Source organism: Haloactinopolyspora alba (genome assembly GCF_003014555.1).
Taxonomy (GTDB): domain Bacteria; phylum Actinomycetota; class Actinomycetes; order Jiangellales; family Jiangellaceae; genus Haloactinopolyspora; species Haloactinopolyspora alba.
In genome coordinates this window covers 230687-288357 of sequence record NZ_PYGE01000003.1, presented here as the reverse complement: position 1 = coordinate 288357, position 57671 = coordinate 230687, and the positions used below count along the sequence as shown (strand labels likewise).

At 71.3% G+C, this 57671-nt stretch carries 50 protein-coding genes (2 of these 50 running past the window's edge); 35 read left to right on the top strand and 15 right to left on the bottom strand.

Translation table 11 applies throughout. From position 1 onward, the window contains the following. Positions 1-293: the 3' end of a uroporphyrinogen decarboxylase/cobalamine-independent methonine synthase family protein gene (locus CLV30_RS06110; protein WP_106536407.1), read on the top strand. The gene continues 712 nt to the left of window position 1, outside the view; the window shows 293 of its 1005 coding nt (coding positions 713-1005); its start codon lies beyond the left edge, outside the window; the stop codon is at positions 291-293. A gap of 148 nt (positions 294-441) precedes the next feature. Here CLV30_RS06110 and CLV30_RS06105 read toward each other — a convergent pair whose 3' ends face one another. Then, on the bottom strand, positions 442-3177 hold the full coding sequence (locus CLV30_RS06105) for an ATP-binding protein (protein ID WP_106536299.1): 2736 nt from the start codon (positions 3175-3177) through the stop codon (positions 442-444). Between the two features lie 151 nt (positions 3178-3328). Here CLV30_RS06105 and CLV30_RS06100 point away from each other — a divergent pair, with 151 nt between their 5' ends. The 6 genes from CLV30_RS06100 (at position 3329) to CLV30_RS06075 (ending at position 12791) form a co-directional block, all read left to right on the top strand. Continuing rightward, entirely contained in the window at positions 3329-4354 is a 1026-nt protein-coding gene (locus tag CLV30_RS06100; protein WP_106536298.1) for an SDR family NAD(P)-dependent oxidoreductase, read from the top strand. 55 nt (positions 4355-4409) lie between these two features. Further along, positions 4410-5924 carry an aldehyde dehydrogenase family protein gene (locus tag CLV30_RS06095; protein WP_106536406.1) on the top strand — a complete coding sequence of 505 codons (1515 nt, stop codon included), beginning with the start codon at positions 4410-4412 and terminating at the stop codon, positions 5922-5924. A 65-nt stretch (positions 5925-5989) separates the two neighbouring features. Next, positions 5990-7270 (top strand): multidrug effflux MFS transporter, encoded by a 1281-nt coding sequence (locus CLV30_RS06090; RefSeq protein WP_106536297.1) that lies wholly within the window; start codon positions 5990-5992, stop codon positions 7268-7270. Between the two features lie 80 nt (positions 7271-7350). After that, positions 7351-8319, top strand: a complete 969-nt coding sequence (locus CLV30_RS06085) for an alpha/beta hydrolase family protein (RefSeq protein WP_106536296.1) — start codon at positions 7351-7353, stop codon at positions 8317-8319. 9 nt (positions 8320-8328) lie between these two features. Next, on the top strand, positions 8329-10650 hold the full coding sequence (ligA, locus tag CLV30_RS06080; RefSeq protein ID WP_420841982.1) for an NAD-dependent DNA ligase LigA: 2322 nt from the start codon (positions 8329-8331) through the stop codon (positions 10648-10650). Beyond that, complete coding sequence (locus tag CLV30_RS06075; RefSeq protein ID WP_106536294.1) at positions 10647-12791, top strand: RecQ family ATP-dependent DNA helicase; 2145 nt, start codon at positions 10647-10649, stop codon at positions 12789-12791. The genes ligA and CLV30_RS06075 overlap by 4 nt, the downstream gene beginning before the upstream one ends. Here the strand turns inward: CLV30_RS06075 and CLV30_RS06070 are convergent. The 3 genes from CLV30_RS06070 to CLV30_RS06060 all read right to left on the bottom strand — a co-directional run bounded on the left by CLV30_RS06070 (position 12735) and on the right by CLV30_RS06060 (position 15355). Beyond that, a complete protein-coding gene (locus CLV30_RS06070; protein WP_129710954.1) occupies positions 12735-13445 on the bottom strand; it encodes an ACT domain-containing protein in 711 nt (236 codons plus the stop codon). The genes CLV30_RS06075 and CLV30_RS06070 overlap by 57 nt on opposite strands. Positions 13446-13512: 67 nt before the next feature. Continuing rightward, positions 13513-14160 carry a response regulator transcription factor gene (locus tag CLV30_RS06065; protein ID WP_106536405.1) on the bottom strand — a complete coding sequence of 216 codons (648 nt, stop codon included), beginning with the start codon at positions 14158-14160 and terminating at the stop codon, positions 13513-13515. A 121-nt stretch (positions 14161-14281) separates the two neighbouring features. Further along, the gene (locus tag CLV30_RS06060; RefSeq protein ID WP_129710955.1) at positions 14282-15355 is read right to left on the bottom strand and encodes a type IV toxin-antitoxin system AbiEi family antitoxin domain-containing protein; all 1074 of its coding nucleotides are present in this window, start codon (positions 15353-15355) and stop codon (positions 14282-14284) included. Positions 15356-15666: 311 nt separating this feature from the next. Between CLV30_RS06060 and CLV30_RS06055 the strand changes: the two genes are divergently transcribed. Then, positions 15667-17568, top strand: a complete 1902-nt coding sequence (locus tag CLV30_RS06055; RefSeq protein ID WP_106536291.1) for a laminin G domain-containing metallophosphoesterase family protein — start codon at positions 15667-15669, stop codon at positions 17566-17568. A gap of 97 nt (positions 17569-17665) precedes the next feature. Here the strand turns inward: CLV30_RS06055 and CLV30_RS06050 are convergent, their stop codons facing one another. Beyond that, on the bottom strand, positions 17666-19108 hold the full coding sequence (locus CLV30_RS06050; protein ID WP_240723252.1) for an MFS transporter: 1443 nt from the start codon (positions 19106-19108) through the stop codon (positions 17666-17668). A gap of 178 nt (positions 19109-19286) precedes the next feature. Between CLV30_RS06050 and CLV30_RS06045 the strand changes: the two genes are divergently transcribed. Continuing rightward, a complete protein-coding gene (locus tag CLV30_RS06045) occupies positions 19287-19844 on the top strand; it encodes a TetR/AcrR family transcriptional regulator (protein WP_106536290.1) in 558 nt (185 codons plus the stop codon). A 28-nt stretch (positions 19845-19872) separates the two neighbouring features. Here the strand turns inward: CLV30_RS06045 and CLV30_RS06040 are convergent, their stop codons facing one another. Next, positions 19873-21087, bottom strand: a complete 1215-nt coding sequence (locus CLV30_RS06040; RefSeq protein ID WP_106536289.1) for a sensor histidine kinase — start codon at positions 21085-21087, stop codon at positions 19873-19875. A 44-nt stretch (positions 21088-21131) separates the two neighbouring features. Further along, entirely contained in the window at positions 21132-22421 is a 1290-nt protein-coding gene (locus CLV30_RS06035) for a sensor histidine kinase (RefSeq protein WP_170119632.1), read from the bottom strand. A 293-nt stretch (positions 22422-22714) separates the two neighbouring features. On the opposite strand from CLV30_RS06035, the gene gatC reads away from it, so the two are divergent. The 8 genes from gatC (at position 22715) to CLV30_RS05995 (ending at position 29938) form a co-directional block, all read left to right on the top strand. Next, positions 22715-23014 carry an Asp-tRNA(Asn)/Glu-tRNA(Gln) amidotransferase subunit GatC gene (gene gatC, locus CLV30_RS06030; protein WP_106536287.1) on the top strand — a complete coding sequence of 100 codons (300 nt, stop codon included), beginning with the start codon at positions 22715-22717 and terminating at the stop codon, positions 23012-23014. Continuing rightward, entirely contained in the window at positions 23011-24552 is a 1542-nt protein-coding gene (gatA, locus tag CLV30_RS06025; protein ID WP_211300015.1) for an Asp-tRNA(Asn)/Glu-tRNA(Gln) amidotransferase subunit GatA, read from the top strand. Before gatC ends, gatA begins: the two co-directional genes overlap by 4 nt. After that, entirely contained in the window at positions 24549-24770 is a 222-nt protein-coding gene (locus CLV30_RS06020; RefSeq protein WP_106536286.1) for a hypothetical protein, read from the top strand. The genes gatA and CLV30_RS06020 overlap by 4 nt, the downstream gene beginning before the upstream one ends. Further along, positions 24767-26305: an Asp-tRNA(Asn)/Glu-tRNA(Gln) amidotransferase subunit GatB gene (gene gatB / locus CLV30_RS06015; protein ID WP_106536285.1), complete on the top strand. Its 1539-nt coding sequence runs from the start codon at positions 24767-24769 to the stop codon at positions 26303-26305. Before CLV30_RS06020 ends, gatB begins: the two co-directional genes overlap by 4 nt. Before the next feature lie 46 nt (positions 26306-26351). Beyond that, the gene (locus tag CLV30_RS06010; protein WP_106536284.1) at positions 26352-27092 is read left to right on the top strand and encodes a M50 family metallopeptidase; all 741 of its coding nucleotides are present in this window, start codon (positions 26352-26354) and stop codon (positions 27090-27092) included. A 43-nt stretch (positions 27093-27135) separates the two neighbouring features. Continuing rightward, positions 27136-28248, top strand: coding sequence for an FAD-dependent oxidoreductase (locus CLV30_RS06005; RefSeq protein ID WP_106536283.1), 1113 nt, complete (start codon positions 27136-27138; stop codon positions 28246-28248). Between the two features lie 83 nt (positions 28249-28331). After that, positions 28332-28736, top strand: coding sequence for a MerR family transcriptional regulator (locus tag CLV30_RS06000; protein WP_240723223.1), 405 nt, complete (start codon positions 28332-28334; stop codon positions 28734-28736). Next, complete coding sequence (locus tag CLV30_RS05995) at positions 28736-29938, top strand: MFS transporter (protein ID WP_165358517.1); 1203 nt, start codon at positions 28736-28738, stop codon at positions 29936-29938. Before CLV30_RS06000 ends, CLV30_RS05995 begins: the two co-directional genes overlap by 1 nt. A 25-nt stretch (positions 29939-29963) precedes the next feature. Here the strand turns inward: CLV30_RS05995 and CLV30_RS05990 are convergent, their stop codons facing one another. The 4 genes from CLV30_RS05990 to CLV30_RS05975 form a co-directional block, all read right to left on the bottom strand. Further along, positions 29964-30503: an ATP/GTP-binding protein gene (locus CLV30_RS05990; RefSeq protein ID WP_129710920.1), complete on the bottom strand. Its 540-nt coding sequence runs from the start codon at positions 30501-30503 to the stop codon at positions 29964-29966. Between the two features lie 446 nt (positions 30504-30949). Beyond that, positions 30950-31612, bottom strand: coding sequence for a hypothetical protein (locus CLV30_RS25895; RefSeq protein WP_129710921.1), 663 nt, complete (start codon positions 31610-31612; stop codon positions 30950-30952). A 219-nt stretch (positions 31613-31831) separates the two neighbouring features. Next, positions 31832-32629: a DUF4097 family beta strand repeat-containing protein gene (locus CLV30_RS05980; RefSeq protein WP_106536279.1), complete on the bottom strand. Its 798-nt coding sequence runs from the start codon at positions 32627-32629 to the stop codon at positions 31832-31834. A gap of 120 nt (positions 32630-32749) precedes the next feature. Beyond that, positions 32750-33928 carry a PQQ-dependent sugar dehydrogenase gene (locus CLV30_RS05975; RefSeq protein WP_205740633.1) on the bottom strand — a complete coding sequence of 393 codons (1179 nt, stop codon included), beginning with the start codon at positions 33926-33928 and terminating at the stop codon, positions 32750-32752. A gap of 40 nt (positions 33929-33968) precedes the next feature. Between CLV30_RS05975 and CLV30_RS05970 the strand changes: the two genes are divergently transcribed. The 3 genes from CLV30_RS05970 (at position 33969) to CLV30_RS05960 (ending at position 36731) form a co-directional block, all read left to right on the top strand. Next, entirely contained in the window at positions 33969-34943 is a 975-nt protein-coding gene (locus CLV30_RS05970; RefSeq protein WP_106536277.1) for a 2-hydroxyacid dehydrogenase, read from the top strand. Positions 34944-35171: 228 nt separating this feature from the next. Beyond that, entirely contained in the window at positions 35172-36263 is a 1092-nt protein-coding gene (locus CLV30_RS05965; RefSeq protein ID WP_106536276.1) for a WD40/YVTN/BNR-like repeat-containing protein, read from the top strand. Positions 36264-36407: 144 nt separating this feature from the next. After that, positions 36408-36731, top strand: a complete 324-nt coding sequence (locus CLV30_RS05960; RefSeq protein WP_106536275.1) for a cupin domain-containing protein — start codon at positions 36408-36410, stop codon at positions 36729-36731. Here CLV30_RS05960 and CLV30_RS05955 read toward each other — a convergent pair. Beyond that, positions 36712-37644 carry a hypothetical protein gene (locus CLV30_RS05955; RefSeq protein ID WP_205740634.1) on the bottom strand — a complete coding sequence of 311 codons (933 nt, stop codon included), beginning with the start codon at positions 37642-37644 and terminating at the stop codon, positions 36712-36714. The genes CLV30_RS05960 and CLV30_RS05955 overlap by 20 nt on opposite strands. Positions 37645-37991: 347 nt before the next feature. Between CLV30_RS05955 and ilvD the strand changes: the two genes are divergently transcribed. Continuing rightward, positions 37992-39683 carry a dihydroxy-acid dehydratase gene (gene ilvD / locus CLV30_RS05950; protein WP_106536400.1) on the top strand — a complete coding sequence of 564 codons (1692 nt, stop codon included), beginning with the start codon at positions 37992-37994 and terminating at the stop codon, positions 39681-39683. Positions 39684-39768: 85 nt separating this feature from the next. Further along, positions 39769-40326 carry a pyridoxamine 5'-phosphate oxidase family protein gene (locus CLV30_RS05945; RefSeq protein WP_106536274.1) on the top strand — a complete coding sequence of 186 codons (558 nt, stop codon included), beginning with the start codon at positions 39769-39771 and terminating at the stop codon, positions 40324-40326. An 18-nt stretch (positions 40327-40344) separates the two neighbouring features. Here the strand turns inward: CLV30_RS05945 and CLV30_RS25890 are convergent, their stop codons facing one another. Further along, on the bottom strand, positions 40345-40767 hold the full coding sequence (locus CLV30_RS25890; RefSeq protein ID WP_129710922.1) for a hypothetical protein: 423 nt from the start codon (positions 40765-40767) through the stop codon (positions 40345-40347). A gap of 772 nt (positions 40768-41539) precedes the next feature. Between CLV30_RS25890 and CLV30_RS05935 the strand changes: the two genes are divergently transcribed. The 6 genes from CLV30_RS05935 to CLV30_RS05910 all read left to right on the top strand — a co-directional run bounded on the left by CLV30_RS05935 (position 41540) and on the right by CLV30_RS05910 (position 47074). Beyond that, on the top strand, positions 41540-43309 hold the full coding sequence (locus CLV30_RS05935; RefSeq protein WP_106536272.1) for an acetolactate synthase large subunit: 1770 nt from the start codon (positions 41540-41542) through the stop codon (positions 43307-43309). Positions 43310-43401: 92 nt separating this feature from the next. Beyond that, positions 43402-43935 carry an acetolactate synthase small subunit gene (gene ilvN / locus CLV30_RS05930; RefSeq protein ID WP_106536271.1) on the top strand — a complete coding sequence of 178 codons (534 nt, stop codon included), beginning with the start codon at positions 43402-43404 and terminating at the stop codon, positions 43933-43935. A gap of 65 nt (positions 43936-44000) precedes the next feature. After that, on the top strand, positions 44001-45026 hold the full coding sequence (gene ilvC / locus CLV30_RS05925) for a ketol-acid reductoisomerase (protein WP_106536270.1): 1026 nt from the start codon (positions 44001-44003) through the stop codon (positions 45024-45026). Positions 45027-45065: 39 nt separating this feature from the next. Beyond that, positions 45066-45875, top strand: coding sequence for a helix-turn-helix domain-containing protein (locus CLV30_RS05920; protein WP_106536269.1), 810 nt, complete (start codon positions 45066-45068; stop codon positions 45873-45875). A gap of 59 nt (positions 45876-45934) precedes the next feature. Further along, on the top strand, positions 45935-46357 hold the full coding sequence (locus tag CLV30_RS05915) for a VOC family protein (protein ID WP_106536399.1): 423 nt from the start codon (positions 45935-45937) through the stop codon (positions 46355-46357). Positions 46358-46435: 78 nt separating this feature from the next. After that, a complete protein-coding gene (locus tag CLV30_RS05910) occupies positions 46436-47074 on the top strand; it encodes a LysE family translocator (protein WP_205740635.1) in 639 nt (212 codons plus the stop codon). Positions 47075-47098: 24 nt separating this feature from the next. Here CLV30_RS05910 and CLV30_RS05905 read toward each other — a convergent pair whose 3' ends face one another. Together CLV30_RS05905 and CLV30_RS05900 are read right to left on the bottom strand one after the other, a co-directional pair. Next, positions 47099-48997, bottom strand: a complete 1899-nt coding sequence (locus CLV30_RS05905; protein WP_106536397.1) for a chorismate-binding protein — start codon at positions 48995-48997, stop codon at positions 47099-47101. A gap of 210 nt (positions 48998-49207) precedes the next feature. Continuing rightward, positions 49208-50083 (bottom strand): aldolase, encoded by an 876-nt coding sequence (locus tag CLV30_RS05900; protein WP_420841977.1) that lies wholly within the window; start codon positions 50081-50083, stop codon positions 49208-49210. A gap of 101 nt (positions 50084-50184) precedes the next feature. Here CLV30_RS05900 and CLV30_RS05895 point away from each other — a divergent pair, with 101 nt between their 5' ends. From CLV30_RS05895 to CLV30_RS05865, 7 genes are all read left to right on the top strand, one after another. Next, a complete protein-coding gene (locus tag CLV30_RS05895) occupies positions 50185-50991 on the top strand; it encodes a DeoR/GlpR family DNA-binding transcription regulator (protein WP_106536268.1) in 807 nt (268 codons plus the stop codon). Positions 50992-51084: 93 nt separating this feature from the next. Further along, positions 51085-52275 carry a mandelate racemase/muconate lactonizing enzyme family protein gene (locus CLV30_RS05890; protein ID WP_106536267.1) on the top strand — a complete coding sequence of 397 codons (1191 nt, stop codon included), beginning with the start codon at positions 51085-51087 and terminating at the stop codon, positions 52273-52275. Positions 52276-52277: 2 nt separating this feature from the next. After that, the gene (locus tag CLV30_RS05885) at positions 52278-53762 is read left to right on the top strand and encodes an aldehyde dehydrogenase family protein (protein WP_129710923.1); all 1485 of its coding nucleotides are present in this window, start codon (positions 52278-52280) and stop codon (positions 53760-53762) included. Next, the gene (locus CLV30_RS05880) at positions 53762-54931 is read left to right on the top strand and encodes a 6-phosphofructokinase (protein WP_106536265.1); all 1170 of its coding nucleotides are present in this window, start codon (positions 53762-53764) and stop codon (positions 54929-54931) included. Before CLV30_RS05885 ends, CLV30_RS05880 begins: the two co-directional genes overlap by 1 nt. After that, a complete protein-coding gene (locus CLV30_RS05875) occupies positions 54928-56223 on the top strand; it encodes an ABC transporter substrate-binding protein (protein WP_165358518.1) in 1296 nt (431 codons plus the stop codon). The genes CLV30_RS05880 and CLV30_RS05875 overlap by 4 nt, the downstream gene beginning before the upstream one ends. A 5-nt stretch (positions 56224-56228) precedes the next feature. Continuing rightward, positions 56229-57182 carry a carbohydrate ABC transporter permease gene (locus tag CLV30_RS05870; protein WP_129710925.1) on the top strand — a complete coding sequence of 318 codons (954 nt, stop codon included), beginning with the start codon at positions 56229-56231 and terminating at the stop codon, positions 57180-57182. After that, on the top strand, positions 57172-57671 hold the 5' portion of the coding sequence (locus tag CLV30_RS05865) for a carbohydrate ABC transporter permease (RefSeq protein ID WP_129710926.1). It continues 340 nt past the right edge of the window; only the first 500 of its 840 coding nucleotides appear in the window; its start codon is at positions 57172-57174; its stop codon lies beyond the right edge, outside the window. Before CLV30_RS05870 ends, CLV30_RS05865 begins: the two co-directional genes overlap by 11 nt.

Genomic DNA, 57671 nt, shown 5'->3' with positions numbered 1-57671 from the left:
TGCTCGGTGGCCCCGTGCTGGACGAGCTCGCCGCCGCCGTGGACGAGGGTCTGGCCGTGTGGCCGGGCGTGGTTCCGTCGACGCGACCCGCGACACCGCCGACCGAACGGGAGCTGGCACAGCGCATCGTCGGCCTGTGGCGCCGGCTCGACCAGGACCCGGCGATGACGGCGGCGCGCACCGTCGTGACGCCGGCGTGTGGCCTGGCCCGCGCGGACGCCGGGTGGGCGCGCGAGGCGTATGCGCTGGCGTCGTCGACGGCTCGAGCCTTCGCCGACATGGCGGTGGGCTGAGCCCAACCGCGTCGGGTCAGTCGGCCAGGCCGTCCAGAAAGGCCGTGATCAGGGCCTCGTTCCGAGCTCGCTCGAGGAGCGGCCGTCCGTCACCGGCAGTGCCAGAGCGGAATGGCGCTCCGGTGGCGGCGAGAGAACAGGTGGCCGATCAAGCGAGGTGCAGGTCGCGGAGCTGTCGGCGTGAAGTGACGCCGAGCTTGCGGAAGACGCTGCGAAGGTGGGCGTCGATGGTGCGCGGGCTGAGGAAGAGCTGGGCACCGGCCTCCTTGGAGGTGGCGCCGGTGGCGACCAGCCGCGCGATACGAAGCTCCTGGACGGTGAGGGCGTCGGAGGGCTGGGCGGAGCGCATGCGGGGCTGATCGCCGGTGGCTCGCAGCTCGTCGGCGGCACGGGCCGCGAACCCCTCCGCGCCCATGGCGGACAGCAGCTCGTGGGCGGTCCGGAGCTGTTCACGCGCGTCGCGGCGCCGGCCTTCGCGGCGCAACCACTCGCCGTAGAGCAGCCGGGTGCGGGCGAGATGCGCTGTCGTCCCTGCGCGGCTGAGGTCCTCGACCGACTCGCGGAACAGCGCCTCGGCGTCCGGTCCGTCCGTGGTCAGCGCTCGTGAGCGCGCATGCAGTCCGCGTGCCCACGGTGCACCCGTGGCGCGTGCCTGGACACCGAGGTCCTCCACGGCGGAGGCGACCCGCTCTGGTCGGCTCGCGCGGACGGCCGCCTCGACGAGCTCCGGCAGCGCCATCGCCGCGTGCACCATCTCGCCGGAGTCCCGTACCCGCTCGGCGGCCTCCAAGGCCGTGTCGTGGTCGTCCAGGCCGTTGTGCAGCACAGCGAGCGCGTAGTCGGCGATGGTGATCGCCGTGCCCTCGCCTCGCCGGGTCGCGTCGTCGACGCTCGTGCGGTGCAACTCGGTGGCCTCGGCGTGGTCCCCCCGCCAGGCCGCCAGCAAGAGCCTGCCGTGTGGGATCGGTGCGCTGCGCGTCGCCCCGGCGATCGTGTCGGACTCGTCGATGAGCTCGGCGACGCGGCTCAGTTCGCCGTCCTGCACCAGCACCGTCGCGAGGAAGTTGAGCGCGAACGGCAGCGTCGTCAGCGCGCCCCTCTCACGGGCGTGCCGTACGAAGTCCGTGCCGAGAGCACGGGCTGCGGCGGCGTCCCACAGGCCCAGGGCGGTATGGCAGAACAGCCACTGCCGGCCGAACCCGTCCTCGTCGGCGGGTGCTGGCGTGTCGCCGCAGGACTCGACCGCCCGGCGCAGAGCGGGCACGCTCTGCGGGTATCCCGCCACGAAGTGCGTCACCAGACCGTCGAGCAGAAGGTCCAGCGGTCGGGGTGGCGTGGCGGGCGGGGGCGCTGTCCGTGCTGCCTCGGCGACCTCCGTCACCCCTCCGCCCTGGCCGAACCTGCCGACGAGCATTGCCGCCTCGATGGCGTGCAGCGCGGTCTCGCGGGACAGCGCGGCGTCGAAGGGGCCGAGCAACTTCGCCGCGTCCAGCAACTTCCCCGGCACGTCGCTGCCGCGGGTCGTGTGGAACGCGACCTGTGCCCGCAGGAGCTCCGCCCGGGCGCGGCCGGCCTCGTCGAGGGTTCCGCGCGTGGCGGCGGCGAGCAGCTGCACGGCGGCGTCGGACGCGCCGGCCTGGTGCTTGGCGTAGGCCGCGTCCAGGGTGCGGCGCGCCCGGGTGGCGGGGTCAGGGCTCAGCGCGGCCGACCGCTCCAGGAACAGTGCCGCCGCCGCAGGGCCGCCTCGCGCTCTGGCCCGGCCCGCGGCGAGCTGCAGTTCGGCGGCGATCGCCTCGTCGGTGCCGAGCACCGCCTGGGCCTGGTGCCAGGTGTGGCGGTCGGGGTCGGTCCGCGCGTCGATCGAGGCGGCGATCGCGCCGTGAGCCCGGCGGCGATCGGCGGCGGCCGCCGCTCCGTAGACGGCCGAGCGCGCCAACGGGTGCGGGAACTGCACGCGCGTCCCCAACTCCAGCAGCCCGGCGGCCTGCGCGGGCTCCGCGTCGTCCACGCCGAGACCGAGGTGGTCGCAGGCGCGTCGGAAGAACTCCACGTCACCGAAGGGCTCTGCCGCCGCTACGAGCAACATCAGCTGCGTCGGCTCGGGCAGCACGGCGATACGCCGCCGGAAGCTCTCCTCGATGCCCTCCGGTACGGTCACGGCGTCCGGCAGGCCGAACCCGCCGGCCAGTTCCGTCGGCCCGGCGTGCTGGGCCAGCTCGAGCAGAGCCAGTGGGTTCCCCCGCGCCTCGGCGACGATGCGGTCGCGTACGCCGGCGTCGAGCGGTTCGTGGACCGCCGCGGTCAGGACGGAGCGAGCATCGTCGTCGGGCAGGCCGCCGACGTCCAGGACCGGCAGGTCGGCGAGCAGCGCTCCGGTTTCGCTGTCACGTGCCGGGTCGCGTAGCCCGAACACGAGCGCCAGGGGGTCCGCGTGCACCCGGCGCGCCACGAACGCCAGCATCTGCAGCGACACCGTGTCGAGCCACTGGGCGTCGTCCACCACGCACAGAAGCGGGCGCTCGTCCGCCGCCTCGGCCAGCAGGCCGAGGGTGGCGAGCCCGACGAGGAACGGATCGGGCCGATCGCCGCTGCGGCGGCCCAGCCCCACAGCGAGGGCGCTCTGCTGCGGTTCGGGCAGGGCGCCGAGGTGCTCCAGGACCGGGGCGCAGAGCTGATGCAGTCCCGCGAACGCGAACCCGGACTCCGCCTCGACGCCCACCGCGTGCACCACGCGGAACCCGGACGCGGCGTCGCGTGCGTGGCGTAGCAGCGCCGTCTTGCCGATGCCGGCCTCGCCGCGCACGACGAGCACGCCACTGCGGCCGGCCTGCGCGTGCGCGAGCAGGCGGTCCACTGCCTCGCGCTCGGCATGGCGGCCTCTCATCGCTCGACAGCCTAGTGCGACGCCGGTCGAGTAGGCGATCGCCGCCGCACGACTAGGCGACGATCGCCGATGCCGACGCGTGCCCGGCCGGACGAACCTGATGCCTACCGGGCGGCCATGCCCGGGAAGCGCACAGGAAGGAACGCCAGGCATGTCCACACCCACTGTTCGGCGACAGCAGCCCATCGGAACCGGATTCACCGCCGCGTCCACCGTCGATGACGTCCTGGAGGGCCTCGACCTGTCCGGAACGAACGTCGTGATCACCGGCGGGCACGTCGGTCTCGGTCTCGAGATGACGCGCGCGCTCAGCGGGGCGGGTGCCGCGGTCACGATCGGTGCCCGCAACCCGGACCGTGCCGCCGTCGCCGTGGAAGGTATCGAGCGCGTCGAGGTGGAGCGGCTGGACCTGATCGATCCCGCGTCGGTCGACGAGTTCGTGGCCCGTTACCTCGAGACGGAGCGTCGGCTGCACGTCCTGATCAACAACGCCGGCGTCATGGGCGGTCCGCTGGTGCGCGACGCCCGCGGGTACGAGTCGCACCTCGCGACCAACCATCTGGGCCACTTCCAGCTCACCAACGGCCTGCTGGCCGCGTTGCGCGCCGCTCACGGCGCCCGGGTCGTCACCATGACGTCGGGGGCGCATCGCCTCGCCGACATCCGGTGGGACGACCCGAACTTCACCACGACCGACTACGACGGTCATGTCGCCTACGGCCAGTCGAAGACCGCCAACGTGCTGTTCGCGGTCGAGCTGGACCGGCGGTGCTCCGGTGACGGGATCCGGGGCTATGTCGTGCACCCGGGCATCATCATGGGCACGAACCTGGGGCCGGCGCGCGGCGCGGGTGAGGCGCCGGAGCTCTCGCTGCCCGAAGAGGTGCTGCGCGACAGCGGCATCATCGATGAGGCCGGCAATCCGGTCATCGCGCCGGAACACGGGCTGAAGACGCCTGCGCAGGGGGCCAGCACCGCGGTGTTCGCGGCGACCAGCCCGTTGCTCGCCGGCATCGGCGGCGTCTACCTCAAGGACAACGACATCTCGCCGGTCGACCCCACACCGCCGACCGCCGAGTTCGACGGTCCTCCGCCCACCGACGTCGCACCGCACGCCATCGACCCGGACTCCGCGCGGCGGCTCTGGGACCTCAGCGAGCAGCTGCTCGACGCCTGACCCGCCGCGGCACACGACGTCCGCCGGAAACGGCACACCAGGAGGAGTGATCGACATGTCCACGTCCACCACGATCGGAACCACACCGCCGGTCGCCGAGGAGGCGCGGAGGACCGTCCCCGACTTCGTCCGCGCCGGTGACCACCTCATGTGGATCGACGGCCGCCAGACCCCCGGCTCGTCGGGGGAGACGCTGGCGACCATCGACCCCACCACCGAGGAGAAGCTGGCCGGCATCGGCCGCGGCACCGCCGACGACGTCGACACGGCCGTCCGGGCCGCCCAGCGGGCGTTCACCGACCCGTCCTGGTCCGGCATCGACCCGGACCGCCGCGGCCGGATCCTCACCCAGGTCGCCGACGTCTTCGACGAGCACGGCGACGAACTGGCGAACATCGAGTCGCGCACCATGGGCATGCCCCACCGCATGACGCGGCACATGATGGGCGCGGTCGCCCAGACCTACCGGCACTTCGCCGGCTGGCCGACCAGGCTCAACGGGCACACCGTCGCGCTCGGACCGGACCGGCTGGGGTACACCCGCAAGGAGCCGCTCGGCGTCGTCGGGTGCATCTGGGGCTGGAACGGCCCCATGCCGCAACTCGCGCTGAAGCTGGCCCCGGCGCTGGCGGCGGGCAACACCGCGGTGCTCAAGCCGCCGGAGTGGGCGTCGCTGACGACTCTGCGCTTCGCCGAGCTCCTGCACCAGGAGACGGACCTACCCGCAGGCGTCGTCAACGTCGTCACCGGGTCGGGCAGCGTGGTGGGGGAGGCGCTGGTCCGCCACCCCGGCGTGGCCAAGATCGCCTTCACCGGGTCGACCCGGGTGGGCAGGCACGTGCACGAGGTGGCCAGCGCCGACCTCAAGCGGCTCACCCTGGAGCTGGGCGGCAAGTCGCCCGTCGTCGTGTTCGCCGACGCCGACCTGGAAGCGACCGCGCGCGGCGTCGCGATCGCGCTCCTGGGCGGCAGCGGGCAGGCCTGCACCGCCGGGACCCGCATCCTCGTCCAGGAGAGCGTCCGCGAGGAGTTCGCCGAGCGGTTGTCCGCCGCCGTCGCGGCGTTCACGGTCGGTGACCCGTTCGACCCGGCCACGATGATGGGGCCGCTGGCCACCCGGCAGCACTTCGACCACGTGACCGGCTACCTCGACGTCGCCGCCCAGGAAGGGGCGCACACCCGCACCGGCGGCTCGCGGTACGGCGACCGCGGGTTCTTCGTCGAGCCCACCCTGCTGGACGAGGTCACCCCGGACATGCGGGTGGTGCGGGAGGAGATCTTCGGCCCGGTCGGCGCGTTGATGAGCTTCACCGACACCGCCGACGCGATCACCAAGGCCAACCAGACCGAGTACGGACTGGCGGCGTCGGTGTGGACGAGCGACCTCACCACCGCCCACCGGGTCGCCGACGGCGTCGACGCCGGCACCGTCTGGGTCAACACCCACCACGAGATGACCACCGGCCCGATGCCGTTCTCCGGATTCAAACAGTCCGGTGTCGGCGGCGAAGGCGGTCCGGAAGTGATGGACGCCTTCACGAAACACAAGGCCGTCCTCCTCGCGCTGTGACACCTCGCCCGGGCGGCCGGTTCCGCCGGCCGCCCGGGTCTTCCGCCCTCTCGAAAGGCAGAACGATGACCACCGTCTCCGAACGGCCCACCCCCACCAGCGTCGCCGGCATCATCCTGCTGCTCGGCGCCCTCGTCGCCGTCGGCCCGCTCACCATCGACATGTACCTACCGGCCCTGCCCGCGATCGTCGACGACCTCGGCACCACCGAAGCCCTGGTCCAGTTCACCCTGACCGGGACCCTGCTCGGGCTGGGACTCGGTCAGCTGCTCATCGGCCCGCTGTCCGACGTCGCGGGCCGGCGCCGTCCTCTCCTGGCCGGTCTCGCCCTGCACGTCGCGGCGTCGTTGCTGTCGGTCGTCGCGTGGGACATCTGGGTCCTGGGCGCCCTGAGGGTCCTGCAGGGCGTGGGTGCGGCGGCCGCCACCGTCGTGGCGATGGCCGTCGTGCGCGACCTGTTCGACGGGCGCGCCGCCGCGACGGCGATCTCTCGGCTCATGCTCGTCATGGGCGCCGCGCCGATCCTCGCCCCGACGCTGGGCAGCGCGGTGCTGCTCGCCGGATCGTGGCGATGGGTGTTCGGCGCGCTGGCGGTGCTCGGCGCCGCCCTGATCGTCCTCGCGGCCGCTGCGCTGCCCGAGACGCTCCCGTCGCAGCGGCGCCGGCACGCCGGCACGGTCCAGGTGTGGCGCGCCTACCGGCCGCTCCTCGGCGATGGCCGGTTCGTCCTGCTGGCGCTGGTCACCGGGCTGGCCTTCGGCGCGATCTTCTCCTACGTCGCCGGGTCCAGCTTCGTGCTGCAGCAGCAGTTCGGCCTCGACGAGCAGCAGTTCGGCCTGGTCTTCGGTGCCTCGGCCTTCGCCTTGATCGGCGGCGCCCAGCTCAACCCTCCACTGCTACGCCGGTTCGGCTCGCAGGCGATCGCGGGCGGCGCGCTGGCGACGGTCGTCGCCTCCGGTGTCGTCATGACGGCGCTGCAGGTCGCCGGAGCCGGAGGTCTGGCGGGCTTCGTCGTCCCGGTGCTGTGCATGCTGGCCGGAGGTGCGCTCGTCGTCCCGAACACGACGGCACTGGCGCTGTCCCGGCACGGTGAGGCGGCCGGGACCGCCGCGGCCGTCGTCGGGGCGATCCAGTTCAGCCTCGGTGCGCTCGTCGCCCCGGCCGTCGGGATGCTCGGCAACGACGGCACCGCCACCGCGACGGCCATGACGGGCTCCGCGGTGGCCGGCGGAATCGCCCTGGCCGCGATCGCCGTCCAGGACCGCGCGAAGACCACTGCCGGACTGTCACGCAAGAAGTCGGGACTGCCGAGTAGTCAACGTCCAGCCGCTGTCGAGCAGGTTTGAGCGGACGGACACATCGAAGACGAGCCCACCGGGCTCGGCGCAATCGTCAGACCACCATCCGATCGAAGGAGTCACACCCCATGAGCGTCCCCACACCGGTCACCGAAGACGCCGGCATCCCCACGACCACTCCGACGCCCATCGTCAGCTACCTGCCGGTGACGCTGAACGTGCCCGGCCGGCACGTCGACCTGCAGGTCAAGGTCACCATGCCGGCGACCGGCGATGACCTGCCCATCCTGCTGTTCTCGCACGGACACGGCCCGTCGACGTTCGTGTCGTCGTTCAACGGCTACGGCCCGTTGACGAACTTCTGGGCGGCCCGGGGGTTCGTCGTCGTGCAGCCGACGCACCAGGACTCGCTCGCTCTCGGGCTGCGGGGCCTCGACGATCCGGACGCCCCGCTGTACTCCGTTTCGCGGGCCGACGACATGGTGTTCATCCTCGACCACCTCGACGACATCGAAGCGGCCGTGCCGGGCCTGGCCGGCCGGACCGACCGCACGAGGATCGCCGCTGTCGGGCACTCGCTGGGCGGGCACACCGTCAGCATGCTGCGGGGCGCGGAGATGGAGCACCCTGCCACCCAGGAGGTCGTCTCGTTCAACGACGACCGCATCGCCGTCGGTGTCGACATCGCCGGCCCGGGCGACGGTCGTGAGCTGGCGGAGTTCGCGGACACGAACTACCCGGCGCTGCGGTCGTTGCGGTTCGACGCCATGACCGCAGCGATGATGGTGGTGGTCGGCGAGAACGACCAGAACCCGATGTTCTCGGACAACGCGAGGTGGCGCGAGCAGCCCTACGACCTCGGCCCGTCCCCGAAGACACGGCTGTACGTGTACGGCGCCGAGCACGGCTTCGGCGGCATCTCGATGTGGGACGGGGCCGAGACCACCGACGAGAACCCGGAGCGGGTCGCGGCTGTCCGGTCGCTGATCTGGGCGTTCCTGCGCTCGTCCCTGTACCCGGGCGACCCGGCGTGGGACAGGGCCCGGGCAGCGCTCGAGAGCTCGACCACCCCGCCGGCGGCGGTGACGTCGAAGTAGCCCGCCGAGTTGTCCACGTCGGGGGCCTCGACCGCGCCCGAGCCGGCGCCGGTCGGCGGACATCGTCGGTGCGGGGCAGTAACGTCTGTATCCGTGACGACCGATCCTGCCGACACCAACGACGTCCCGGCGGACGTCCGCGACCGCCATGCCTCGCTGGCGCAGCAGATCGAGGAGCATCGCCAGCGTTACTACTTCGCGACGCCGACCATCAGCGACGCCGAGTTCGACGAGCTCATGCGCGAGCTCGAGGCCATCGAGACGCAGTACACGTCGCTGCGCACCCCCGACTCGCCGACCCAGCAGGTGGGCGCGCCGGTGACCGGCGGCACCGGCGAGGCGGCGGCCGAGGCGTCCTGGCCGCCCATCGAACACCTCGAGCGGCTGCTCAGCCTCGACAACGCGTTCGACCCGGACGAGCTGGCCGAGTGGGCCGCCCGGGTCGAGCGTGAGGTCGGCGGCGGCGCGCGATACCTGTGCGAGCCCAAGGTCGACGGGCTGGCCGTCGACATCGTCTACCGTGACGGCCTGCTGGCCACCCTCGCCACCCGCGGCGACGGGCGCACGGGCGAGAACATCACCTACAACGCGCAGTTCGTGCCCGCGGTCCCCGAGAGGCTGACCGGCACCGACGAGTATCCGGTGCCCGAGGTCGTCGAGGTCCGCGGCGAGGCGGTGTTCCCCGAGGCGGAGTTCGAGGCCATCAACGCCGAGCGCGCCGAGCTGGGGCTGCCGCTGTTCGCCAACGCGCGCAACTCCGGCGCGGGTGTGCTGCGTCAACGGATGGACCGCCGCCGCGAGAAGCTCGACGCGGCGAAGGCGAAGGCCGATGCCGCCGGCGGCTCCGGGCGTTCGCAGGGGGCGCTCGAGCGGCTGCAGGAAGAGTTCGACCGCGCCGAGCGTTCGCTGGGCCGGCTCACCCTGGTGTGCCACGGCATCGGCCGCCGCGGCGGGTTCGAGGTGCGGCACCAGTCCGAGGCGTACGAGGCGTTGCGCGCCTGGGGGCTGCCGGTCAGCGACCGCGTCCGGGTGGTGTCCGATCTCGATGCCGTGCGCGAGTACATCGACCACTACAACGAGCACCGCCACGACGTCGAGTTCGAGATCGACGGGGTGGTGGTCAAGGTCGACCAGGTCGACCTGCAGCGTCAGCTCGGGTCCACCTCGCGGGCGCCGCGCTGGGCCATCGCGTACAAGTACCCGCCCGAGGAGGTCACCACCGAGCTGCTCGACATCCGGGTGAACGTCGGGCGCACCGGCCGGGTCACGCCGTACGGCGTCATGCGCCCGGTCAAGGTGGCAGGGTCGACGGTCGAGAACGCCACCCTGCACAACGCCTCCGAGGTGCGGCGCAAGGGCGTGCTCATCGGCGACACGGTGGTGCTGCGCAAGGCCGGTGACGTCATCCCCGAGATCCTCGGCCCGGTGCTGGAGAAGCGGGACGGCTCGGAGCGGGCGTTCGAGATGCCCACCGAATGTCCCGCGTGCGGGTCGCCGCTGTCGCCGTCCAAGGAGGGCGACGTCGACATCCGCTGTCCCAACACCCGGTCGTGCCCGGCGCAGCTGCGTGAGCGGCTGTTCCACCTGGCCGGCCGCGGCGGGTTCGACATCGAGGCCATGGGCTGGGAGGCCGGGGTCGCGCTGACCGAGGCCGGCGTCGTCACCGACGAGGGCGACGTGTTCGCGCTCGACGAGGACGACCTCGCGCGCGTTCCGCTGTTCACGAACGCCGACGGCGGGCTCACCGTCAACGGCCGCCGGCTGCTGGACAACCTGCGCAAGGCGAAGGAGCAGCCGCTGTGGCGGGTCATCGTGTCGCTGTCCATCCGCCACGTCGGGCCCACGGCCGCGCGTGCGCTGGCGGGAGCGTTCGGATCCATCGAGGCCATCGACCAGGCCGACGAGGACGAGCTCGCCGCCGTCGACGGCGTAGGCCCCACCATCGCGGCCTCGGTCAAGGAGTGGTTCACCGTCGACTGGCACCGCGACGTGGTGCGTAAATGGGGCGAGGCCGGCGTGCGCATGGCCGACGATGTCGACACGTCGACGCCGCGTACGCTCGAGGGCTTGACCCTCGTCGTCACCGGTTCGCTGGAACAGTACTCCCGCGACGACGCGAAGGAGGCCATCCTGGCACGCGGAGGCAAGGCGTCGGGCTCGGTGTCGAAGAAGACGTCGTTCCTGGTCGCCGGTGAGAACGCCGGGTCGAAGTACGACAAGGCGCTGCAGCTGGGGGTTCCGGTGCTCGACGAGGCAGGCTTCACCACGTTGCTGGAGTCCGGGCCCGAAGCGGCCGAGCCGCTCGCTCAGCGCTCCGCGGAGGACACGTGACGGGCGCCGAGAGCACGACCGTCAGTGACGACGCGACGCTGCACCACGAGGCCGAGCAACTGCTGCGGCGCCTGGTGGGCCACCCGGACGTCGGTTTCCGCGACGGTCAGTGGGAGGCGGTGCGCGACCTCGTCGACCGGCGCCGCCGGGTTCTGGTGGTGCAGCGCACCGGCTGGGGCAAGTCCGCGGTGTACTTCGTCGCGACCGGTCTGTTGCGGGCGCGCGGCGCGGGTCCGACCGTCATCGTGTCGCCGCTGCTGGCGCTCATGCGCGACCAGATCGCCGCCGCCGAGCGCGCCGGCGTCCGGGCGGTCACCATCAACTCGGCGAACGCCGACGAGTGGGGCGAGATCTCAGCGAAACTGGCCGACGACGCGGTCGACGTGCTGCTGGTCAGCCCGGAGCGGCTGAACAATCCGCGGTTCCGCGACGAGCAGCTGCCGACGTTGTCGGACAGCGCGGGGTTGATCGTCGTCGACGAGGCGCACTGCGTCTCCGACTGGGGGCACGACTTCCGCCCCGACTACCGCCGCATCCGCGACCTGCTCGACACGCTGCCCTCCGGCACGCCGGTGCTGGCGACGACCGCCACCGCCAACGGCCGGGTGGTCGCCGACGTCGCCGAGCAGCTCGGCAGCGGCGGTGCCGAGGTCACCACCGTGCGCGGCTCGCTCGCCCGCGACAGCCTGCGGCTGGGCGTGCTGTCGCTCGACTCCGCCGAGCAGCGGCTGGCGTGGCTGTCCGCGCACCTCGACGAGCTCACGGGCAGCGGCATCATCTACACGCTGACGGTCTCCGCGGCCGAGGACACCGCCGCGCTGTTGCGCGAGGCGGGCCACGAGGTCCGCGCCTACACCGGACGCACCGACCCCGCCGACCGGGTCGAGGCCGAGCGGGCGCTGCTGGCCAACGAGGTCAAGGCCCTGGTGGCCACCAGCGCCCTGGGCATGGGCTTCGACAAGCCCGACCTCGGCTTCGTCGTGCATCTCGGCGCGCCGTCGTCGCCGGTCGCCTACTACCAGCAGGTGGGCCGCGCCGGGCGGGCCACCGAACGCGCGGACGTGCTGCTGCTGCCGGCGGCCGAGGACGCCGACATCTGGCGGTACTTCGCGACCGTGTCCATGCCGCGCGAGGACCAGGCACGCGCGGTGCTGTCCACGCTGTCCGCCGCCGGCGGTGCCATGTCCACCGCCGCCGTCGAGGCGCACGTCGACGTGCGCCGCACCCGGCTGGAGCTGCTGCTCAAGGTGCTCGACGTCGACGGCGCGGTGCGGCGGGTCCGCGGCGGCTGGGAGGTCACCGGGCAGCCGTGGCACTACGACGCCGAACGCTACGAACGGGTCTCCGCGGCGCGCTCGGACGAGGCGCGGGCCATGCTCGCCTACCAGCGCGGCGAGCAGTGCCGCATGTCGTTCCTGCAGGACGCGCTGGACGACCCCAGCGCGCAGCCGTGCGGGCGCTGCGACGTGTGCGCGGGACCGTGGTACTCCGACGCCGTACCCGAGCAGGCACGCGCGGCCGCCCGGGTGACCCTCGGCCGGGCCGGCGTGCTGCTGGAACCTCGTGCGCAGTGGCCGTCCGGCATGGCCCGGCTCGGCGTCGACGTGAAGGGCAAGATCGGCGACGGCGACCGCGTCGAGCCGGGGCGGGTGCTCGCCCGGCTGACCGACCTCGGCTGGGGCCAGCGGCTGCGGGCACTGCTCGAGGCCGGCGACGCGCCCGCGGACGCGTCGTTGCTCGACGCGTGCGTGGACGTGCTGCGCGGGTGGAGCTGGGACCGCCGCCCGCACGCGGTCGTGACGATGCCGTCGCGGCGTCGCCCCCAGCTGGTCGACTCGGTCGGGCGGCACCTCGCGTCCGTGGGCCGGCTGGCCGACCTCGGCAGCATCGAACTGGCCGGCGACGGACCCGCCGCGGGCGAGTCCGGTGGCAACAGTGCGTTCCGGCTCGCCACGGTGTGGGACGCGTTCCGCGCCGGCCCGTCGTTGCGCGAGTCACTGGCTGCCGTCGATCCGGAGCCGGTGGTGCTGCTGGTCGACGACGTCGCGGACTCGCGCTGGACGGTCACCGTCGCCGGCCGCGAGCTACGCCACGCCGGAGCCGCCCAGGTGCTGCCGTTCGCGCTGGCCCAGGCCGGGTGACTGCGGGCCGCGGCCGACGACCTGCGCCAGCGCCACCAGGTGCGCCAGCCGCGCCAGCTCGGAGTCGAGGATGCGCGGGCCGCCGTCCCGGCCGAACACCACGGTCTGGCCGGTGCTGGCCACCGGCGCGCCGACGGCGACGACGTCGTGCCACGACTCGGGCGCCCACCCCTCGTGCGTCGGCAGCCGGGCGGCCGTCGCCAGCGGCAGCCACGGCGCCTCGTACCCATCCGCTTCGGGCGCGCCGCCGGCGGCCCGCTCGACGCGCAGCGTGGAGCCGTCCGCGGCGAGCAGCAACGCCCACCCGGACCGGAACACACCAGGCAGCAGGTCCACCAGCACCTCGAGCGCCCGGCGTGGGTCCTCGGTCATCGCCTCGACGGCCTCCAGGTCGCGGTGCAGGCCCGCGCCGGGGCTGTAGTGCCCGACGAACTCGACGTCCACGTCGTCCACCGACAGGCATGCGCTGACCAGGGTGTCCGGCAGCTTTCCGGCGGGCAGGTCGATGAGGAAGTCGTCCACGGCGGTCCCGTCCGCGCGGTGCTCCACCACGTCCACGCCGACGATGTCACCGCCTGCCATGCCCACGGCCGACGCGACCGCACCCAGCGATCCGGGCTGGTCGGGCACCACGACACGGAGAAGAATCGACACCTCGACAGCGTGTCACACGAGTGTCACGGCGGTATTGCGCGCCCGCGGGTGTCGGTGGTGGCGCTTATCACTGCTCCGACTGCAGCCAGGCCAGCACGGCCAGGACCCGTCGGTGGTCGTCGTCGGACGGCCCGAGGTCCAGCTTGGTGAGGATCGAGGAGATGTGCTTCTCGACCGCGCCGTGGGTGACCACGAGCATCCGCGCGATGGCGGTGTTCGTTCGCCCCTCGGCCATGAGCGCGAGCACGTCGCGCTCGCGGGTGGTCAGCGTCTCCAGCGGGTCGCGGCGTCGCCGGGCGAACAGCTGCGAGACCACCTCGGGGTCGAGCACCGTCCCGCCGGAGGCCACCCGTTCCAGCGCGTCGGAGAGGTCGCCGAGCGCCGAGACCCGGTCCTTCAGCAGGTAGCCGACGCCGCCACCGCCGCCGGCGAGCAGGTCGCCCGCGTACGACTCCTCGACGTACTGCGACAGCACCAGCACGCAGGTCCCCGGTACCTGCTCGCGGGCCGACAACGCGGCGCGCAGCCCTTCGTCGGTGAACGTCGGCGGCATCCGGACGTCGACGACGGCCACGTCCGGTTGGTGTTTCACCACGGACGTGACCAGCGAGTCCCCGTCCCCGACGGCGTCCAGCACCTCCGCCCCGGCCTCACCGAGCAGACGGACGAGCCCCTCGCGGAGCAGCATGGAATCTTCAGCCAGAACGACGCGCACGCACACATCCTGCCAGGTCCCGTCCATTCGTGGTGACTGCGATACCGCAGGTTGCGGGCGACGGCCGATTGCGGCCGCTTGGTTGCACCTGGCGGTATCGAAGTCGGCGGGTTGCCGGGCCTCAGCCGTGATCGAGCCACCACCTCGCGGGCAGGACGACGGAAGTGGGCAGCGGAGACGGCCAGTCGTCCGGCTCGGGCTCGACCGGGCCGACGCCGGGAACGTGTTTCCACCATCGGATCGGCTCGCCGTGCGGCGGGTTGTCGCGCAGCAACTGGGTGAACCGGCCGATGAGCTCGTGGCGGCGGTAGGCCGCGATGGTGAATCCGTAGCGCACGATGTCGAGCCCGAGCCGGCGCAGGCGCCACTCACGTTCCTTCTCGTCGGCGACGACGGCGGCAGCATCGGGGCGGTTGTTGTACTTGACGTCGCCGTCCGCCTCGTGGGCGGCATGGTGATGCGGCCACAGCCCGTCGACTCGGTACTCGGGCCGACCGGCGCCGACCCACGCGTTGGACACCGGCATTGGCAGCGCACCTGCGATGATGCCGAACCGGCCGAGCGTCTCGAGCGGGCTCTCGGCCAACGGGTCGGCATGGGTGGCGACCCAGCTTGCCCGGGACACGCCCGGCCAATGGCGCATGTGCGCCACGACGTCGGCGATGTCGCCGCCCTGGCGTGTGACAGCGTCGGCGACGATCAACGCCGCCGGTACGGGTGCCGTCAGTGCGATGGTCGCGGCTGCCCACTCTGGGCTGACCACTCGAGAGCGGCCACGCTGCCATCGGTGGTGCGGCGGTGTGTCGGCGGTGAGGATCCGGCCGAAGACACCGTTCTTGCTTCCTCGCCCCGGCTGTTTCGGCCGGACCACGACCGGACGGGCAGGGGGCCTGCCCAGGGTGGGCAGCCGCCACACGGCAGCTGCGGACCAGCCGGTCAGGAAGGCGTCCGGGCTGCAGGACAGCACGAACGCCCGGGCCCGCAGCTCGTACAGTGCCCAGCCGCTTAGCCCGTCGACGGTGTCGGCGGACGCGTACACCCCCTCGGCCACGCGCACCAGCAGCTTCGCCCGGGCCAGCCGGTGCAGGCGGTCTCGTGCAATGCCGGACGCACGAGCGGTCCGGACGTCGATCAGCCCTTCGTGCTCTCGGAGGAACGTCAGGATGTCGGAGGGGAGGTGAGTTCTGCGGCCCATGATCTCCGCCACGGTGCTCGGCCGCCGCGCGTGGCGGAACCGAGCGCGGACAGTCTGTGGACAACTGCGGTTGCCCCGACTTCGATACCGCCGGTTGCCCTCGTCGGCCGCATCGACCTGATCCCCGGCACCTGGCGGTATCGAAGTCGGTGTCGTTCATCGAGGGGATCGCGTGCTGTCACACCCTGGCCGCTGACCGTCCACCCGGTGCTGATCCGATAGGCGAGCGAAATGTCCAGGAACACCGCCAAATCGTCCAGGTGCTCGGTATCGAGCGACCTGGCCGCACCGTCCGGTCCGGAGGTCCACACATGTCCGAGTCCCACGTCCCGGCGCCCACGGGGCGGACCAGCGGTGTCCGTCGCCGGCACCTGCTGCTCGGCGCGATGGCGACCCCCGCGGCCGCGGCGCTGCCGAGTCTGGTGGACGCGACCAGCGGCGCCGGCGCGGCGCCGGTGGCGCCCCCCGAGCCCGGCGTGTTCGATCCGCACAGTCCCAGGTTCGCGATCGCGGTGCTGCCCGACACGCAGTACCTGTTCGACCAGGACCGGTCGGACCCGGCGCCGCTGGAGTCGACCTTCGGCTACCTGGCCGAGCAGCGCGGCCTCGCGAACGTCGCGTTCATGACCCACCTCGGCGACGTCACCGAGCACGGCGACGCCGACGAGATCGAGCTGGCCGACCAGACGTTCGCCGCGCTGGACGGCGTCGTGCCGTTCAGCGTCCTGGCGGGCAACCACGACGTCGATTCGTCCACCGACGACCAGCGCGGCGACAGCGCGTACCTGCGGGCGTTCGGGCCGTCGCGCTTCGCCGGCAACGACACGTTCGGCGGTGCGTCGCCGGACGGCTACAACAGCTACCACGTGCTCACCGCGGCCGACCGCGGCTGGCTGGTGCTGGCACTGGACTGGCGCGTCTCGGATGCCGGGCTGGCCTGGGCGCAGGGGGTCATTGACAAGCATGCGAGCACACCGGTGGTAGTCACCACGCACGACCTCGCCTACGCCGACGACGACGGCGCGGCGACGCTGTCGCCGAACGGCGAGCGGCTGTGGGACGGCCTGATCCGCCGTAACGATCAGGTGTTCATGGCGCTCGGCGGGCACTACTGGCCGCCCGGGCGGACCGTGCTCACCAACGACGCCGGCAACGACGTCCACGTGCACATCACCAACTACCAGGACCGTTACTACGGCGGTGCCGGCATGATCCGGCTCTACCAGTTCGACCTGGCGCGCGGCGTGATCGACGTTGAGACGTTCGCGCCGTGGTTCCTCACCCGGGACGCAGCCGAGCGCCCGCCGCTCGGGGCCGAGGTCATCGAGCTGACCGGTGACGTCGACCGGTTCAGCCTGCCCCTGGACACCGAGGCCCGCTTCGCCGGGTTCGCGCCGGACACGTCGCCGCGCCCGCGGCCGCCGCGGCGGGTCATCGGCCGCCACACGGTGGCGTACTGGCGCTTCGACACGGTCGGCCTGCGCGGCCGGGTCGAGGACGGCGCGGTGGTCGACGACGGCGCCGTCGCCGCCGATCTGACCCGCAACGGCAACGATCTGGTGGTGCGGCGCCTGCACTCCAGCGGCCCGGGCGTGCTGACCCGCTCGGTGGAGCACCACGAGGGCGCGCCGGCGCACGCGAGCCTGCGCTTCGACGGCGGCCAGAGTCCCGATCGCGGCGCCGTGCTCGAGGCGGTGGCCGACGCCGCGATCAACTCGGCGACGTTCCTGGACGGGTTCACCATCGAGCTGTTCGTCAAACTGCCCGAGCCGTTCGAGGGCGACCATGCCTGGATGGGGATCCTCAGCTGGCAGGGCCGGGCCGGCGACGCGGGCAAGACCGAGGGCTACTCGCCGCTGGAGTCGGTGTGCAGCCTGAACCTGTCGGGGGAGCGGTTCCTGCAGTTCGTGTTGTACCCGCACGTGCAGAACGCCTCGCCGACGTCGTGGAGCCACGCGCTGCCGGTCGGGCGCTGGTTCCACGTGGCGGTGGTGAACGACGGGTCGACCTCGGTCGTGTGGGTCGAGGGCTCGCGGATCGCGCGCAACCCGGCCCAGCCCGCGCACGGCATCGCGACCCTGGGCCTGCCGTTCACGCTCGGTGCGAACGCCTTCGACAACGCGTTCGGCCAGGGCTTCTACGGCTACCTCGGCGACGTGCGGATCAGCGACCGCGCGCTGACCCCGGCCGAGTTCGTCGTCCCGTTCACATGACCCGCACGGTGGAAATGACCACGTTCACCATGGAATTCCATGCGTCACCACCCGTACAGCCCTGGTGATGCGTGCACTCGCCTCGCCTCGCCCGGCGTCACGTCCTCTCGCGGCGCCGGAACGTCAACGCCACCAGGAACGCGATCGCCGCGATGCCGACGGCGGCGGTGAACACCGACGTCATCCCGTCGACCAGGACGTCCGCACCCGAGCGTCCGTCGGCCGCCGCGTCCTGCGTCGTGGTCCCGTAGACGGTGACCAGCACGGCCAGGCCCAGCGCGCCGCCGGTCTGCTGCAGTGTCTGCAGTGCGCCGCCGGCGGCGCCGGCGTCGTCGGCCGGGACGGAGCTCATGATCACGATGTTCATCGGCGCGAACGCCAGGCCCATGCCCAGGCCCATCAACACCATCGGGCCGAACATGCCGGGCAGGTACGCGCTGTCCGGGGTCAGCCGGGTCAGCCAGGCCAGCGCCAGCGCCAGCGACGTCGTTCCGGCCACCGCCAGCGGCCGCGGACCGAAACGGGGCAGGAGCCGTGGCGCCAGCCGGGTCATCGTGAACAACACCGCCGCCAGCGGCACGAACGCGAACCCCGTGGCCAGCGAGCTGAACTCACGAACGTCCTGCAGGTACTGGGTGAGGAAGAAGAACGTCGACATGGCCGACATCGGCCCGAGGAAGAACATCGCGTAACCGGTCGCACGGTTGCGGTCGGCGAACAGCCGTAGCGGCAACAGCGGGTGGCGGGTCCGGGCTTCGATGGTCACGAACGCGGCGAGCAGCAGTGCTCCCGCCACCAGCAGGATCTGACTGCCCGGATCACTCCACCCCTCGTCGCCGGCGCGGATGAACCCGTAGACCAGCGACGCCACGCCCGCACTCGCGGTCACGGCGCCGGGAAGGTCCAGGCGGGACGGGCGCCGTTCGGGCTCGGCGAGGATTCGGCGGGCGAGGACGGCGATGGCGATGCCGAACGGGACGTTGATGAACAGCACGGACCGCCAGGAGAAGAGCTCGGTGAGCAGACCGCCGAGAATGAGCCCGATGGCGAACCCGGCGCTGGACACGCCGCCGAACAACGCCAGGGCCCGCATCCGTCGCTGCGGCTCGGTGAACGTGGTGGTGATCAGCGCCAGCGTGCTCGGCCCGGCGGCGGCCGAGCCCAGGCCTTGCGCGATGCGCGCGGCGATCAGCAGGGCGGGGGTGTCCGCGGTCCCGCCGACGAACGACGCGACCGTGAACACGGCGATGCCGCCGATGAACAGCCGCCGTCGGCCGAACAGGTCGCCTGCGCGGCCGCCGAGCAGCAGCATGCCGCCGAACGCGAGCGTGTAGGCGTTCATGACCCAGGACAGGCCGGTGGTGCTGAAGCCGAGGTCGGCGCGGATGTGCGGCAGCGCGACGTTCATGACGGTGATGTCCAGCACGATCATCAGCTGGCACGTGAGCAGGACGGCCAGCGCCAGGCCGGGCCGTGTCCCGGCGCGTTCGGCGCTGTCTTCGGGTGCCGGCCGGGGGCTCGGCAGGGTTCGTTCGGACACTGAAGCTCCCGAGGGGTGCGTGTCGCCCGGCGCCCGGCATCGGTGCACGGGGCGCGAGGAGGGCGATCGACCGAGCAAACCGGAGATAGTCTCCGGTTAGGACGGGAGTTAGCATACGGAGTACTGCTCCGGTTACGCAAGACTATCCGGAGATAGTCTCCGGATCGAGGTGGCAGCGATGACGACAGCGCGTCCGATGCGCGCGGACGCCCGGCGCAACCACGAGCGCATCGTGGCCGTGGCCCGTGAGGCGTTCGCCGAGCACGGGGTGGAGGCGTCGCTGGACGAGATCGCCCGGCGCGCGGAGGTCGGGCCCGGTACGCTCTACCGGCACTTTCCGCAGCGCCAGGCACTCATGGAGGCGGTCTACCGCGACGACGTCGCCGGTCTGAGCCGGCGCGCGCAAGAACTGCTCGACGAGTACCCGCCGGGCGACGCGCTGGCGCAGTGGCTGCGCGAGCAGGTCGACTACCTGGTCCGTCGCCGCGGTCTGGCGAGCACGCTGAAGGCCACCCTCGGGCCCGACTCGGAGACGTTCGCAGCGTGCAAGGCGATGTTGACGGGCGCGGCATCGGCGCTGCTGACGGCCGGGCAAGAGGCCGGCGTCGTCCGTTCCGACCTCACACCGCGAGACGTCCTGGTCCTGGCGCACGGCATCGGCACGGCGGCCGAGGCGGCCCCTGACTCGTTCGAGACCCTGCTCGGTGTCGCCGTCGAAGGTCTACGCGCCCGCTGACGTCCTGCCGCGACTCCCGAGGGTCCGCCTATTGGGTGGGGATGGGGAGTTGGGCGGTGATGGTGGTGCCGTTGCCGGGTGGGCTGGTGATGTCGAGGGTGGCGTCGATGCCGGTGAGGCGGTCGTTGAGGCCGGTGAGTCCGTGGCCTTTGCCGGGGTGGGCGCCGCCGCGTCCGTTGTCGGTGATTTGGACGTGGAGGGTGTTGTCGAGGCGGTGGACGGTGACGGTGCATTGGGTGGCGTCGGCGTGTTTGGCGGCGTTGGTGAGGGCTTCGGTGACGACGAAGTAGGCGGCGTTTTCGATGGAGCTGGGGAGTCGTTCGTTGTCGTGGAGGGTGGTGTCGAGGGTGGTGGGGATGGGGTTGCGTGCGGTGGCGGCGGCGAGGGCTGCGGGCAGTCCGCGGTCGGTGAGGATGGGTGGGGCGATGCCGCGGGAGACGGCGCGGAGTTCGGCGAGGGCTTCTTTGGTTTGGTTGACGGCGCCTTCGAGGAGGGGGAGGGCGGTGTTGTGGTCGTGGTTGTCGAAGCGGCGTTGGGCGGATTCGAGGTCCATGGTGAGGCGGACGAGGCGTTGTTGGGGTCCGTCGTGGATGTCGCGTTCGACGCGACGCAACGTGTCCGCCTCGGCCTGCACCGCTGAGGCCCGGCTGTGCGTGAGCGCCTCCGCCCGGGCGCGCAGCTCCGCGTTCTCGTCCGTCAACATCCCCCACACCAGCATCGACTCCAGCGTCACCAGGCCGCGGAGGACGTAGGCGAACACCCGTGGCAACCCGCGGAACCCTCCGCCGCCGCTGACCGCCCACGCCAGCAGGGTCAGTGGCGTCAGGGCGATGGACAGCGCCAGCCAGACGATGGTCAGTGACCACGTGAGCACCCGCACCGGCAGTATCAGTACCGCGAAGGTCCAGTCCCGCCAGCTCTGCTGGTCACGCAGCCGGCCGAGCAGCCGGCCCAAGAGGTTGCCGTTCACCTGCCGGTAGTGGAACGGCCGCACCTCGCGCCGCTCGACCCATCCCACGCGCCGCCGTTCGGTGTGGGCGAAGCCGCGTGCGGCAGCCAGCGTGCCGACCATGATGGCCAGCCCGGCGAACGCGACGACGAACAGGCCGACGCCGAGCGCGAGCCCGGCGATCGCGACGACGAACGACGCGACCGCGATCGGCAGGCCGGGCAGCATGTACCCGAGGTCGCGCCAGATCTGGCGCCAACTGGCCTCCGGGCGGCCGGGCTCTGTCGTGCTCACGTCGTGAGCCTCTCATGTCGTCGTGGGTGTGGCTCGGGTGCCGCCTACTGGGTGGGGATGGGGAGTTGGGCGGTGATGGTGGTGCCGTTGCCGGGTGGGCTGGTGATGTCGAGGGTGGCGTCGATGCCGGTGAGGCGGTCGTTGAGGCCGGTGAGTCCGTGGCCTTTGCCGGGGTGGGCGCCGCCGCGTCCGTTGTCGGTGATTTGGACGTGGAGGGTGTTGTCGAGGCGGTGGACGGTGACGGTGCATTGGGTGGCGTCGGCGTGTTTGGCGGCGTTGGTGAGGGCTTCGGTGACGACGAAGTAGGCGGCGTTTTCGATGGAGCTGGGGAGTCGTTCGTTGTCGTGGAGGGTGGTGTCGAGGGTGGTGGGGATGGGGTTGCGTGCGGTGGCGGCGGCGAGGGCTGCGGGCAGTCCGCGGTCGGTGAGGATGGGTGGGGCGATGCCGCGGGAGACGGCGCGGAGTTCGGCGAGGGCTTCTTTGGTTTGGTTGACGGCGCCTTCGAGGAGGGGGAGGGCGGTGTTGTGGTCGTGGTTGTCGAAGCGGCGTTGGGCGGATTCGAGGTCCATGGTGAGGCGGACGAGGCGTTGTTGGGGTCCGTCGTGGATGTCGCGTTCGACGCGACGCAACGTGTCCGCCTCGGCGGCGACGACGGCGCTGCGGCTGCGGCTGAGTTCCTCGGTGCGGGCGCGGAGCTCGGCGTTCTCGTTGGTGAGCATCCCCCACACCAGGGCGGATTCGGCCAGTGCCAGCGCTCGGAGCACGTACGGCAGGGTCAGCAGGAACACCAGGCCGATGGCGGTGTTCAGCGCGACGTCGGCGAGCGCGCCGTCGCCGATGCCGATCAGCTCGGCCAGCGTGTCGTTGGTCTCGTCGTCGTGTGGCAGTGACCACTCCCACAGGGCGTAGCTGGTGCCGCCGAGCGACGCCGACAGCCACGCGATGGTCAGTGACCAGGTGAACACGCGCAGCGGCAGGATCAGGACGCAGTATCCCCACTCCCGCCACGCCATCGGGTCCCGGATGAAGCTGAGCAGCCGGCCCATGCCGCTGCCGGTGACCGGCCGCCGCTGCACCGGGCCGACGGGGCGCTGCTCCATCAGCGACACTCTGGACCGCTCGGCGGTGGCGAACCCGCGGGCGGCGCCGAGCATGGCGACCCAGACGACCAGGCCGAGGAAGGCGAGGACGAAGAGGCCGGCACCGAGCCAGAACCCGGTGACCATGACGACGAAGGAGGCGATGGCGATCGGCAGGCCGGGAAGCAGGTAGCCGATGTCGCGCCCGACCTGATTCCAGCCGGCGCGAGGGCTGGTCGAGGTTGTCGTGTCCATGTCATGAGCATGTCGCGATTGGCGTGGACGGACGAGCCGGGAATCCGGTGAACCGGGGGTGGGGCTGTCCCCACCACGCATCGGTGGCCAGGCCGGGCAGGACCGAGCACGCCGAAGCCACCGGCCGTGGCGGGCCGTGAGACGGCGCTCGACTCGGGCCGATCGCCGCTCGGCTCAGGCGCCGGCTGACGTAGGATCGCCGGGTCAACCCGGACCGGCCGACCGGACGAGCTCCGCGCCGCCGGGACTCGTAGGATCGTCCACGTCACCGACCGTGGAGGAGCGCAGCACGCATGCCCTCGATCAGCCGCGAGGAGGTCGCGCACCTGGCGCGGCTGGCTCGCCTGGACCTCGAACCCGACGAGCTGGACCATCTGTCCGGCCAGCTCGACCAGATCCTCGGCGCCGTCGCGCAGGTCGCGGAGGTCGCCGCCGACGATATCCCGCCGACGTCGCACGCGTTGCCGGTGACCAACGTGTTCCGTGACGACCTGCCGCGCCCCAGTCTGACGCCGGAGTCGGCGCTGGCCGGTGCTCCGGCGGCCGAGGACGGCCGCTTCCGCGTCCCGCAGATCCTGGGGGAGGAACAGTGAGCGGCACCGAGCACGGCCTGGTCGGCCGTACCGCGGCCGAACTGGCGACGTCCATCGCCTCCGGCGAGGTCAGCGCGGTCGAGGTCACCCAGGCGCACCTGGACCGCGTCGACGCCGTCGACGGTCCGGCCGAGTCCGGGGTGCACGCGTTCCTGCACGTCGACGCGGACGGGGCGCTGGCCGCGGCGGCCGACGTCGATGCGCGCCGTGCCGCGGGTGAACGCCTCGGCCCGCTTGCGGGTGTGCCGCTGGCGCTCAAGGACGTCATCACCACCAGCGACATGCCGACGACGGCCGGCTCGAGAATCCTCGACGGCTGGCGCCCGCCGTACGACGCGACCATCGCCCGGCGGCTGCGCGAAGCCGACGTCGTCGTGCTCGGCAAGACCAACATGGACGAGTTCGCCATGGGGTCGTCGACGGAGAACTCCGCGTTCGGCCCCACCCGCAACCCGTGGGACATGACGCGCATCCCGGGCGGTTCCGGCGGCGGCTCGGCGGCGTCGCTCGCGGCGTACGAGGCGCCGCTGGCCATCGGCACCGACACCGGCGGGTCGATCCGCCAGCCCGCCGCACTGACCGGAACCGTCGGTGTCAAGCCGACGTACGGCGGGGTCAGCCGGTACGGGCTGATCGCCTGCGCCTCCAGCCTCGACCAGGCCGGGCCGTGCGCGCGCACCGTCCTCGACGCCGCCCTGCTGCACAGCGTCGTGGCCGGGCACGACGCGCTGGACGCCACGAGCATCGACCAGCCGGTGCCCGATGTGGTGGGCGCGGCCCGGCGTGGCGCCGAGGGCGACCTGACCGGCCTGCGGGTCGGCGTCGTCAAGGAGTTCGGCGGCGAGGGCTACCAGGCCGGGGTCGAGGCGCGGTTCAACGACGCCGTGGCGCAGCTGTCCAAGCTCGGCGCCGAGGTCGTCGAGGTGTCCTGCCCGAACTTCGTCTACGCGCTGCCCGCGTACTACCTGATCCTGCCCAGCGAGGTGTCGTCGAACCTGGCGCGTTTCGACGCGATGCGCTACGGCCTGCGGGTCGGCGACGACGGCACGCGCAGCGCCGAGGAGGTCATGAACCGCACCCGCGGCGCGGGCTTCGGCGCCGAGGCCAAGCGGCGCATCATGCTCGGTACGTACGCGCTGTCGTCCGGGTACTACGACGCGTACTACGGACAGGCGCAGAAGGTCCGTACGCTGGTCGCCCGCGACTTCGAGGCGGCGTTCGGCAGGGTCGACGTCCTCGTGTCGCCCACGACGCCGACGACCGCCTTCCCGATCGGGGAGCGGGTCGACGACCCGCTGGCGATGTACAGGAACGACCTGTGCACCATCCCGAGCAATCTCGCCGGGAACGCGTCCGCGTCGTTCCCGTGCGGGCTGGCCGACGAGGACGGCCTTCCGGTCGGGCTGCACGTCATGGCGCCCGTCCTGGCCGACGACCGCCTCTACCGCGTGGGTGCCGCTCTCGAGCAGGCCTATGCGGGATCGTGGGGCGGGCTGCTGCTGAACCAGGCGCCGGAGCTGAAGGAGAGCGCATCATGAACGTCAAGACCGTGGCCAAGTTCGCCGGTTCCGCGCTCGGCGCCGGGTCGGCTGCGCGCAGTTTCGCCAAGGCGAAGCGCGAGAGCGACCGGCTGCGCATGGTCGATGCGCTGCTGAGCGTGGCGTCCGCCGCCGTGACCATCGCCATCGTCGTCCGCGAGATGCGCGCCGGCGACGAGGCCGAGACACAACTGATCGACATCGAGGACCGGTCATGACCACAGCTGAACGTGTCAACCCCTCGTCGTTGCCCGGCTTCGACGATGCGATTGCCCGTTTCGAGCCGGTCATGGGCATGGAGGTGCACGTCGAGCTGGGCACCGCGACCAAGATGTTCTGCGGTTGCTCCACCGAGTTCGGCGGCGACCCGAACTCGCAGGTCTGCCCGGTCTGCCTGGGGCTGCCGGGGTCACTGCCGGTCGTCAACGGCACCGCCGTCGAGTCCGCGATCTGCATCGGGCTCGCGCTGAACTGCGACATCGCCGAGTGGTGCCGGTTCGCGCGGAAGAACTACTTCTACCCGGACATGCCGAAGAACTTCCAGGTCTCGCAGTACGACGAGCCCATCGCGTTCGACGGCTGGCTGGACGTGACCGTGCCCGGTGCGGACGCGACAGCGGAGCCCGACGTGTACCGCATCGGCATCGAGCGCGCCCACATGGAAGAGGACACCGGCAAGTCGCTGCACGTCGGCGGGGCCACCGGGCGTATCCACGGCGCCAGCCACTCGCTGCTGGACTACAACCGCTCCGGTATCCCGCTGATCGAGATCGTCACCAAGCCGATCGAGGTGCCGCCGGCCGTGGCGCCGGCCGTCGCGCGCGCCTACGTCACCGAGCTGCGTGAGCTGATCAAGGCGCTGGCGGTGTCCGAGGCGCGCATGGAGCTGGGGCAGATGCGCTGCGACGCCAACGTGTCGCTGCGCCCCGTGGGTACCACCGCGTTCGGCACCCGCACCGAGACCAAGAACGTCAACTCGATGCGCTCGGTCGAGCGTGCGGTGACCTACGAGGTCCGCCGGCAGGCGGCGGTGCTGACCGAGGGCGGCTCCATCGTGCAGGAGACCAGGCACTGGCACGAGGACACCGGCGAGACCACCGCCGGCCGGGCGAAGGAGGAGGCCGAGGACTACCGGTACTTCCCCGAGCCGGACCTGGTGCCCATCGCGCCGTCGCGCGAGTGGGTCGAGCAGCTGCGCACGACGTTGCCGGAACCGCCGGCCGCCCGGCGCGCCCGGCTGCAGGCCGAGTGGGGCTTCACCGACCTCGAGATGCGTGACGTCGTCAACGCCGGTGCGATGCCGTTGATCGAGGCGACCATCACCGCCGGCGCCGATGCCGCGGGCGCGAAGAAGTGGTGGCTCGGCGAGATCTCGCGCACCGCCAACGAACGCGGCACGGCTCTCGAGGACGCGGGCATCACACCCGCCGACGTGGCCCGGGTCGAGGAGCTGGTGGCTGCCGGTTCGCTGAACGACAAGCTCGCCCGTCAGGTCGTCGAGGGTGTCCTCGCCGGTGAGGGTGCGCCGGACGTCGTCGTCGAGGCCCGCGGGCTCGCCGTGGTCTCCGACGACTCGGCGCTCGGCGCGGCCGTCGACGACGCCATCGCCGCCAACCCGGACGTGGCCGAGAAGATCCGCGGCGGCAACATGGGCGCCGTCGGCGCGATCATCGGCTCGGTGATGAAGGCGACGCAGGGGCAGGCCGACGCGAAGCGCGCCCGCGAGCTGATCATCGAGAGGCTGGGCGGCTGAGTGAGCAACGTCCGGTGACGACGTCCGTCGGCGTCGGGAGCCGGCAGTGAACGGCGCGCAGGACTGGCCCGACCGCGTCGGCGACTGGTTCGACGACGTCCGCGTCGCCGAGACCCTGTCCACCATGTCGGCCGAGGTCGTCGCCGGTATCGCCGTCGCGGCCATCGTGGTCGCGCTGCATCCGGTGACGTGGCGGATCGTGGGCTACCCGGTGACCATCGTGCACGAGCTCGGGCACGTGCTCGCGGCGCTGACCGCGGGGTTCCGGCTGCGCGGCGTCACCGTCAACGGCGACATGTCCGGCGCGACCAACTTCTCGTCGCACAGTGCGCTGGGCACGTTGTGGACCATGTGGTGGGGCTATCCGGCGCCGTCGGCCGTCGGACTGGCGTTGATCTGGGCCGCGGCGAACGGCTGGGCGCGGCTGGCACTGGGCGTGCTGGTGGTGTGCCTGGCGTTCGTGTTCCTGCTCTCGCGCAGTTGGCACACCGTCGGCGTCGTGCTGCTGACCGGCGCGACGTTCGGACTGGTCGGCTGGTACGGGTCGGCCGCCGCGTGCACGGCGGTGGTGTTCGCGTTCGCGTGGCTGCTCAACGTCGGCGGCGTCCGTGGACTCGGTGCCGTCCTGAAGTCGCACACCAGCAGGCGCGGGATCCAAAGCTCCGACGCGTACATGATGAGCCGGCAGTCGGCCGTGCCCGGCGGGGTGTGGCTGTTCACGTTCGCGCTGGCGATCGGAGCCTGCGCGTGGTTCGGCGTGACGATGGTTCTGGACGCGCTCGCCTGAGCCGCGCGGGAAGCCGGCAGGGCGGTGCGGCGTTGACCTTGGCATGACCGAAGCGATCGAGAGCCGTGACGTCGACGTCGTCGTGATCGGCGCCGGGCAGGCGGGCCTTTCGGCGGCGCACCACCTGCGCCGGCTCGGATTCGAACCCGGTGACGACGTCGTGGTGCTCGACGCGGGCACGCGCCCCGGCGGAGCGTGGGCGCAGCGCCCGGCCACGCTGACCATGGCGAAGGTCCACGGCATCTTCGACCTGCCCGGCGCGTCCCGGCCCGAGTCCGGAGCGGACGCGGACCGTCCTGCTGCCGACGTGGTGGGGGACTACTACGCGGACTACGAAGAGCGCTACGGGCTGTCGGTCCGGCGTCCGGTGCGGGTCCGGTCGGTCCGGTACGGCCACGACGGCCGCCTGGTCGTGACGTCGTCCGGCGGCACCTGGGCGGCCCGGGCCGTCGTCAACGCCACCGGAACCTGGACCCGCCCGTACTGGCCGTCGTACCCGGGAGCCGCCGAATTCGCTGGGCGGCAACTGCACTCGGTGAACTACCGCGGACCGGACGAGTTCGCCGGGGCGCGCGTCATCGTCGTCGGCGGTGGGAACTCGGCCGCACAGATCCTGTCCGAGATCGCCGACGTCGCCGCCTCGACCACGTGGGTGACGCGGCGCCCGCCGGAGTTCCGCGACGACGAGTTCACCCGCGACATTGGCCGCGCTGTCGTCGCCGCGGTGGACGAACGAGTGCGGGCCGGCCTGCCGCCGCGCAGCGTGGTGAGCGTGACCGGACTGGCGTACACCTCGGTGGTCCGTGACGCGCTGGAGAAAGGGGCGCTGCAGCGGCTGCCCATGTTCTCGCGCCTGGTCACCGGCGGCGCACAGTGGGACGACGGATCGGTGATCCCGGCCGACGTCATCGTCTGGGCAACTGGATTCCGGCCCGCGCTCGGGCACCTCGCGCCGCTTGGCCTGCGGGAACCCGGAGGCGGGATCCGGATGGACGGCACCCGCGTGGTCGCCGAGCCTCGGGTGCACCTGGTCGGTTACGGCCCGTCGGCGAGCACCGTCGGCGCCAACCGAGCCGGACGGGCAGCGGCGGTCGAGATCGCGGAGCTGCTCGGCCTGCGGCAGGCAAGGTCCGCGTCCACTCTGGCTGCGGCCTGACCGGCGTTGGGACGCGCCGGGAGCAGGACGATCACGATCGCGCTTGACGTTGACACCCGTGTCACGGTTTTAGCGTCCACGGCATGACGATTCTGGAGTTCACGACGATGCGGATCGGCGAACTCGCCGAACGAACCGGCGTCAGCCGCCGTTCTCTTCGCTACTACGAACAGGAAGGGATGATCACGGCGCGGCGAGCCGCGAACGGCTACCGCGAGTACGACGAACTCGCCGCGGTCCGCGCAGCCAACATCCGTGACCTGGTGCACGCCGGTCTCACTCTGGACGACATCCGTCCCTCGCTCGAGATGGGCTGCCTCGACGAGCCGCTCACCGAGGCGTCGGCATGTGCCGAGGCGATCCGTTCGGGCCTGCACCGGCTGGAGAAGCTCGACCATCAGATCGCGTCACTGAGCGAGTACCGCGAACGCCTCGTCGACTACATCGGCCGCCACCAGGAGGCGCTCGCCGAGCAGGACGACGGCTGATGGCGGCAGTCACCACGCGGCCCGCGCAGACCGGCGGTGCCGCGTCGATCGTGCGCGTCCTGCCGCTCGCCCTCGTCTCGTTCGCTGCCGGTACCGACGACATGGTGATCGCGGGCGTCCTGCCCGAGATCTCCACCGACCTGGACGTGAGCCAGCCCGTCGCCGGCCAGCTCATCACCGTCTATGCGCTGATGTACGCCCTGGCGACGCCGGTCGTCGCGGTGCTGACGGCGCGCTTGCCTCGTCGCAGTGTCCTGGCGTGCGGGCTCGCGGCGTTCGTCACGGTCAACCTGCTGGCCGCCGTCACGACCGTGTACGCCGTCCTGTTCGCCCTTCGGCTGGCGGCAGGGCTCGCCGCCGCGGCGATGACCCCCGCGGCATTCGCGATCGCCGCCGAGATGGCGCCGGAACACCGGCGCGGGCGCTACCTCGGTCTGGTGACGAGCGGATTACCGGTGTCGCTGGTCGCGGGCGTTCCGCTCGGAACCTGGCTCGGCGGCAGTCTCGGCTGGCAGGCCACGATGCTGTTCGTCGCCGGCGTCGGAGCGGTGGCCGGTGCCGGGCTCGTAGCCGTGCCGGCCGTTCCCGGTTCGGCGAGCGAGAGCCTTCGAGCGCGCATCGCACCGCTGCGGAACCCGGCAGTCCTGCGGACGGTGGCCTTCCTCGTCGTGTGCGGAACCGGCGGGATGATGCAGCTGGCCTACATCGCACCGACCGTGCATGCGGCAAGTTCCGTCGACTACCGTGCGGTCGCGGCGATCTTCACCGTCGTCGGCGTGGTCGGGATCGCCGCCGCATGGCTCGGCGGGCACGGGGCCGACAACTGGGGGCCGCGCCCGACGCTGTGGCGTGCGTTGACACTGCACATTTCGCTGCTGGGGCTGATCAGCTGGGCCGCCTGGCGGGGAGACGTCCCGCTGGTTCTGCTCGGGTCGTTGTTCGCGGTCCAGTCACTGGGTTCGTGGGCGTTCAACCCACCCGTGCAGATGCTCCTGCTGCGCGCCGCGCCCGACGCAGGACCGCAGGTGCTGTCGTTGCAGACGACCGGGCTGTTCCTCGGAACCACGCTCGGAGGCATTCTCGGCGGCGTGCTGCTTGGTGGCATCGACGCCTTCGCGGTGCCGCTCGCGGGTGCCGTACTGGGTGTGTTGGCGCTACCGCTACTGGGCCGCGACGGGCGCAGCCGTCCCTCCCATGCGTAACGCATGCACGACCGTGGGGTGACTCCTACTGTTCGATCACCTGCCGCTCACCGATGCGGACGTGCACGGTCGACGTCAGCGGGTCGACCTCGAGTGTGCCGGTAGCGCCCGTCGACGCCTCCCACTCGACGCTCCACTGCGTCGTGGCCGAGACCGCGTATGCCTGATCGGGCTGGCCGCGGCTGGTGCGTTCGTACCTGTGCCCACACGACGGCGACTCACGAACACCGTAGGCCGTGTCGTACGGGTCGCCGGGGGACGTGCAGGTGACGCTGCTGCCGTCGCCCATGTCCCAGACGGCCTCGTCGACCTGCGCGGCGACCGTGACGGTGACGGCTCCCTCCGAGCCGGTGTCGGTGAGCGGCCCCCACGTCGTCGGGCCGGGGTCTCGTACCCACATCCAGTTCGGCGCGCCGACCAACCCCATCGAGTCCGGATCCTGCTCGATCGGCGTGGGCGCCATTCCGATGTCGACCGGTTCGAGGTTCATGCCGGAGAGCACTTGACGGGCCAGCGCCTCCGGATCCACCGGCTCCGGCGCCGCCGGCCCAGAGGGCAACCACATGAGACCGCGCGCACCCCAGTTGATTCCACCACCCCAGCCAGCGAGTTTCCGCCATTCGTAAATATGGCCCTGGCCAGGTGGGCCAGTCCAGTGACCGAGGTGGGCGAGGTCACCGTCCGGCGGTCGATAACGTTCATTCTCGTTGGATTCTAGGGCTTTAAAGTACCGGTCACGGTCTTGACTGAACGTGTAACCGTCCATTTCGCATGGTGCTGGGCTGACCGCCGGGTTCTTCTGCGAGCAGCCCGTGGAAGGCGGTCGACCTGGCTGGTCCGGGTCGTTTTCATCACCGTCGTAGTCCGAGGGCGGATCGGCACATCCATACCCGATGTATACCATGCCAGGCGGGCAGTCATTCTCGTTGGCGCTAGCAATGGGGACGATTGCGAGGAGAACGACGGCACTGGTGGATGTGACTAGACCACGACCTGTCGCGATCGATCGACCTAGCATGGCCGATTTCTTGTCAGGTCGATCGTCTGAATATACCACCCGGGATCTTCCCCCTCGTCCGGCCCGGCATTGGGGAAGTAGGTCCAGTTCATGGTCCAGGTCTGATATTTGTCTGGTTCGAACGAGTCGTCGGCCGGTTGTCCGTCGTAAGTCTCGAAGGTTAGCGTGGTCATGTTCATGCATGCTGTCGTTGTGGCTTCATGAATGCCGGAGTCGGTGACGTTCAAATCGATATTGGTGACCTCATGCCTGGCGATGATAGTGTCACCGATCTGTTCTAGTTCAGTCGCGGTTCGCCAGCTACGAGTCCAATTCGAGAGTTCAAGGTCCGCCTGGCCAGTCACATTCCACTCGGTCGACGGTGCGTTCGCCTGTACTTCGTTGACGCTGTAATCGCTGGCGTTCGAGTAGAACTCGTCGCGGTTGGCAATGAGGGTCTTGAAGGTCGCTTTGATCTCCGCTTCGGCCTTTTCCTCCGGCGTGGTCGTCGGCGGAGCGGTGAGCGCCGGCGATGGTGTTCCGGATCCGGTGGGTTCGGCGACGGGGTCGTTCTCGTCGCCGCCGCAGGCGCTGAGGACGAGCACGATCGCCGTCACGCCGGCGCCCACAGCGCCCTGTCCGGGCCTGCGCTTCTCACGTGTGGTGCGTGTCGCCATGGTGACGCTGGTCCTCCTACGGGCCCGGTTGAAGCTGGACGGCGGCATCCGAGGCCCCGTGAGCGAGGCCGTGACCAAGATCCAACCACGGCGGCGCCGGTCGGTGTGCCGGGTTCCCCGGATCTCCTGAACCCACAACGGTGATCATCGGCAGTTCACCGTCATATGGGCGGGAAAGTGCCGATGATCATGAGCGGGAAAGGCGCCCCGCCGACGGGTTCAGCGGGTACGGACGTCCACGGCGCCCGCGCTGGAGAAGGCGCGGACCTTGTACACCGATCCTGCCGCGGTCGGCACGCCCACTGTCGCGTCGCCGGTGCTGGAGTCGCTTTCGACGTCGTACGACACGTCATCGGGCAGCGTCACGGTGACGTCGTCGGCGCTGGACTCGGCGTCGAGTGAATCCGGCGCGCGCACGGCATGGACGGTAACGGGACCGGCGCTCGACGTGACCTTGGCGACGTCGGTGGCGAGACCGTCGACAGTGACCCGACCTCCGGCGGAGTGGGCGGTCAGCGGCCCGGTCTGATCTTCGATCCGGATCTCGCCGGCGCTGGCCTCGAGCTCGGTCGTCCCGGACAGCCCGGTTGCGGAGATCGATCCGGCGGAGGCTTCGGCGGTGACGACGGCGTCGGTGGGAACGGTCACCGTGACGTCGGATTCGCACCACAGGCCGAGGAACACCCCCGAGTCGCACCCGCCGTGCACGCGCAGGGTGCCGTCGTCGACGTCGTGCTCGACCCTGCCGTCTCTGCTCCAGCCGGACTCGACCTCGAACTCCAGCGCCGTCTCACCAGCGGGCGACCCGACGATCTCCACGTGGCCAGTAGCGACGTCGATCTCCACGCGGTCGATCCGTTCGTCGATGTCGACGCGATCGCTGGAATGCGTGATCCAGGACAGCGCCGTGATGCCGGCGAACCCGATGGCGACCACCCCGGCGACGGAGAGGCTGCGCCGGATCGGGCGCGGTCCGACCGGCTGGTCGGCCTCGCGTGGTCGGAGCTGATCGGTCATGCCTCAACGGTAGGGCCCGAAGATCGACAATGGTTCCGTCTCACTGACGATCGTTCCCGGATTCCGCATGCCAGGGTGACCCTGACGACCCGGCATGGGAAAGCCCGGACCACCGCGGACTCAGCCGGCGGCGAGCTCGAAGCGCAGGATGCGGTCGTCGCCTTCGCGCGGATCGCCGCGTCCGTCCGTGTTGTTGGTCATCACCCACAGCGTTCCGTCCGGCGCGACGGCGACGTCGCGCAGCCGGCCGCGGTCCTCGACGAAGCTGGTCGGCTCACCGGCGTCACCGTCGACGACCGGTACCCGCCAGAGCCGCTCCCCGCGCAGGGCGGCGACGAAGAAGGTGTCACGTACGTAGGCCAGCCCGCTCGGCGACGCGACGGAGGTCGGGGACCACTCCACCACCGGGTCGATGTACTCGTCGCCCTCGGCGATGCCTTCCACCGCGGGCCAGCCGTAGTTGCCGCCCGGCTCGATGCGGTTCAGTTCGTCGGCCTCCCGATCACCGAACTCGCTGGCCCAGAGTCGCCCTTCGTCGTCGAACGCGAGCCCTTCGACGTTGCGGTGTCCGTAGGAGTAGATCGGCGAGCCGTCGAACGGATTGCCGGGCGGGACTTCGCCGTCCGGCGTGATGCGCAGGATCTTGCCGGCGAGACTGTCGAGGTTCTGCGCCTCGTCGGGATTCCCGGTCTCGCCGGTGGCGACGTACAGCATGCCGTCTGGGCCGAACAGCAGCCTGCCGCCGTCGTGCCGGAACCCGGCGGGGATGCCGTCCAGAACGGTCTCGAACTCGCCGAACGACCCGTCGACGTACCTCGTGCGGACGACGACATTCTCGTCACCCATGGTGGCGTAGACGTAGAGCGTCGACGGCGCGGCCGGGTCGAACGCGATGCCCAGGAGCCCGCCCTCGCCCTCGCCGGCGACACCCGGCACCTCGCCGACCTCGGTCACGTTTCCTCGGTCGTCCACCCGCACGATGGTTCCTTCGTCGCGCTGCGACACCAGCGCCGCGTTCTCGTTCAGGAACGCGATGCTCCACGGGGCGTCGAGGCCGGTGACGATCTCCTCTCCGCTCGTCGGTACGACCGGCCCGCCGGGTACCGGCGTCCTCGTCGACGGCGTGGACGGCGCCAGGCTCGCCTGTGGCGGTGTCGTGGCCGGTGACGAGTTCGTGGCCGGTGGCGAGCTGGTGGTGCGAGCCGGCGGCGAGGTACTCGACGTGTCGTCGTCGCCTCCGGCGCAGGAAGCGGCGGTGAGTGTCACCACCAGGACGAGTGCGGCGCGTCGGATGGGCACGGGCCCATCGTGACACGCGCCCCAGGTAGGTTCGAGAGTCATGACCGATGTGCTTGTGCCGTACTCGCCCGAGTCGTTGGGTGCGCTCGACGGGCTGTCCGTGCACGTGTGGGACGGGCAGGACGACGAGAACGTCGACCCGGGCGGCGCCACCGATGCCGGCGCCCTGGACAGGGTGGACGAGAACTCCCTGCCCGGCCAGGACGTGCTGGACCGGATCGAGTTCTATGTCGTGCCGTACGGCTTCGCGCCGGAGGCGATGACGTTGATCGAGCGGATGCCGCGGTTGAGCACGGTGCAGACGCTGACCGCAGGCTACGAACACATCCTGCCGCATCTGCGTGACGGGCTGACGTTGTGCAACGCGAGGGGTGTGCACGATGCCAGCACCGCCGAGCTCGCCGTGACGCTGACGTTGGCGTCGCTGCGCGACATCCCGGCGTTCGCGCGAGCGCAGGAGACCGGTGCATGGGCTCCCAGTTGGGGTGAGTCGCTGGCGGACAAGACGGTACTGCTCGTCGGCTACGGGGCAATCGGACGGGCAATCGAGGCGCGGTTGCGTCCGTTCGAATGTGACGTACTCCCGGTCGCGCGGACGGCGCGGGACGGGGTCGCCGGCACCGACGCGTTGCCGGATCTGCTCGGGCGCGCCGACGTGGTGATCGTCATCTGCCCGCTGACCGACGAGACCAGGGGCATGGTCGACGAGTCGTTCCTCGCGTCGATGCGCGACGGGGCGCTGCTGGTGAACGTCGCGCGCGGCGCGATCGTGCGTACCGAGGCGCTGACGGCCGAGGTGACGTCCGGGCGGCTGCGGGCGGCCCTGGACGTGACGGAGCCCGAGCCGTTGCCGTCGGAGCATCCGTTGTGGAGAGCGCCGGGTGTGCTGATCTCCCCGCATGTGGGTGGGCTGTCGTCCGCGTTCGCTCCGCGGGCGCGGCGGTTGGTGCAGGCGCAGCTGCGGCGGTTCGCTGCGGGGGAGCGGCTGGCCAACGTCGTCGTCGGCCCGGCGTGAGGTGGACGTTTCACCGGCCGCAGCGCGACGTCCTGCGGTGGCCATCACGAGGCGAGTGCACGCGTCACCAGGCCCGAACGGGTGGTGACGCAGGGAATTCCATGGTGAACGTGGTCAATCGCCAGTAAGGGCGCCGGGTGTCTGGCCGTTGTCGGAGCCGGGCGCTAGATTCGCCTCGAGCCACGCGGCATCGGCGCGGCGTGGCCGTCTCGGCGGAGGTGACCGGCGATGAACGACGTTCTTCTCGCGGTAGGTACCACCAAGGGTCTGTGGCTGCTGCGCAGCGCGGACAGACGGACGTGGAAGGTCGACGGGCCGCAGTTCCGGATGCGCGCCGTCGCGGCCTGCGCCGTCGACACCAGACGCGGCACGCCGCGGATCCTCGTCGGCGCCAGCAGCTCACACTGGGGCCCGGCGGTGTCCTGGTCCGACGACCTCGGCGGGTCGTGGACCGAGGCGGCCGACGGCAGCGGCATCCGGTTCCCGGCCGACGCGGACGCCTCGGTGGAGGCGGTGTGGCAGCTGCGCCCGGACACGGCGGCGCGCCCGGGTGTGGTGTGGGCCGGGTCGCAGCCGTCGGCGCTGTGGCGTTCCGACGACTGGGGCGAGACGTTCTCGCTGGTCGAAGGGCTGTGGAACCATCCGCATCGCCCGACGTGGCAGCCGGGGTTCGGCGGGCAGGCCATCCACACCGTGCTCCCGCATCCGGACGACGACGCGCGGGTGCTGGTCGCGATGTCGACCGGCGGCGTCTACGTCACCGACGATGCCGGCACGAGCTGGCGGCCGTCCAACACCGGCATCGGCGCCGACTTCTTCCCTGGGGAGCCGCCGGAGTACGGGCAGTGCGTACACAAGGTGGCTCGCGACCCCGTCGACCCGGACCGCCTGTTCGCGCAGAACCACGGCGGCGTGTACTCGTCCGCTGACGGCGGCGCGACCTGGCTGCCCATCGCGGCCGGGCTGCCCGCCGACTTCGGCTTCCCCGTGGCCACCCATCCGCACCGCGCCGACACGGCGTGGGTGGTGCCGCTGACGGCCGACTCCGAACGGATGCCGCCGAACGACCAGCTGCAGGTCTGGCGCACCACGGATGCCGGCGCCTCCTGGGCCGGCTCGACCTCCGGTCTGCCGGCGTCGTTCTACGGTTCCGTCCTGCGCGACGCGCTGGCCACCGATGACGTGGAGGGCTCCGCCGGGGTCTACGTCGGGACGCGGGACGGTTCGGTGTACGCCAGCGCGGACGAGGGCGAGAGCTGGTCCGTGGTGGCCCGACACCTGCCGGACGTGCTGTGCGTGCGCGCCGTCCAGCTGCCGTAACCGGCGTCATGGGCGACCGCTGGGTGTCGGATGGTTGTGGACAGTGTCCGTGGTGGCCCGACACCATCCGGCACCAGCCGACACCGTGCGACGAGTATCGCCGTCTCGCTGGGTCACGGTGGCCAGCGGTGCCACCATGGAGACATGGCTGAGATGACGCTGCACACCGCCGGCACCGACCAGCTCGAGACCGCGCGACAGTCGTCGGCCGGCCGTTCGTCGCGGACGATGCACAGCGGCAAGCACCTGCGTCAGACGCTGATCGCGCTGACCGAGGGCACGAAGCTCGCTGAGCACCAGAGCCCGGGCGACGCGACCATCATGTGCCTGCGCGGCCAGGTGACACTGCACTGCGGCACGCGCACCGTCGTCGTGACCGAAGGGCATCTGGTGGACGTGCCGGCCCAGCGCCACGACCTGGTCGCCGACACCGAGGCGCTGGTTCTGCTCACGGTCGGGCTCGGCTGAAGCTCCCACCGCGTGGCCTGGCCGCGACGTCCCACACGTCGAGCAACCGGTCCGCCGACCCGCCGACCGGGCCGAGCACGTCGTCCAGGACCTCCTGGTCCGGCAGGCGTGCCGCCTCGACGGCGTCCACCGCGTGTGCGGCGTCGCCGATGGTGCTCGAGCACACCCGCACCAGGTAGTCGGGCACGTCGAGCCGTGGGTCCACGCAGCCGACCACGGGCACACCCGAAGCGACGACCAGCGGGAACACCGTTCCCGGTATGCCGATCGCGGCCTCGGCGCGCGCGGCGGCCTGCACCGACGGCACGTCGCTGATCTCGTAGCGGTCCCACAACGACGGGTCCTCACGCGGGTGCAGCCCCACGACGATGTGCTTGCCGGCCGCGGCGAGCAGCTCGGCGCTTTCGAGCAGCAGCTCGGTGCCGGGCGCGGCGCCGCCGGTCTCGTCCGGGTAGGTCACGCTGGTCAGGACCAGGACGGTGTCGGGCTCGGGCGCGTGCGTGGGCAGGTCGTCGGTCTGTGGTGATCCGACGACGCGCACGCGTCGGCGGGTGCCGAGGTAGCTCGCGAACGCGCGGGCCTCGGCCGGTGACGACGACGTGACCACCCGCAGCCGCTTCCGCACCTCGCGAGCCGCCGGCGCCTCCTCGGCAGGAAGGTAGGCGAGGGACGATGCCGCGAGCGGCAGCGGCCGGTCCAGCCGCGAGGCGCACTCGACGGGCCAGTCCGCCAGCCCGGTCACGACCAGCAGGTCGGCTTCCGGCGCCTCGTCCAGGGTCGCGGTGGGTACCGGGTCGCCGGGGTCGACGTTCGAGTGGTCGGGCACCAGCTGGGTCAGCTGCCAGCCGCGCCGGGCGCTCTCGTCCATCAGCGGCCGGACGTGGTACGTCCCCCAGGGCTCGTTCGTCGCCACCAGGATTCTCGGCGGCCGGGGCCCCGGACGGACGCCTTCTCGACCCGCGGATGCCGACGCCGACGGACTCGCCCACGTCTGCGGGCCCGCCCAAGCGGCGAGGCCGGCACCGGCAGCGGCGCCGAGGACGGTGCGCCGGGATGGCGTACGCGGATGTTCGGGCCGGGTACGGTTCATGGCCGTCGAAGCTAGCCGCGCCGACCGGCGAGGACGTGAACGGCCGATGAAGGGACGCCGATCATCGTCGAACCGGCACGTCCAGCGGAAGGATCCGCCGACCGTCCATGCGACGTCTGAATCGTGGACCTGACGTCTCTGGTGCCGGACCGCGGGTCTAGCGTGTGGTCATGACCGTGAACTCCTCGAAGCCCGATCTCAAGCCACACTCCCGGACGGTCACCGACGGCATCGAGCGCACCGCTGCCCGCGGCATGCTCCGCGCCGTCGGCATGACCGACGACGACTGGGAGAAGCCGCAGATCGGCGTCGGTTCCTCCTGGAACGAGATCACCCCGTGCAACCTGTCGCTGGACCGGCTGGCCAAGGCGTCCAAGGACGGCGTACACGGGGCCGGCGGGTACCCGCTGGAGTTCGGCACCATCTCCGTCTCCGACGGCATCTCGATGGGCCACGAGGGCATGCACTACTCGCTGGTCTCACGCGAGGTCATCGCCGACTCGGTGGAGACGGTGTTCGGCGCCGAGCGGCTCGACGGCGCGGTGCTGCTGGCCGGCTGCGACAAGTCCGAGCCGGCGATGCTCATGGCCGCCGCCCGGCTGGACATCGCGGCGGTGTTCCTCTACGCGGGCTCGATCCTGCCCGGCCGGGTGGGCGACCGGGACGTGACGATCATCGACGCGTTCGAGGCGGTCGGTGCCTGTGCGCGCGGGCTGATCAGCCGCGAGGAGGTGGACGAGATCGAGCGCGCGATCTGCCCCGGCGAGGGTGCGTGCGGCGGGATGTTCACCGCGAACACGATGTCCAGCGCCGCGGAGGCTCTAGGTATGTCGCTGCCGGGTAGCGCCGCGCCGCCGGCCGTCGACCGGCGCCGGGACGGGCTGGCGCGCCGGTCCGGTGACGCGGTGGTCGAGCTGCTGCGCCAGGGCATCACCACCCGCGACATCATGACGCGCGAAGCGTTCGAGAACGCGATCGCCGTCGTCATGGCGCTGGGCGGTTCCACCAACGCCGTGCTGCACCTGATGGCCATCGCGCACGAGGCCGAGGTCGACCTGCAGCTCGATGACTTCAACCGGATCGGCGCGCGAGTGCCGCACCTGGCCGACGTGAAACCGTTCGGCCGCTACGTCATGTCCGACGTCGACCGCATCGGCGGCGTGCCCGTCGTCATGCGCGCGCTGCTGGACGCCGGTCTGCTGCACGGCGACTGCTTGACCGTCACCGGCCGCACGATGGCCGAGAACCTGGCGGAGATCGAGCCGCCGGACCCGGACGGGAAGATCATCCACGCGATGTCGGACCCGATCCACGCGACCGGCGGGCTGACCGTGCTGCGCGGCTCACTGGCACCTGAGGGCGCGGTGGTGAAGTCCGCCGGGTTCGACGCGGACGTGTTCGACGGCACGGCGCGGGTCTTCGACGGCGAACAGGCGGCGATGGACGCCGTCAACGCCGGCGAACTGAAGGCCAACGACGTCGTCATCATCCGGGACGAGGGGCCGAAGGGCGGGCCCGGGATGCGCGAGATGCTCGCGGTCACCGGCGCCATCAAGGGCGCCGGCCTGGGCAAGGACGTCCTGCTGATCACAGACGGGCGTTTCTCCGGCGGCACCACGGGGTTGTGCATCGGCCACGTCGCGCCGGAGGCCGCCGACGGCGGGCCCATCGCGTTCGTGCGCGACGGCGACGGGGTCCGGGTGGACATCGCGGCGCAGACCATCGACCTGGACGTCGACGACGCCGAACTGAAGCGCAGGCGCGAAGGATGGGAGCCGCCGCCCCCGAAGCACGAGCGCGGTGTGCTCGCGAAGTACGCGAAACTCGTCGGGTCGGCCGCGAACGGGGCCGTCTGCGACTGACCACGGCCGGTGATCATCACCGGATCCAATGTCGCCAGGGCAGCAGTACGTCCCTGACGAGCACGCGGGTTGAAGGGAGCGGTCCGTGGGAAAGGTGCACGAGCGTATCGACGGCCGGTTGCGTGAGTTCGTCGAGGCGCAGCACGTGTTCTTCGTGGCGACGGCGCCCAGCGGCGCGGACGGGCACGTGAACGTCTCACCCAAGGGCATCGGCGGGACGTTCACGGTCGTCGACGAGCACACGGTCGCCTACCTCGACTTCACCGCAAGCGGCGCCGAGACCATCGCGCACCTGCGCGAGAACGGCCGCATCACGCTGATGTTCTGCGCGTTCTCCGGGCCGCCGAACGTCGTCCGGTTGCACGGTCGCGGGCGGATCGTGACGATTTACGACGACGAGTTCGCCGACTGGGCGCCGCGGTTCGGCGAGCTGCGCGGCGCCCGCGCCGTCATCGTCGTCGACGTGCACCGGGTTTCGGACTCGTGCGGTTACGGGATCCCGTTCATGGACTACGCCGGCGAGCGCGACCTGCTGCCGCCGCACATGGAGCGCAAGGGCGACGACGGGCGGGTCGACTACCGCCGCAAGAAGAACGCCGTCAGTCTCGACGGGCTGCCCGCGTTCGACTACGACCCCGCCTGATCGGCCGCCGTCCCGGGCTCAGGCCGTACGGCGGAGACGGTGTGCGACGGCGTCCTCGATCTCGGTGCGGACCGCGACGGGATCCTCGCGGATGCGGCGAGGTGAGACAGGCAATACTCGCCAGCCCAGGCTCGCGTACTTGGCACGGCGACGTTCGGTCGACTCTGCCGCATCGCCGTAGCGATGCCATTCCATCGACTCGACCTCCAAGGCCAGGCGCGCCTGCTCGTAGTAGGCATCCGGCACGATATCGGCGGCGCCCGGAAGTGGCTTGTTCCAGACGGGCTCCGGCAGCGTTGTGCTCCGGCAGATCAGGTCGCGAAGTTCGCATTCGGGTGCAGAACGGCAGCCGGCGCGGACGTCGTCGAGAGCGTGGCGAGCGAGCGACAGTCCACGAGGATCGACGACGTCGTACTCAGCGATCAGGCGTTCAGCGGTCACCAGGCCTCGTTGTACGACCTCACACAACACGGCACGGACATCGCGGAGACCGTCCCCGCTGCGTACGGCATCGAGAGCTGACCGCTCGGGCGGAGCACACGGGAAGCCACGGACCATGCGCGAAGCCGGCATCGAGCGCACTCGATGGATGGTCGCGATCGGGACCGGCGCACGACGGACGTCGGGCGGCGCCAGCAGTTCGGTTGTGGATGTCGCCGGGACATACTTCATGCCGTAGCCGCGGCACGCGACGGATCCGGTGACGATCGCCTCCGGCCCCGCGTAGAGCAATGCGGCCCGTACCCGGTGCCGTTGCTGGAGTGGACCGGTGAATGTCGCGTACACACCTGGGATGAGGCGCTGCCAGCGTCCGTGCGGCCCCAGCCGGTGCCGGATCGCCGCTGCTCGGCTCCGCCAGCGATGACACCGTGGAAGCTTGGTGTCGCCCTGGCAACCTTGAGGAAGCTTGGTGTCGTACGGCTTGGCGGCGACGCGGTCGCGCGACGACCGCGATCCGGACTGGTCGACCGTATACTGAGACATTCGGATGATCGCCTTGACGCTCGTATGCGCTCTGGGAGACGGTGCACTCGTGCGTTTCGACATTCTCGTACTTCACTAGCGCGTCAGGCGGAAGCCCCGCCGACGCGCTACCCCTCGTGAGCCCACCGGGCCGAGGGGTTTTTTGTTGTTCGGGACGGTTCGAACGCACGCAGGTCCGTGAACACCACGGACAGGTAACACCGGATGGATCAATCGAGAGAGGCCGGCCATGCCGCAGGAAGAGTCCAGCCAGGACAATGCGATGACGATGACGGGTGCGGCGAGCCTCGTCCGCTCGCTCGAGGCGGTAGGCGTCGACACCGTGTTCGGCATCCCCGGCGGGGCGATTCTCCCGGCGTACGACCCGATGTTCGACTCCACGCAGATCCGGCACGTCCTGGTCCGGCACGAGCAGGGCGCGGGGCACGCGGCCGAGGGATACGCCCTGGCCACCGGGCGGGTCGGCGTCTGCATCGCGACCTCCGGGCCGGGCGCGACGAACCTCGTCACCGCGATCGCCGACGCGCACATGGACTCGGTGCCGATGGTCGTCGTCACCGGACAGGTCGCCAGCGCCGCCATCGGCACGGACGCGTTCCAGGAAGCCGACATCCGTGGCATCACCATGCCCATCACCAAGCACAACTACCTGGTCACCGACCCGGCGGAGATCCCTCGCGTCATCGCAGAGGCGTTCCACATCGCGTCGACCGGCCGTCCGGGGCCGGTGCTCGTCGACATCGCGAAGGACACGATGCAGGCGACGACGACGTTCCGGTGGCCGGTCGAGCTCGACCTGCCGGGGTACCGCCCGGTGACCAAGCCGCACTCCAAGCAGGTGCGCGAGGCCGCGCGGCTGATGGCCGAGGCCAAGCGTCCCGTGTTGTACGTCGGCGGCGGCGTGCTGCGCGCCCGTGCGTGGGACGAGCTGCGCGAACTGGCCGAGGCGACCGGGTTCCCGGTGGTGACGACGCTGACCGCACGCGGCGCGTTCCCGGACAGCCACCCGCAGCATCTGGGCATGCCCGGCATGCACGGCTCGGTCGCGGCGGTCACCGCGTTGCAGAAGTCGGACCTGATCGTGGCGCTCGGCGCCCGCTTCGACGACCGGGTCACCGGGAAGCTGTCGTCGTTCGCGCCCGGCGCGAGCGTCGTGCACGCGGACATCGACCCGGCCGAGATCTCGAAGAACCGCACCGCCGACGTCCCGATCGTCGGTGACTGCAAGGAGGTCATCGCGGAGCTGACCACCGCTGCCCAGGCTGAGCAGGCCGCGGGCAGGCAGACCGACCGCACCGGCTGGTGGCGCCAGCTCGACGCGTGGCGCGAGCGGTACCCGCTGGGATACACGTCCGAGGGCGGCGAGCTGTCGCCGCAGTACGTCATCGAACGGCTGGGGCAACTGGCCGGCCCGGAGGCGCTGTACGTCGCCGGCGTCGGGCAGCACCAGATGTGGGCGTCGCAGTTCATCTCCTACGAGAACCCGAACACCTGGCTGAACTCTGGCGGCCTCGGCACCATGGGCTACGCCGTCCCGGCGGCGATGGGAGCCAAGGCCGGCCGTCCGGACGCGACCGTGTGGGCCATCGACGGCGACGGCTGCTTCCAGATGACCAACCAGGAACTGGCGACGTGCGCCATCGAGGGCATCCCGATCAAGGTCGCGGTCATCAACAACGCCAGCCTCGGCATGGTGCGGCAGTGGCAGACCCTGTTCTACGAGGGCCGCTACTCGAACACCGACCTGGACAGCCGCCGCATCCCGGACTTCCCGAAGCTCGCGGAGGCCTACGGCTGCGTCGGGCTGCGGTGTGACACGGCCGACGACGTCGACGCGACCATCGAGAAGGCGATGGCGGTCAACGACCGTCCGGTCGTCGTCGACTTCGGCGTGCACCGCGACGCGATGGTCTGGCCGATGGTCGCCGCCGGCACCAGCAACGACGAGATCCAGATCGCGCGCGGCATGGCGCCGGAATGGGACCGGAGTGACGACTGAGGTGCAGGCCGTCCCGTTCGCCCGAGCTTGCGAGGGCAGGGCGGCCGGAGCCGAGGGTAGGAGCGACCCTATGAGCAGGAGCGACGACTGACATGAGTAAGCACACGCTGTCCGTGCTGGTGGAGAACAAGCCGGGTGTCCTGGCCAGGATCGCCTCGCTGTTCTCCCGTCGCGGCTTCAACATCGATTCGCTGGCGGTCGGCCCGACCGAGCTGCCGACGGTCTCGCGGATGACGGTGGTGGTCGACGTCGAGGACTCACCGCTGGAGCAGGTCACGAAGCAGCTGAACAAGCTCGTCAACGTGCTGAAGATCGTCGAGCTCGAGCCCGGGCAGTCGGTGCAGCGCGAGCTGCTGCTGCTGAAGGTCCGCACCGACGCCGAAACGCGACCGCACATCCTGCAGACGGTCGAGCTGTTCCGGGCGAAGGTCGTCGACGTGGCCACCGATGCGGTGACCATCGAGGCGACCGGCTCGTCGGACAAGCTGGACGCGCTGCTGCGGGTGCTCGAGCCGTACGGCATCCGCGAGCTCGTCCAGTCCGGCGTCGTCGCTGTCGGGCGTGGGGCTCGCTCCATCACCGACCGCGCGCTCCGGCCGGTCGACCGGCTGGACCGCAGCGCCTGACGCGACGCTTCCCGATATCCGCGACATACCGATCAAGCTCGATCACAGATGAAGGAGACGACCTCGTGGCAGAGATGTACTACGACGACAACGCCGACCTTTCGGTCATCCAGGGACGGGTCGTTGCCGTCATCGGCTATGGCAGCCAGGGTCACGCCCACGCGCTGAGCCTGCGCGACTCCGGCGTGGACGTGCGGGTGGGGCTCAAGGAGGGCTCGGCCAGCCGCGCCAAGGCCGAGGCCGAGGGTCTGCGGGTGGTGACGCCGTCCGAGGCGGCCGCCGAAGCCGACCTGATCATGATCCTCGCGCCCGACCACTTCCAGCGGCACATCTACACCAACGACGTCGAGCCGAACCTGCAGGACGGCGACGCGATCTTCTTCGGGCACGGCTTCAACATCCGGTTCGGCTACGTGAAGCCGCCGGCGACGGTGGACGTGGCGATGGTCGCGCCGAAGGGACCGGGACACCTGGTCCGGCGCGAGTTCGCCGACGGCCGCGGCGTTCCGGTGCTCGTCGCCGTCGAGCAGGACGCCACGGGCAGCGCGTGGGACCTCGCGCTCTCCTACGCGAAGGGCATCGGCGGGCTCCGCGCCGGCGGCATCAAGACGACGTTCGCCGAAGAGACCGAGACCGACCTGTTCGGCGAGCAGACGGTGCTGTGCGGCGGCGTCTCGCGGCTGATCCAGAGCGGCTTCGAAGTGATGACCGAGGCCGGGTACCAGCCCGAGGTCGCGTACTTCGAGGTGCTCCACGAACTCAAGCTCATCGTCGACCTGATGTACGAGGGCGGCATCGCCAAGCAGCGCTGGAGCGTCTCGGACACCGCCGAGTACGGCGACTACACGACCGGCCCGAAGATCATCGACGAGTCGGTGAAGGCGCGGATGCGCGACGCGCTCACGGCGATCCAGGACGGCAGCTGGGCGGCCGGGTTCATCGCCGACCAGGACGCCGGTGCGCCGGAGTTCAAGCGGCTGCGCGCCGAGGGCGAGTCGCACCCGATCGAGACGACCGGGCGCGAGCTGCGTCAGCTGATGAGCTGGGTGAAGTCCGACGACGACTACAACGAGGGCACGGCGGCGCGCTGACCTCGGCCGTCGGTGACGAGCAGGGGTAGCGTCGACGGTGTGACGCTGTTCCGCTCGCCGGTGCCCGCGCTGGCGCCGTTCGTCGACGTGCTGTGGTACGTCGACGAGCGGCTGCCGCCCGGACGTGAGCGGCGGCTGCCGAACGGCTCTATGCAGCTGGTCGTCAACCTGGCCGACGACGTCGTGCACTGGTACGACGGCGTGGGCCTCGACGTGGCGCACAATGTGCACGGCGCCGCCCTGTGCGGCGCCGTGACCGGGCCCGTCGGCATCGACACGGCGGACCGGGCAGTCGGAGCCGGAGTCGTGTTCCGCCCGGGTGGCGCGGTGCCGTTCTTCGCGCCACCCGCGTCGGCGCTGACCGAGCCGGTGGTCGCGCTCGACGCCCTGTGGGGGCGGACCGGAGCGACGATGCGCGAGTCGTTGCTCGAGCAGCCGACACCGAACGGCGTGCTGGCCACACTGGAACGAGCGCTGCTCGCGCGGGTGGTTCGCCCGCTCGAGCCGGATCGTTCCGTGGCCCGCGCTGCCGCGGCGCTCGACCGCGGTGCGCCGGTCGCGGCGGTGGCCGACGACCTCGGCGTCGTCGCGTCGACGCTGCACCGCCGGTTCAGCGAGAGTGTCGGCCTGGCGCCGAAGTCGTACGCCCGGGTGCGACGGCTGCAACGGGTGCTGCGCCACGTCGGCGACGACGGCGCGACCGACTGGGCCGGCGCGGCGGCGGTCCACGGGTTCGTCGATCAGGCGCACCTGGTGAACGACTTCCGCCGGTTGACCGGGCTCACGCCGGGGCGCTACCGGCCCCGTTCGGCCGGCGAGCACAACCACGTCCCCCTCGGGCGAGCGTGAATGTCCCCGTGCACGATTTCTGCAAGACCTGCGCGACGGTCGTCGGCGACGCTGGCGTCATGAGTGAGACGACGTTGATGCCGCGCCTGGTGGTCGCCGGAGCCGACCAGGCCATCGAGTTCTACCGCACCGCGCTGGGCGCGCAGGTGCTCAACCGCTACGCCGGCCCGGACGGGGCGGTGGTCCACGCCGAGCTCCGGGTCGGTTCGACGAAACTGAGCCTGAAGGACGAGGACGGCACCGACCGCTCGGCCGCCACACTCGGTGGATCGCCGGTCATGTTCACCCTGGACGTGCCGGACGCGGACGCCGTCGCCGACGCGATGCAGCGGGCCGGGGCGACGGTGGTGTTCGCGGTGCACGACACCACGTACGGCTACCGGCAGGGCCGGCTGACCGACCCGTTCGGGTTCCAGTGGATCCTGTCGCAGAGCATCGAGGAGCTGACCGAAGCGCAGCGGCAGGAGCGCATCGGCGGGTGAGCCCGGCACGCTGCCGCCGGGGGTCCGCTGTCGGCGGGAGTCTGTTGCTGCCGGCGAATCGGCCGTTATGGTGAGCTGGTGGTGTCCTCGGGGCAGTTGCTCACCTTCGTGATCATGTCCGTCGTCCTGGTCGTCGTGCCCGGTCCCAGTGTGCTGTTCGCGGTGAGCCGCGCGTTGGTGCTCGGCCGCCGTGGCGCGCTGGCGACGGTGGTGGGCAATGCCTTCGGCGTCTACGCGCAGGTCGTGGCGGTGGCGTTCGGGCTTGGCGCGGTCGTGGAGCGGTCCGTCGTCGTGTTCACGGTGGTCAAGTTCGTCGGCGCCGGGTATCTGATGTATCTGGGTGTGCAGGCCATCCGGCATCGGCGGTCGCTGGCCGATGCCGTGACGGTCTCGGTGCAGCCGGCCGGAACGCTCCGGGCCGCCCGCGAGGGTTTCGTCGTCGGGTTGACGAACCCGAAGGCGATCGTGTTCTTCGCCGCCGTGCTGCCGCAGTTCGTGGACCGTGCCGGCTTCAGTCCTGCGGCGCAGATGCTGGTCCTCGGCCTGATGTTCATGACCATCGCGGTCATCTGCGACGGTGCCTGGGCCGTCGGAGCCGGCGCGGCGCGGTCGTGGTTCACGCGCTCGCCGCGCCGGCTGGCCCAGCTCGGCGGGATCGGTGGTGTCGCCATGGTCGGCATCGGTGCGCAGCTCGCGGTGAGCGGCCGGCACGACTGACCGTTCAGCGGATGTTCCCCATGATCATCGGCACAAACCCGTCTCATGGGCGGCCAAGTGCCGATGATCATCGGTGAGGAGTCGCGACGTCAGTTCGGCCAGCAGGTCGATGCCGTCGACGGACAGGACCGACTCGAGGTGGAACTGCACCGACACGAACCCCGGACCGCGTAACGCGTGCACCTCGTCGCCGGCGGTCGCCACCTCGACACCGTCGATCACCCCGTCGGGTACCGACGGCGTGAACGTGTTGTAGAAACCGAGCCGGTGCCGCGCACCGAAGACGTCGACCTCGCGCTGCGTGCCCTGATACGGCCGGGGCAGCGCGCCCACGTCGAACCCGAGCAGTCCGGCGAGCACCTGGTGGCTCAGGCAGACGGCCAGCAGCGGCCGCCGCTCGGCCAGGCGATCGCTGAGCAGCTCCCGCAGCCGCGTCATCCGCGGATCGTCGATCGCACGCGGATCGCCCGGGCCGGGCCCTGACACCAGCAGATCGGGCGTGCCGATGTCAACGGTGTCGTCCCAGCGCACGACGGTGGCGTCCGCCCCGAGGTGCCGGAACAGGTGCGCGAGCATCGCCGTCCACCGGTCCTCGGCGTCGACGATCAGCACCGACCTGCCGGCCAGGTCGGCGCGCACCGCGCCGTGCTGCGGGCGCAGCCAGAACGGCGCGAGCGCGGCGTTGCGTGCGGTCAGCGCTTCGGCGACGTCCGGGTACCCGGCCAGCGAGGGCGCGTCGACCGCGCGGCGGCGTGACGCCCGCACCCCCAGCGCGGCCAGCACCCCGGCGGCCTTCGCGTGCGTCTCGGCCACCTCGTGCGCGGCCACGGAATGCCGGACCAGGGTGGCGCCCACCGGTACCCGAACGTCACCCGACGGCTCGAGGTACGCGGTACGGATCAGGATCGGCGCGTCGAGCGTGCGACGGCCGGCGCCGTCCTGGCCGATCAGCGCGGCGACGCCGGAGTAGTAGCCGCGGCCGCCGCCCTCGTAGCGGCGGACCACCCGGGCCGCGTTCTCGATCGGTGAGCCGGTGACCGTGGGCGCGAACATCGTCTCCCGCAGCACGCCACGGACGTCGGCATCGGTGGTGCCTTCCAGCAGGTACTCGGTGTGCGCGAGATGGCCCATCTCCTTCAGGTACGGGCCGATCACGCGTCCGCCCCGCTCGCACACCCGGCTCATCATCTTGAGCTCCTCGTCGACGACCATGAACAGTTCCTCGGTCTCCTTGGGATCCGCGAGGAAGCTCAGCAGGCCGTCGCCCGCCGGCCCGTCGGCGGGTGCGCGGTAGGTGCCGCTGATCGGGTTCATCGTCACGGTGCGCCCGGTCAGGCTGACGTGGCGTTCCGGCGTGGCGCCGACCATCGTCGCGTCGCCGGCATGGACCGCGAACGTCCAGTACGCGTTCGGCTCGCCGGTGAGCAGCCGCCGGAACAGACGCAGCGCCGCCGCGGGCACGGTGCCGCCGGTCAGCCGGGCGCGGTAGTCGCGGCGGACGACGAAGTTCGCCCCCTCGCCGCGGCCGATCTCGTCACGGATCACGCGCCCGACGATGTCGGCGTACGCGTCGTCGTCGACGTCGAACGCTCCGTCCGCGACGTCGACCGGGCCGTCCGGAACGGCGGCGAGGACGTCGTCGGTCGTCAGAACGGTGTGCTCGCGGACGACCAGGCAGCGCAGCGGGGTGGCGTCGTCGTGACACTCGAAACCGCGCTCGGTCACCTGCCGGTACGGCACCAGGGCGAGAACGTGCGGGGTGGCGTCGCCGGCGGTCGGGGCCGGCAGTGGGACGTCGGCGAGCTGGTCGACGTCGACGACGTCGCCGATCAGCAGTTCGATGCCGGGGCCGTCGGCGCGGCGGAGCACCGCGAACGCGGGCGGGTCCGGGTCGTCGAGCAGCTCACGGAGGTCGTGCGGCATGTCGGGGTTCCTCTCGTCGGGAGCCTCGACCGAGGGGCCGCACGACACGACGACCGCCTCGGCAGGGAGGCGGTCGTCGGATGCGTGGTTGTACGCGTTCGGGTGGCGCCGCCTAGCCGGCGCGCCACCAGGATCCGAACACGGTCGCGTACATGGCCGACACCTTAACCCACCCGGGAGGTGCTCGCACGGCGCCAGGTGCGCTCGGCGTCAGGGGGAGACGGTGTCGTCCACGGCACGGACCATGCGCTGCAGGGCCGGTACGGCGACGTCGCGCAGATCCGACTCGAGGTCCGGGCTGCCCACGACCGACGCCCACACGGCGCGCCCGGCGAGGAACCCCGAGGCTCCGGCGCGGCACGCGAGCTGCACGGTTTCGGGGAAGCGCTCGGCCGGCACGCCGGACGACAGCACCACCCAGTGGCCGTCGATGGCGTCGTCGAGCTCGCGGCTGCGCTCGGTGATCTCGCTGTCGGTGCCGTGTCCGTGCGTCGGGACCTCGGTCTTGTAGATGTCGGCGCCGAGGGAGCCGAGCTCGCGCGCGGCGGCGAGGATGCCCGCGTCGGCGTCGAACCCGCCGCCGGCGAGCGGAGCACGCGACACCGGCTCGACGATGCTGGCGAGCCCGTGCCCACGGCAGCGCCGGACGAAGTCGTCGACGAGGGCGACACGCTTGTCGGCGTCGCCGTCGGGCCGCCAGATGACCAGCAGTTTCAACGCGACGGCGCCCTGGGCGCGCAGCTCGGCCGGGTCGAGCGTCTCGTCGATGACGGAGTCGGCGACGAACTCGTCGGCCCCGGCGACGAAGTGGTCCGCCGCGGCGATGAGCGCGCACGACGGCGCGACGGCGCCGGCCGCGGTGACGGCGTCCCAGCCGAACTGCTTGTCCACGAGGACGGCCGAGGCGTGCGGGGTGAGCGCCCGCGCGGCAGCGACCTTGAAGTCGGTGACCTCGGCGTCACCGACCGGACGCCCGAGACGTTCGTGCAGCATGGCGCGCAGCGCCTCGCGCTGGTCCACGGCGAGCATGGCGAACCCGCCGGACGGGCGTGCGAGGCGGTCGGTGAGTTCAGGGGGCACGGCGATGCATCCTCTCGTCCGAGTCTGGCAGCGTCTTCCGTCCAACAGAAGATGTTAGAAAACTACCATCTTCTGGAAGAGTTCCAACTTCCCGGTACCATTGCTCCGTGAGCAGCACCGTCGACGGACGAGACCACCAGGCCAACCTGCGCTACGACGCCGCACCGCAGCGACGGGCCGTCATCGTGAACCAGCTGCGCCGCTCCGGGCACGTGTCCGTCTCCGACGTCGCTCAGCTGCTGAGCGTCTCGGAGATGACCGTCCGCCGTGACCTGCGCAGGCTGGCGGCCACCGGCGACGCCGTGCTCGTCCACGGCGGGGCGAGCCTTCCACCCGGCGCGCGTGCCAACCCGGCGTTCGTCGCCCGGGCCATGCTCAACAGCGAGGGCAAGCGCCGGATCGGCCAGGCGGCGGCCGCGATGGTGCCGCCGGACGCCACCGTCGGCGTCGACGCCGGCACGACGGCGCTCGAGGTCGCGAACGCGCTGCCCGAGGAGTTCTCCGGCTGCGTCGTCACCCATTCGGTCCCGGTCCTCGCGGCGATGATGACGCGACCGTCCGCCCGCACCATCGCCGTGGGCGGCGAGCTCTCCCAGGAGAACCAGGCCCTGATCGGGTCCAATGCCGCTCAGTTCGTCGGTGACCTGCGGCTCCGTGTCATGATGCTCGGCGCCGCCGCCATCGACACCCGTGGCGCGTACGTGCGCTCCGAGCTCGAGCTCGGCGTGAAGCGCGCGATGCTGGACGTCGCCGACCAGGTGATCCTGCTGTGCGACGTGTCCAAGGAGAACGCCGCCGGCACCGTCCGGGTGTGCGGCATCGACCGCGTCGACACCGTGGTCACCGACGCCCCGCTCGGCGACGAGCTCACCGCCCGGCTGCACGAGGGCGGCACCCGCATCGTGGTCGCCTGAGGGTCGGCCCGCCTCCGCCCGGGCGCTGCGGCGCGAAGGTCGATGGGCGCATACCTCTTGACATCTGTTTCCTGAGCACAAACACTGCATGCAATGTTCGTTAACGCACAGTCGTCGTCAGCGGGTGGCGAGGGTTCCCGGCGTCCGGAGCCCGCCACTCCGGTGCAGCTGCCTGCGAGCCCGGTCGAGACGGTCAGGTGCCGGATCTTCCGGATGCCCGCGGACGACGGCGTGGCGATGTCGTTCGCGCCGATGGCTCACCGGGTGATGGCCGTCGTCGTGGTCGAGCTGGCCGACGGGCAGCGCGGCGTGGGGGAGTCGTGGGTGAACTACCCCTCCTGGGCGTGGCGGGAACGCGTCGCGACGGTCCACGACGGCGTCGCGCCACTGCTGCGCGGACGGACGTTCGACGATCCGGCCGGTGCGCACGACCTCATGACCGAGCAGCTCGTGCCGCTCGGCCGGCAGTGGGGAGCCCCGGGGCCGGTCCGGCAGGCGATCAGCGCCGTCGACACCGCGCTCTGGGACATCGCGGCACGCCACGCCGGGGTGCCGCTGGCCGACCTGCTCGGCGGTGCGACGGTCGACGAACTCCCCGTTTACGGGTCGAGTCTCGGTCCCGCCGGCGTCGAGAGGACGGCGCTGCACTGCCAGGGGCTCGGCCTGTCCGCGGTGAAGATCAAGCTCGGGTTCGGCCGCAAACGGGACGCGGCCAACCTGCGCACCGCGCGGGACGTGCTCGGCCAGGACGTGCACCTCTTCGGCGACGCCAACCAGGCATGGACCCTCGACGAGGCGCTCGAGATGGTCCCGGTGCTGCACGCCGCCGGTGTGGAGTGGCTCGAGGAACCGCTGCGCGGCGACCGGGTGGACGAACTCGCGGTGCTGCGACGCAAGGGCGGGATCGCGCTGGCGACCGGCGAGAACCTCTACGGAGCGGCCGCGTTCGAGCCGTACGTCGACAGCGGCGCGATCGACATCGTGCAGCCGGACGTCTCCAAGGTCGGCGGGCCGACCGAGTACGTGCGGGTGCACGAGCTCGCCACGACAGCCGGAACGACGGTGAACCCGCACCTCTACAACGGCGCGGTGGCCACGGCCGCGACCCTGCAGGTCGCCGCGGCGCTGCCGGCGCGCCTGGTCGAGTGGGACGTGCGGTCCAACCCGTTGCGCGCCGGCGTGGAACACCTGCTGACCGGACACGGAACGGTCCGCGTCCCGAACGGCCCCGGACTCGGTGTCGACATCGACCTCGAGTCGCCAGAACTCGTCGAGGAGATCTGAGAGTGAACAGCGCGGCCAACACAATGGAGCAGCTCGTGGCGTCCGTCCTCGCCGCGCCGACAGCGGTGCGCATCGACGGCGAGCCACGTTCGGCCGGTCTCGCCCGGTCCGAGCTGATCGCCCCGGCAGACGGCGCGGTGTGGACCGACGTCGCCGTCGGCGGCACGGCCGAGGCGACGGAGGCTGTCGCGGCCGCGGCACGGACGCTGCCGCGCTGGTCGGCGTACGAGCCGGCGCGACGCGGCGAGGCGCTGCGGGCCGTGGCCGACGACCTCGACGCGGCGGCCGGCCAGCAGGCCTGGCCCGGCCTGATCACGCGGGAGACCGGAAAGCGGCTGGCCGAGTCCAAGGCGGAGCTGGGGCTGTCCGCCGTGTACTTCCGGGTGTTCGCCGACCTGATCGAGAAGCAGGAGTCGGTGCGCTTCGACGCCGTGCCCGGTCACTCGCACGTGGTCGAGGCGGGCCCGGCCGGGGTCGTCGCCGTCCTCACGCCGTGGAACTTCCCGGTCTCGATCCCCGCGCGCAAGATCGCCCCCGCGCTGGCCGCGGGGTGCTCCGTCACCTTCAAGCCCTCCGAGCTGGCTCCGATGTCGTCGATGGTTCTCGCGGCGCTCATCGACCGGCACGTCCCGGGCGGTGTCGTCGACACCGTCCTCGGCGACCCCGCCGACGTCGTCGACCCGTGGCTCGAGCACCCGGACGTGCGTGCGGTCTCGTTCACCGGCTCGACCCGTGTGGGCCGGCTCGTCGCGGCAGGCGCCGCGGCGAACTTCCAGCGCACCGTCCTGGAGCTCGGCGGGTGCGCGCCGTTCGTCGTGCTCGCCGACGCGGACCCGGAGGCCGCCGCGCGGACGCTGATGGTCGCCAAGTACCGCAACAACGGCCAGTCCTGCATCGCGGCGAACCAGATCCTGGTGGCGCGCCCGGTGGCCGACGCGTTCGTCGAGGCCTTCGCCGCGGCCAGCCGCGAACTGACCGTCGGCGATCCGCTCGACGAGACGACCGGCCTGGGGCCGATGGCGCCCGCCGGCGACCCCGCACGGCTGCGCAACCTGGTGCAGGCTGCGGTCGCGGACGGGGCGCGTGTCGTCGTCGACTCCGCGGATCTCCCTCCGGCCGGGCACTTCGCCGCGCCGACGGTCCTCACCGACGTGTCACCCGACTCGGCGGTGTTCCGCGACGAGATCTTCGGCCCGGTCGCCGCCATCCGGACCTTCGACGACGTCGACGAGGCGCTTGCACACCACCACGACACCGGTTACGGACTCGCCGGCTACGTGTGCGGCACCGATCTCGACGCCGCCCGCGCGGTGGGACGCCGGCTGCGCGCCGGCATCGTCGGCGTCAACACCGGGACGCCGAACTACCCCGGCGCGCCGTTCGGCGGCACCGGCCTGTCCGGGCTCGGCTACGAGGGCGGCCGGCAGGGCCTCGAGGAGTTCCAGGCCTTCCGCACCATCGCCATGGGCCCAGGACGACTCGCGTGATGCGCGTCGTCCTGGGCCAGACCGGTGCCCCGACCACCGTCGTCAACCGCAGCGTGGCCGGCTTCCTCGACGGCGCGAGCGGGCACGAGGTGCTGCTCGCCCGCGGCGGCCCGGACGCTCTGGTGGCCGGCGCCTTCGACGCGCCGGCCCGCATGCCCGGCGACGCGGAACGCGCCGGAGGATCCTGGCTCGGTGGCGGCCGGCGCGCGACGACGCCGGAAGACGTCGACCGGATCGTCACCGCTCTCGCCGGCCAGCGCGTGGACGGGCTGTGCCTGATCGGCGGCAACGGGACCATGGCGCTGCTGGACGCGGTGTCCGAGCGGGCACGCGCTCGCGGCGTCGCGCTTCGGGTCGTGGGCATCCCCAAGACCATCGACAACGACCTCGACGGCGTCGACCACGCTCCGGGGTTCGCGTCGGCCGCACGGTTCCTGTCGGCCGTGCTCCCGGACATCGCGCGCGACCACCGGGCGATGCGCTCGGTGGAGCCGGTCCGGATCGTCGAGACGATGGGCCGGTCGACAGGCTGGCTGGCGCTGGCGGCGACCCTGCCCGCCGACCCCGACCACCCGGTCCACCGGGTGTACATCCCGGAGCTGGCGTTCGACCGGGACGACTTCGTCGCCGACGTCGATCGGCTGGTGGGCCGGCACGGGCGTGCCCTCGTCGTCGTCAGTGAAGGCGTCGCGCCGGAGCTGACGGCCCAGCCGATCCACGACACGAACCACACCCGGCTGCTCGCCGGTGGGGTCGCGCGCGAGCTCGCGGGCGTCGTCGCCGCCGAGCTGGGGCTGCCGGCCCGCGGCGAGGTCATCGGCGTCGTCCAACGCTGCGCGTCGCACCTGGTCAGTACGGCCGACGCGCACGAGGCGCGGGCCGTCGGCGGTGCCGCCGCCCGGCTGCTGACCGACGCGGACGCGCCCGCGCACACCGCGGTGATGGTCGGTCTCGAACGTCGCGACGCCGGCCCGGATCGCCCGTACCAGGTCACCCATCCGGCCGTGCCGCTAGGCGACGTCGCCGGGCGTACGCGCGCGGTTCCGGAGCGCTGGAGGACGCCGGACCCACGCGAGCTGAACTCGTTCCACGCATGGCTTTCTCCCCTCGTCCACGAACCTCACGTGACGGCGGCAACGCCGGTCACCACTGCCTTGGAGGCACTATGAGTACACGCAGAAAGATCGCCGGCTGCCTGCTCGGAGCGGCCGCGCTCGCCCTCCCGGCCTGCGGGAGCCCGTCCGACTCCGCGTCGGGTGGCGAGGACACGGTCACCCTGGTGATGTCGAACCATCCGTGGCAGCGCGGTATCGAGCCGCTCATCTCCGATTTCGAGGAGGAGTCCGGCATCAGCGTGGACGTCCAGACGTTCGCCGAACAGCAGACCCGCGACAAGATCCAGCTCAATCTGCAGTCGCAGAGCTCGGCGATGGACGTCTACATGACGTTGCCCTCCCGGGAAGGCCAGCTCTTCGCCTCGTCGGGCTACTACGAACCCCTCGACGACTACCTCGCCGAAGCCCCCGAGGAGTACAAGGCCGACGGGTTCAGCGCCGGCGCCATCGAGGGCATGAAGGTCGACGGCGAGACCATGGCGCTGCCGCTCAACGTCGAAGGGCCGGTGCTCTACTACCGCACGGACCTGTTCCAGAAGTGGGGACTGACCCCGCCGAAGACGATCACCGACCTGATCGACACGGCGGCGAAGATCGAGCAGAAGTCGTCCGACATCACGCCCATCACGCTGCGCGGCCAGGCGCCCGCGCTGCCGTTCACGTTCGGGCCGTTCTTCCACGGCACCGGCCTGGAATGGACCGACGAGCAGGGCACCCCGAACTTCGACGAGTCCGGCGCGGTCGAGGCGATCGAGCAGTACGCGACCCTCGCCCGCGAGTACGGCCCGCCGGGCGTCATCAACTACTCGTTCACCGAGTCGTCGACGCTGTTCGCGCAGGGCAAGGCCGCCATGGAGCTGGAGTCGAGCAACGAACTGAACAGTGTGGTCGACCCGGAGAAGTCGACGGTCGCGGACAACGTCGGCGTCGCGCCCGTGCCCGCCGGCGAGGCCGGTCCGGCGCCCACCGTCCTCTCGTGGGGTCTCGCGATGTCGCCGTTCTCCGAGAAGAAGGACGCGGCCTGGGAGTTCATGCAGTGGGCGACGAGCCCGGAGATCCAGCTGAAGCTCACCGAGGCCGACATCGCGCCGCCGCGTGACGGCGTGGCCACGGACCCCGCCTACACCGACACGCTCGACACGCCCACGCTCGAGCAGTGGCAGGCGGCGGTCGCGGACCTGCAGAAGAACGGCAACGTCGAGGTCGGCCCCGTCGGCAACAACGCGCCGGAGATGCGCAAGGTCATCGGCGACGCGATCGGCAAGGTGATCCTCGGGGATGCCACCGCGGCCGAAGCCGCGGACGAGATCCAGAACGGCCTCACGCCGCTGTTGTCCGAAGAGTGAGCACCGTGACGACGACGTCCGCACAGACGACCGCCGGGGCATCGCAAGAGCCCGGCCCCGCCGCCGGGCGCACCCGGCGGCGGGCCGGGCCGCCACCGATCGCCCGCGGCGTGTGGCCGTTGCTGATGCCGGCGATGGTCGTCACCGGCCTGCTGGTGTTCCTGCCGGTGATCTACACCGTGTGGCTGTCGATCTCCGAACGGCAACCGAGCGGCACGAACACCGGGTTCGTCGGGTGGTCGAACTTCGCCCGCATGTTCGAGGATCCACAGTTCTGGAACTCGGTGCAGGTCACGCTGTTCCTGTTCATCGTCTGCCTGACGGTGGAGACCGTCCTCGGGCTCGCGCTGGGGTTCCTGCTCAGCATCGACGTGCCGGGCCGGCGGTTCTTCCAGGGGCTGATGCTGGTGCCGGCGATCACCGCAATGGTGGCGGTCGCCCTGGTCTGGCTGCTGATCTACGATCCCACCCTGGGGGCGGCGAACCAGATCCTGACCGCGATCGGGCTCGACCCGGTGGTGTGGCTCGGTGACCCGGACATCGCGATCTGGTCGATCGCGATCGTCGACATCTGGCAGTGGACGCCGTTCATGGCGCTGATCATCGCCGCCGGGATCCGGTCGCTGCCCTCCGAGCCGTTCGAGGCAGCGTCCATCGACGGCGCGAGCGGCTGGGCGAAGGCCCGCCGGGTCGGGCTTCCGCTGCTGATGCCGGTGCTGTCGGTCGCCGTCCTGTTGCGCACCGTCGACCTGCTGCGGTTCTTCGACACGGTCTATGTGATGACGCAGGGCGGCCCGGTCAACTCGACGATGACGCTCAACGTGTTCGGCTACCGCACCGCCTTCGTCGACCAGCAGGCCAGCTATGCCGCCGCGCTGCAGCTGAGTCTGCTGCTGCTGGTCGTCGTGGTCGCCGGCTTCTTCACGTGGTGGCGCAGGAGGCTGAGCATTGAGTACTGACATCGTGACGCGGCGCCGACGCAGATTCGCCGGCGTCTACCTGGGCTATCTGATCGCGGCGCTGATCTTCTCCGGACCGGTGCTGTTCATGTGGTGGTCGGCGTTCCGGCACAACGTCGACATCACCGGCTCGATCTTCGACATCACGGCGCCGCTGACGTTCGAGAACTTCACCAACCTGTTCGACCGCTTCGCGTTCCTGTATTACATCCGCAACAGCTTCATCATCGCCGGCGGGTCGACACTGGCCGGCCTGGTGCTCGGTGCGCCCGCGGCGTACGTGATCGTCCGGCGGAAGATGGCCGGGCTCGGGTTCCTGACCTTGCTGGCCCGGATGGCCCCGGGCGTGTTGTTCGTGCTGCCGCTGTTCATCCTGTCCGTCAACATCGGCGCGCCGTCGAACACGGCACTGAATTTCGCGCTGCTGATCTCGGCACACCTGATCATCACGTTGCCGCTGTGCATCTGGCTGCTGGTGCCGTTCTTCGA

Coding starts and splice junctions, on each gene's coding strand:
- CLV30_RS06005 (WP_106536283.1), top strand. CDS start 27,136: ATGACCGAAGCGATCGAGAGCCGTGACGTCGACGTCGTCGTGATCGGC.
- CLV30_RS06020 (WP_106536286.1), top strand. CDS start 24,549: ATGAACGTCAAGACCGTGGCCAAGTTCGCCGGTTCCGCGCTCGGCGCC.
- CLV30_RS05890 (WP_106536267.1), top strand. CDS start 51,085: ATGTTCGTTAACGCACAGTCGTCGTCAGCGGGTGGCGAGGGTTCCCGG.
- CLV30_RS06055 (WP_106536291.1), top strand. CDS start 15,667: ATGTCCGAGTCCCACGTCCCGGCGCCCACGGGGCGGACCAGCGGTGTC.
- CLV30_RS05875 (WP_165358518.1), top strand. CDS start 54,928: ATGAGTACACGCAGAAAGATCGCCGGCTGCCTGCTCGGAGCGGCCGCG.
- CLV30_RS06105 (WP_106536299.1), bottom strand. CDS start 3,177: ATGAGAGGCCGCCATGCCGAGCGCGAGGCAGTGGACCGCCTGCTCGCG.
- CLV30_RS05980 (WP_106536279.1), bottom strand. CDS start 32,629: ATGACCGATCAGCTCCGACCACGCGAGGCCGACCAGCCGGTCGGACCG.
- CLV30_RS05960 (WP_106536275.1), top strand. CDS start 36,408: ATGGCTGAGATGACGCTGCACACCGCCGGCACCGACCAGCTCGAGACC.
- CLV30_RS06100 (WP_106536298.1), top strand. CDS start 3,329: ATGTCCACACCCACTGTTCGGCGACAGCAGCCCATCGGAACCGGATTC.
- CLV30_RS06090 (WP_106536297.1), top strand. CDS start 5,990: ATGACCACCGTCTCCGAACGGCCCACCCCCACCAGCGTCGCCGGCATC.
- CLV30_RS05995 (WP_165358517.1), top strand. CDS start 28,736: ATGGCGGCAGTCACCACGCGGCCCGCGCAGACCGGCGGTGCCGCGTCG.
- CLV30_RS25895 (WP_129710921.1), bottom strand. CDS start 31,612: ATGGCGACACGCACCACACGTGAGAAGCGCAGGCCCGGACAGGGCGCT.
- CLV30_RS05935 (WP_106536272.1), top strand. CDS start 41,540: ATGCCGCAGGAAGAGTCCAGCCAGGACAATGCGATGACGATGACGGGT.
- gatC (WP_106536287.1), top strand. CDS start 22,715: ATGCCCTCGATCAGCCGCGAGGAGGTCGCGCACCTGGCGCGGCTGGCT.
- CLV30_RS05965 (WP_106536276.1), top strand. CDS start 35,172: ATGAACGACGTTCTTCTCGCGGTAGGTACCACCAAGGGTCTGTGGCTG.
- ilvD (WP_106536400.1), top strand. CDS start 37,992: ATGACCGTGAACTCCTCGAAGCCCGATCTCAAGCCACACTCCCGGACG.
- ilvN (WP_106536271.1), top strand. CDS start 43,402: ATGAGTAAGCACACGCTGTCCGTGCTGGTGGAGAACAAGCCGGGTGTC.
- CLV30_RS06060 (WP_129710955.1), bottom strand. CDS start 15,355: ATGGGCCGCAGAACTCACCTCCCCTCCGACATCCTGACGTTCCTCCGA.
- gatB (WP_106536285.1), top strand. CDS start 24,767: ATGACCACAGCTGAACGTGTCAACCCCTCGTCGTTGCCCGGCTTCGAC.
- CLV30_RS05970 (WP_106536277.1), top strand. CDS start 33,969: ATGACCGATGTGCTTGTGCCGTACTCGCCCGAGTCGTTGGGTGCGCTC.
- CLV30_RS06085 (WP_106536296.1), top strand. CDS start 7,351: ATGAGCGTCCCCACACCGGTCACCGAAGACGCCGGCATCCCCACGACC.
- CLV30_RS05915 (WP_106536399.1), top strand. CDS start 45,935: ATGAGTGAGACGACGTTGATGCCGCGCCTGGTGGTCGCCGGAGCCGAC.
- CLV30_RS06000 (WP_240723223.1), top strand. CDS start 28,332: ATGACGATTCTGGAGTTCACGACGATGCGGATCGGCGAACTCGCCGAA.
- CLV30_RS06095 (WP_106536406.1), top strand. CDS start 4,410: ATGTCCACGTCCACCACGATCGGAACCACACCGCCGGTCGCCGAGGAG.
- CLV30_RS05880 (WP_106536265.1), top strand. CDS start 53,762: ATGCGCGTCGTCCTGGGCCAGACCGGTGCCCCGACCACCGTCGTCAAC.
- CLV30_RS06035 (WP_170119632.1), bottom strand. CDS start 22,421: ATGGACACGACAACCTCGACCAGCCCTCGCGCCGGCTGGAATCAGGTC.
- CLV30_RS05905 (WP_106536397.1), bottom strand. CDS start 48,997: ATGCCGCACGACCTCCGTGAGCTGCTCGACGACCCGGACCCGCCCGCG.
- CLV30_RS06045 (WP_106536290.1), top strand. CDS start 19,287: ATGACGACAGCGCGTCCGATGCGCGCGGACGCCCGGCGCAACCACGAG.
- CLV30_RS05990 (WP_129710920.1), bottom strand. CDS start 30,503: ATGTGGTTGCCCTCTGGGCCGGCGGCGCCGGAGCCGGTGGATCCGGAG.